The 57222-nt window shown below is 64.0% G+C and carries 53 protein-coding genes (2 of these 53 only partly in view); 28 read left to right on the top strand and 25 right to left on the bottom strand.

Annotated features, from left to right (window positions below; all coding sequences use genetic code 11):
* A protein-coding gene (locus tag LWE61_RS08720) for a diacylglycerol/lipid kinase family protein (protein WP_234149668.1) crosses the window boundary here: on the top strand, positions 1–460 show its 3' portion. The gene continues 434 nt to the left of window position 1, outside the view; 460 of the gene's 894 nt are visible here — the last part of the coding sequence; its start codon lies off the left edge, out of view; its stop codon occupies positions 458–460.
* Positions 461–537: 77 nt separating this feature from the next.
* Here LWE61_RS08720 and LWE61_RS08715 read toward each other — a convergent pair whose 3' ends face one another.
* Entirely contained in the window at positions 538–993 is a 456-nt protein-coding gene (locus tag LWE61_RS08715) for a hypothetical protein (protein WP_234149667.1), read from the bottom strand.
* 87 nt (positions 994–1080) lie between these two features.
* Positions 1081–2943: an AsmA family protein gene (locus LWE61_RS08710; protein ID WP_234149666.1), complete on the bottom strand. Its 1863-nt coding sequence runs from the start codon at positions 2941–2943 to the stop codon at positions 1081–1083.
* Between the two features lie 215 nt (positions 2944–3158).
* Here LWE61_RS08710 and LWE61_RS08705 point away from each other — a divergent pair, with 215 nt between their 5' ends.
* Entirely contained in the window at positions 3159–5549 is a 2391-nt protein-coding gene (locus LWE61_RS08705) for a TonB-dependent receptor (protein WP_234149665.1), read from the top strand.
* Between the two features lie 174 nt (positions 5550–5723).
* Here LWE61_RS08705 and LWE61_RS08700 read toward each other — a convergent pair whose 3' ends face one another.
* Together LWE61_RS08700 and LWE61_RS08695 are read right to left on the bottom strand one after the other, a co-directional pair.
* Positions 5724–6896 carry an FAS1-like dehydratase domain-containing protein gene (locus LWE61_RS08700; protein WP_234149664.1) on the bottom strand — a complete coding sequence of 391 codons (1173 nt, stop codon included), beginning with the start codon at positions 6894–6896 and terminating at the stop codon, positions 5724–5726.
* Positions 6897–6957: 61 nt separating this feature from the next.
* Entirely contained in the window at positions 6958–7473 is a 516-nt protein-coding gene (locus LWE61_RS08695) for a nitroreductase/quinone reductase family protein (RefSeq protein ID WP_234149663.1), read from the bottom strand.
* A gap of 139 nt (positions 7474–7612) precedes the next feature.
* On the opposite strand from LWE61_RS08695, the gene LWE61_RS08690 reads away from it, so the two are divergent.
* Complete coding sequence (locus LWE61_RS08690; protein ID WP_234149662.1) at positions 7613–8482, top strand: LysR family transcriptional regulator; 870 nt, start codon at positions 7613–7615, stop codon at positions 8480–8482.
* A 64-nt stretch (positions 8483–8546) separates the two neighbouring features.
* Here LWE61_RS08690 and LWE61_RS08685 read toward each other — a convergent pair whose 3' ends face one another.
* Genes LWE61_RS08685 through LWE61_RS08675 form a run of 3 tightly spaced genes read right to left on the bottom strand, consistent with a single transcriptional unit; the run spans position 8547 to position 10892 of the window.
* Positions 8547–9581 (bottom strand): zinc-binding dehydrogenase, encoded by a 1035-nt coding sequence (locus LWE61_RS08685; protein WP_234149661.1) that lies wholly within the window; start codon positions 9579–9581, stop codon positions 8547–8549.
* A gap of 13 nt (positions 9582–9594) precedes the next feature.
* Entirely contained in the window at positions 9595–10092 is a 498-nt protein-coding gene (locus tag LWE61_RS08680) for a nuclear transport factor 2 family protein (protein WP_234149660.1), read from the bottom strand.
* Entirely contained in the window at positions 10089–10892 is an 804-nt protein-coding gene (locus LWE61_RS08675; RefSeq protein WP_234149659.1) for an SDR family NAD(P)-dependent oxidoreductase, read from the bottom strand. The genes LWE61_RS08680 and LWE61_RS08675 overlap by 4 nt, the downstream gene beginning before the upstream one ends.
* A gap of 120 nt (positions 10893–11012) precedes the next feature.
* Between LWE61_RS08675 and LWE61_RS08670 the strand changes: the two genes are divergently transcribed.
* Positions 11013–11915: a LysR family transcriptional regulator gene (locus tag LWE61_RS08670; RefSeq protein ID WP_234149658.1), complete on the top strand. Its 903-nt coding sequence runs from the start codon at positions 11013–11015 to the stop codon at positions 11913–11915.
* Here LWE61_RS08670 and LWE61_RS08665 read toward each other — a convergent pair.
* Complete coding sequence (locus tag LWE61_RS08665; protein ID WP_234149657.1) at positions 11912–13342, bottom strand: phospholipase D-like domain-containing protein; 1431 nt, start codon at positions 13340–13342, stop codon at positions 11912–11914. The genes LWE61_RS08670 and LWE61_RS08665 overlap by 4 nt on opposite strands.
* Before the next feature lie 331 nt (positions 13343–13673).
* On the opposite strand from LWE61_RS08665, the gene LWE61_RS08660 reads away from it, so the two are divergent.
* The 9 genes from LWE61_RS08660 to pal all read left to right on the top strand — a co-directional run bounded on the left by LWE61_RS08660 (position 13674) and on the right by pal (position 19832).
* A complete protein-coding gene (locus LWE61_RS08660) occupies positions 13674–14138 on the top strand; it encodes a hypothetical protein (protein WP_234149656.1) in 465 nt (154 codons plus the stop codon).
* A complete protein-coding gene (locus LWE61_RS08655; RefSeq protein WP_234149655.1) occupies positions 14135–14536 on the top strand; it encodes a hypothetical protein in 402 nt (133 codons plus the stop codon). The genes LWE61_RS08660 and LWE61_RS08655 overlap by 4 nt, the downstream gene beginning before the upstream one ends.
* Positions 14537–14899: a hypothetical protein gene (locus LWE61_RS08650; RefSeq protein WP_234149654.1), complete on the top strand. Its 363-nt coding sequence runs from the start codon at positions 14537–14539 to the stop codon at positions 14897–14899.
* Positions 14900–15136: 237 nt separating this feature from the next.
* A complete protein-coding gene (locus tag LWE61_RS08645) occupies positions 15137–15604 on the top strand; it encodes a YbgC/FadM family acyl-CoA thioesterase (RefSeq protein ID WP_234149653.1) in 468 nt (155 codons plus the stop codon).
* The gene (gene tolQ, locus LWE61_RS08640) at positions 15601–16302 is read left to right on the top strand and encodes a protein TolQ (protein WP_234149652.1); all 702 of its coding nucleotides are present in this window, start codon (positions 15601–15603) and stop codon (positions 16300–16302) included. Before LWE61_RS08645 ends, tolQ begins: the two co-directional genes overlap by 4 nt.
* Positions 16299–16793, top strand: a complete 495-nt coding sequence (locus LWE61_RS08635; RefSeq protein WP_407696214.1) for an ExbD/TolR family protein — start codon at positions 16299–16301, stop codon at positions 16791–16793. Before tolQ ends, LWE61_RS08635 begins: the two co-directional genes overlap by 4 nt.
* Positions 16794–17363: 570 nt before the next feature.
* On the top strand, positions 17364–17846 hold the full coding sequence (locus LWE61_RS20790) for a hypothetical protein (protein WP_326490625.1): 483 nt from the start codon (positions 17364–17366) through the stop codon (positions 17844–17846).
* 1 nt (position 17847) lies between these two features.
* Positions 17848–19233, top strand: coding sequence for a Tol-Pal system beta propeller repeat protein TolB (tolB, locus tag LWE61_RS08625; RefSeq protein WP_234149649.1), 1386 nt, complete (start codon positions 17848–17850; stop codon positions 19231–19233).
* A gap of 95 nt (positions 19234–19328) precedes the next feature.
* Positions 19329–19832, top strand: a complete 504-nt coding sequence (gene pal, locus LWE61_RS08620; protein ID WP_234149740.1) for a peptidoglycan-associated lipoprotein Pal — start codon at positions 19329–19331, stop codon at positions 19830–19832.
* Positions 19833–19993: 161 nt separating this feature from the next.
* Here pal and ruvB read toward each other — a convergent pair whose 3' ends face one another.
* Positions 19994–21010: a Holliday junction branch migration DNA helicase RuvB gene (ruvB, locus tag LWE61_RS08615; protein WP_234149648.1), complete on the bottom strand. Its 1017-nt coding sequence runs from the start codon at positions 21008–21010 to the stop codon at positions 19994–19996.
* A 149-nt stretch (positions 21011–21159) separates the two neighbouring features.
* Between ruvB and LWE61_RS08610 the strand changes: the two genes are divergently transcribed.
* The gene (locus LWE61_RS08610) at positions 21160–22260 is read left to right on the top strand and encodes an NADH:flavin oxidoreductase/NADH oxidase (protein WP_234149647.1); all 1101 of its coding nucleotides are present in this window, start codon (positions 21160–21162) and stop codon (positions 22258–22260) included.
* A gap of 17 nt (positions 22261–22277) precedes the next feature.
* On the opposite strand, the gene ruvA is transcribed toward LWE61_RS08610, so the two are convergent.
* Complete coding sequence (ruvA, locus tag LWE61_RS08605; RefSeq protein WP_234149646.1) at positions 22278–22883, bottom strand: Holliday junction branch migration protein RuvA; 606 nt, start codon at positions 22881–22883, stop codon at positions 22278–22280.
* A gap of 165 nt (positions 22884–23048) precedes the next feature.
* Between ruvA and LWE61_RS08600 the strand changes: the two genes are divergently transcribed.
* Positions 23049–23387 (top strand): DMT family protein, encoded by a 339-nt coding sequence (locus LWE61_RS08600; protein WP_234149645.1) that lies wholly within the window; start codon positions 23049–23051, stop codon positions 23385–23387.
* 3 nt (positions 23388–23390) lie between these two features.
* Here the strand turns inward: LWE61_RS08600 and LWE61_RS08595 are convergent, their stop codons facing one another.
* Positions 23391–24509 (bottom strand): helix-turn-helix transcriptional regulator, encoded by a 1119-nt coding sequence (locus LWE61_RS08595; RefSeq protein WP_234149644.1) that lies wholly within the window; start codon positions 24507–24509, stop codon positions 23391–23393.
* 124 nt (positions 24510–24633) lie between these two features.
* On the opposite strand from LWE61_RS08595, the gene LWE61_RS08590 reads away from it, so the two are divergent.
* Positions 24634–25308 (top strand): hypothetical protein, encoded by a 675-nt coding sequence (locus LWE61_RS08590; RefSeq protein WP_234149643.1) that lies wholly within the window; start codon positions 24634–24636, stop codon positions 25306–25308.
* 177 nt (positions 25309–25485) lie between these two features.
* Here the strand turns inward: LWE61_RS08590 and ruvC are convergent, their stop codons facing one another.
* From ruvC to LWE61_RS08575, 3 genes are read right to left on the bottom strand one after another with little or no spacing between them, the layout of a single operon-like run.
* The gene (gene ruvC, locus LWE61_RS08585; RefSeq protein ID WP_234149642.1) at positions 25486–25977 is read right to left on the bottom strand and encodes a crossover junction endodeoxyribonuclease RuvC; all 492 of its coding nucleotides are present in this window, start codon (positions 25975–25977) and stop codon (positions 25486–25488) included.
* A gap of 1 nt (position 25978) precedes the next feature.
* Positions 25979–26329 carry a DUF3147 family protein gene (locus LWE61_RS08580; protein WP_234149641.1) on the bottom strand — a complete coding sequence of 117 codons (351 nt, stop codon included), beginning with the start codon at positions 26327–26329 and terminating at the stop codon, positions 25979–25981.
* Positions 26329–27072 (bottom strand): YebC/PmpR family DNA-binding transcriptional regulator, encoded by a 744-nt coding sequence (locus LWE61_RS08575; protein ID WP_234149640.1) that lies wholly within the window; start codon positions 27070–27072, stop codon positions 26329–26331. The genes LWE61_RS08580 and LWE61_RS08575 overlap by 1 nt, the downstream gene beginning before the upstream one ends.
* A gap of 99 nt (positions 27073–27171) precedes the next feature.
* On the opposite strand from LWE61_RS08575, the gene LWE61_RS08570 reads away from it, so the two are divergent.
* Positions 27172–27558: a VOC family protein gene (locus LWE61_RS08570; protein WP_234149639.1), complete on the top strand. Its 387-nt coding sequence runs from the start codon at positions 27172–27174 to the stop codon at positions 27556–27558.
* Positions 27559–27630: 72 nt separating this feature from the next.
* Here LWE61_RS08570 and rimO read toward each other — a convergent pair whose 3' ends face one another.
* The 6 genes from rimO to serS form a co-directional block, all read right to left on the bottom strand.
* Positions 27631–29016: a 30S ribosomal protein S12 methylthiotransferase RimO gene (rimO, locus tag LWE61_RS08565; protein WP_234149638.1), complete on the bottom strand. Its 1386-nt coding sequence runs from the start codon at positions 29014–29016 to the stop codon at positions 27631–27633.
* A 146-nt stretch (positions 29017–29162) separates the two neighbouring features.
* Positions 29163–29318, bottom strand: coding sequence for a hypothetical protein (locus LWE61_RS08560; RefSeq protein WP_234149637.1), 156 nt, complete (start codon positions 29316–29318; stop codon positions 29163–29165).
* A 240-nt stretch (positions 29319–29558) separates the two neighbouring features.
* Positions 29559–29993: a hypothetical protein gene (locus LWE61_RS08555; protein WP_234149636.1), complete on the bottom strand. Its 435-nt coding sequence runs from the start codon at positions 29991–29993 to the stop codon at positions 29559–29561.
* A 115-nt stretch (positions 29994–30108) separates the two neighbouring features.
* Positions 30109–31146, bottom strand: a complete 1038-nt coding sequence (locus LWE61_RS08550; RefSeq protein WP_234149635.1) for a potassium channel family protein — start codon at positions 31144–31146, stop codon at positions 30109–30111.
* Positions 31147–31267: 121 nt separating this feature from the next.
* Positions 31268–32029 carry a 5'/3'-nucleotidase SurE gene (surE, locus tag LWE61_RS08545; RefSeq protein ID WP_234149634.1) on the bottom strand — a complete coding sequence of 254 codons (762 nt, stop codon included), beginning with the start codon at positions 32027–32029 and terminating at the stop codon, positions 31268–31270.
* A gap of 19 nt (positions 32030–32048) precedes the next feature.
* Positions 32049–33326: a serine--tRNA ligase gene (gene serS, locus LWE61_RS08540; RefSeq protein WP_234149633.1), complete on the bottom strand. Its 1278-nt coding sequence runs from the start codon at positions 33324–33326 to the stop codon at positions 32049–32051.
* A gap of 86 nt (positions 33327–33412) precedes the next feature.
* On the opposite strand from serS, the gene LWE61_RS08535 reads away from it, so the two are divergent.
* The 4 genes from LWE61_RS08535 (at position 33413) to LWE61_RS08520 (ending at position 36589) form a co-directional block, all read left to right on the top strand.
* Positions 33413–33757 carry a hypothetical protein gene (locus LWE61_RS08535; RefSeq protein WP_234149632.1) on the top strand — a complete coding sequence of 115 codons (345 nt, stop codon included), beginning with the start codon at positions 33413–33415 and terminating at the stop codon, positions 33755–33757.
* A gap of 12 nt (positions 33758–33769) precedes the next feature.
* On the top strand, positions 33770–34411 hold the full coding sequence (locus tag LWE61_RS08530; RefSeq protein WP_234149631.1) for a hypothetical protein: 642 nt from the start codon (positions 33770–33772) through the stop codon (positions 34409–34411).
* 1146 nt (positions 34412–35557) lie between these two features.
* The gene (dksA, locus tag LWE61_RS08525; protein ID WP_407696213.1) at positions 35558–36025 is read left to right on the top strand and encodes an RNA polymerase-binding protein DksA; all 468 of its coding nucleotides are present in this window, start codon (positions 35558–35560) and stop codon (positions 36023–36025) included.
* 171 nt (positions 36026–36196) lie between these two features.
* A complete protein-coding gene (locus tag LWE61_RS08520) occupies positions 36197–36589 on the top strand; it encodes a PilZ domain-containing protein (protein ID WP_326490624.1) in 393 nt (130 codons plus the stop codon).
* Positions 36590–36824: 235 nt separating this feature from the next.
* Here LWE61_RS08520 and LWE61_RS08515 read toward each other — a convergent pair whose 3' ends face one another.
* On the bottom strand, positions 36825–36986 hold the full coding sequence (locus tag LWE61_RS08515; protein ID WP_234149628.1) for a YdcH family protein: 162 nt from the start codon (positions 36984–36986) through the stop codon (positions 36825–36827).
* Positions 36987–37138: 152 nt separating this feature from the next.
* Between LWE61_RS08515 and LWE61_RS08510 the strand changes: the two genes are divergently transcribed.
* From LWE61_RS08510 to LWE61_RS08495, 4 genes are all read left to right on the top strand, one after another.
* Positions 37139–37336, top strand: coding sequence for a YdcH family protein (locus LWE61_RS08510; protein ID WP_234149627.1), 198 nt, complete (start codon positions 37139–37141; stop codon positions 37334–37336).
* 158 nt (positions 37337–37494) lie between these two features.
* Positions 37495–37974, top strand: coding sequence for a DUF1465 family protein (locus tag LWE61_RS08505; RefSeq protein ID WP_234149626.1), 480 nt, complete (start codon positions 37495–37497; stop codon positions 37972–37974).
* Positions 37975–38022: 48 nt separating this feature from the next.
* A complete protein-coding gene (locus LWE61_RS08500) occupies positions 38023–40242 on the top strand; it encodes an autotransporter assembly complex protein TamA (protein ID WP_234149625.1) in 2220 nt (739 codons plus the stop codon).
* Positions 40239–44423 carry a translocation/assembly module TamB domain-containing protein gene (locus LWE61_RS08495; RefSeq protein ID WP_234149624.1) on the top strand — a complete coding sequence of 1395 codons (4185 nt, stop codon included), beginning with the start codon at positions 40239–40241 and terminating at the stop codon, positions 44421–44423. The genes LWE61_RS08500 and LWE61_RS08495 overlap by 4 nt, the downstream gene beginning before the upstream one ends.
* On the opposite strand, the gene LWE61_RS08490 is transcribed toward LWE61_RS08495, so the two are convergent.
* Positions 44417–45679, bottom strand: a complete 1263-nt coding sequence (locus LWE61_RS08490) for a multidrug effflux MFS transporter (RefSeq protein WP_234149623.1) — start codon at positions 45677–45679, stop codon at positions 44417–44419. The two genes, LWE61_RS08495 and LWE61_RS08490, sit on opposite strands and share 7 nt — an antisense overlap.
* 322 nt (positions 45680–46001) lie before the next feature.
* Here LWE61_RS08490 and LWE61_RS08485 point away from each other — a divergent pair, with 322 nt between their 5' ends.
* The 3 genes from LWE61_RS08485 to LWE61_RS08475 all read left to right on the top strand — a co-directional run bounded on the left by LWE61_RS08485 (position 46002) and on the right by LWE61_RS08475 (position 50106).
* Positions 46002–48275 carry a ribonuclease R family protein gene (locus LWE61_RS08485; protein ID WP_234149622.1) on the top strand — a complete coding sequence of 758 codons (2274 nt, stop codon included), beginning with the start codon at positions 46002–46004 and terminating at the stop codon, positions 48273–48275.
* A gap of 112 nt (positions 48276–48387) precedes the next feature.
* Positions 48388–49497 carry a CaiB/BaiF CoA transferase family protein gene (locus LWE61_RS08480; RefSeq protein ID WP_234149621.1) on the top strand — a complete coding sequence of 370 codons (1110 nt, stop codon included), beginning with the start codon at positions 48388–48390 and terminating at the stop codon, positions 49495–49497.
* Positions 49498–49584: 87 nt separating this feature from the next.
* Positions 49585–50106 carry a hypothetical protein gene (locus tag LWE61_RS08475; RefSeq protein ID WP_234149620.1) on the top strand — a complete coding sequence of 174 codons (522 nt, stop codon included), beginning with the start codon at positions 49585–49587 and terminating at the stop codon, positions 50104–50106.
* A gap of 45 nt (positions 50107–50151) precedes the next feature.
* Here LWE61_RS08475 and LWE61_RS08470 read toward each other — a convergent pair whose 3' ends face one another.
* From LWE61_RS08470 to LWE61_RS08460, 3 genes are all read right to left on the bottom strand, one after another.
* Positions 50152–50832 (bottom strand): glutathione S-transferase family protein, encoded by a 681-nt coding sequence (locus LWE61_RS08470; RefSeq protein WP_234149619.1) that lies wholly within the window; start codon positions 50830–50832, stop codon positions 50152–50154.
* A 1443-nt stretch (positions 50833–52275) separates the two neighbouring features.
* Positions 52276–56796, bottom strand: coding sequence for a glutamate synthase large subunit (gene gltB / locus LWE61_RS08465; RefSeq protein ID WP_234149739.1), 4521 nt, complete (start codon positions 56794–56796; stop codon positions 52276–52278).
* A 198-nt stretch (positions 56797–56994) separates the two neighbouring features.
* Positions 56995–57222: the end of a DUF2059 domain-containing protein gene (locus LWE61_RS08460; RefSeq protein WP_234149618.1), read on the bottom strand. It continues 468 nt past the right edge of the window; only the last 228 of its 696 coding nucleotides appear in the window; the start codon falls outside the window, past its right edge; the stop codon is at positions 56995–56997.

The raw sequence follows: 57222 nt of genomic DNA, 5'->3' as shown, positions 1-57222 counted from the left end.
GATGATCGGCAAGACGGTGCCGCACAAGCTGAAACGCTATCTGGGCCGGATCGGCTATCTGCTCTGGGCGATAAAATGCTCGGTCGGCTTCCGCGCCTTTCGCCTGACCATCGACGATGGCACGGGGGAACAGCGGATGTGGTCGACGGAGGTCCGCATCCTCAACGGTCCCTATCATGGCGGGGTTGAACTGTCGGACAATGCCGATGTCGATACCGGGCAGATCGTGGTGCAGGCGGTGGTGGGGCGCAGCCATGCCCGGCTGGCGTGGGACTGGTACGCCAAATTCTTCAAGCTGCGCGACCGCGACGCCCATACGAAGGAGTTTCGCGGCACCGCGATCCGGCTGGCGACGAAACCGTCGCAGCGCATCTCCATCGACGGGGAGGTGCTGGCCGCGACGCCGGTGGTGGCGCGGGTGGCGGCCGGCGTTATCGAGGTGGCTGTGCCCCGGCGGTAGGGCCGGGGGCCGACGCCCGGTTCTCTGGCTGACGCATTGGCTCCACAATGCAGCCCTGAGATTTCGCCCTCCGCCGCTTAACCGGCCAGAAAAAATACCACGCCGCCGACAAAACACAGGACGCCCGCCAGCCCTCCCCACACGGCCCACATCTTCAGGCGACGGAGCATGGGAAATGCGCGGTCGTGATCCGCATTCATCGCGTCATAGATTGCGGACAGGGGGCTGCCGGGGAGTGTCTGATCGATCGCCCTGACCATCCCGTCCGCGCGACGTATTTCCAGCTTGAGCTTTTCATGCAGCTTGGCGGAGAGCAAAAGCGCGAAGGCGCCCAGCCCAAACACCACCGCCCCCATCCATTTGTCATCGGGGCGCAGTCCATCCTTGGCGGCAAAGCCCAGGATCGCACCCGATACCGTGCCCAGGAACGTCAGGACGCTGGACCGCAATGTTTCGATATGGCGGAGATGAACCCGATGCTCGGCATAGAGTTTCTCCAATGTCGCGCGCGTCGGCGCCAATTCGTCGGACATGATCCACCATCCCCCATGGTCGATAGAAACGGCGTGTCTGTTTATGGACCTGGCGTCTGACGGTGGCGAGCGATTTTCCTCCTGTCCCTACCGCCCGATCGTCTTGCGGCCCAGCGTCGCGCAGTCCGCATCCGTCGCCAGCACTTCGTCATGCCCGGTGATCGCGCGCCCGATGGCTTTCAGGACATTGCCGACCGATTTGGTCTGCGGCGGCACCACCACCTCCGGCTCGCGGATCGTGCCGCGCGCGGTGATGTAGCCGGGGACGACCAGCAGCGCGTCCTTCTTGGGCGCGCCGGTCAGCGTTGCGGCGATGGCCTCGTTGGGGAAGCTGACCGCGCCCGTGCCGCGCGTCTGGCTGGCGCTGGTGTCGATCAGCAGCGGGGCGAAGGTGCCGGTCCCGCCCCGCATGTCCAGCCGCACGATGGCGCAGCGCAACGTCGCGCGCTCCTCGTCCCTGCCCAGCAGGCCGCGCCCCACGTCAAAGCCGATCAGAGCCGCGATCTTCGCGGGCAGCACGCCGTTGCGCGCCACGATGCCGATGCTGCCGTCCGACCGGCCCACCGCCTCGCGCACCGTGCTGCCGACCCCGGTCAGGCGCACGCGGGCGTCCATCCGCGCGTCGATCCCGGCCTCGCCGCCGCCGACCAGCGCCGCGATGCTGCTGCCCGTCATGTCCAGCGCGATGGTGACGCGCGGGGCGGGCTGCCCGTCGCGCTGGTTCACCACCACCTTGCCGGTGATCGCGCCGCGCGTCAGGCCGATGCGCAGCGGCTCCACCGTCAATATCCGCCGGTCGAGGTGCAGCACGCCGCTCAGGTCGCGCAGGGAGGAGGGGCGGCGCCCGCCCAATATCCGGTCGACCCGCACGCCGATGCGCCCGTCCGTCCGGTCGATCTTGCCGATGTTGATGCGCGTGTTGGGCACCAGCCGCAGCCCTTCCGCCTGCTCCAGCGCGCGGGCGCGGGCGTTGCCCTCGTCGCTGGCCAGATCCTCGAAATCCAGCGCCGCAAAGCGCACGTCGCCGTCCAGCTTGACCCGGCCATCCACCTTGCGCGCGCTGATATGCCCGTTCAGCCGGCTGCGCCCGATGGTGCCGGTCAGGCTTTGCACGATCCACGCGCCATCCGCCCGCCGCACATCGGCGGCCAGCGCGACCGGCTGCGTGCCGAACAGCCCGGCCTCGATGATGCGGTCGATGCGTTTGAGGTCGTCGGCGCGCGCGGTGACGCGAAAGGTCAGGGCGCGGGTGTCGAGCGGGGCGGCCATGCTGCCCTTCGCCGCCATGGTCAGCGCCGCGCCCGCAATATCCGCCTCGAACGGCCAGGGGCGGCCCGGCGCCATCGCCCCGCCCCTGACGCGCAGGGTGACGGGCGCGCCATCCACCGTGCCACGGCCCCGTGCGGACAGTCCGGCGACGGGATCGGCGGTGACGGAGAGGGTGAAGGCCCGCCGTTGCACCGCGTCGCGATACCGGATGACGGCGTTCTCGATCCGCACCCCCGCGAAGCCCGCGCCGCCGCCGGCATCGCTATCGTTATCGCCGTCCTTGCCCCCGCGCCAGTTGGCCCGCCCGTCCGCCGCGCGGACCAGGTTCAGGCGAATGTCCGACGCGGTCAGCGCGTCCACATCCCCCCGCCCGACCAGCAGCGGCAGGACCGGCACCCGCACCCGCAGCAGCCCGATGGCGGCCAGTTCGCCGCGTCCGGCCCATGGCTGTTGCGGCACATGCACGTCCGCCACGCGGATCACCGGGGAGAAGGAAAAGCCGCTTTCCCGCTCCAGCGCGCCGATGCGGACCGCCGTGCCGAACCGCTCGCCCAGTTGCCGTTCGGCCCGGCCCTTCAGCCAGCCGACCGGAAAGGTGGCGAGGAGCAGGACGAGCGCGAGCAGCAGCACGGCCCCCGCGCTGAGAAGGATGGTGGTGCGGCGCGAGAGCGAAAAGGTCATGGCTTGGGGGACGAGCGATGACGGCATTTGTTCCCCAGCCGTATCCATTTCGACCGGCCGGGGATGCGATAGCTGGCTCTTATGGCCTCCGTCTCTCCATCCCGGTCGCTCCACAATACCGCTCCAGACATTTCCCCGCCGCAACGGCTGTGGTCAAATCCGCCAGCGGCCGCCACCCCAAAACAGGGCGGACCGCCTGTCCTGGGGAGGAACATATGATCCGCACATCCATATTTGCGGCCCATCGCGCGCGCGGGCTGACGGGACTTTCGCTGCTGGCGCTCATCGCCGCTCTGTCGCCCGCCGCCGCCCTGGCGCAGGGGTCGTCCGGCGCGGCGCTGGAGGCGGGATCGAACGCCGACATCGTCGTCACCGCCCGCCGCCGCGACGAAAGCCTGGCCAAGGTGCCCATCGCCATCACCGCCATCGGCGCGGAGGATCTGGTCAAGCGCGCCATCACGACCGACGCCGACCTGCAACGCACCGTGCCCGGCCTGACCATCCGCCAGACGCAGGGCAACAACTCGCTCACTTATTCGCTGCGCGGCCAGAGCGCGGATATTTTCAGCGGCTCGCCCTCCGCCGTCGTCACCTATCTCAACGAAGTGCCCATCCCGGTGGGCGGGGCATCCACCTTCTTCGACCTCCAGTCGGTGCAGGCGCTCAAGGGGCCGCAGGGCACCCTGTTCGGGCGCAACGCCACGGGCGGCGCGGTATTGTTCACCTCCGCCCAGCCGACCAACGACCTCGGCGGCTATGCCCGCGCCCGCTATGGCCGGTTCGACCATGTCGAGGTGGAGGGCGCGATCAACCTGCCGATCGTGGATGACCGGGTGCTGCTGCGCGTCGCGGGCAATTACACCCATGACGATGGCTTCATCCGCAACCTCTACACCGGCGACACGCTGGGCCAGATCAACCGGGGCAACGCCCGTGCGACACTGACCCTCAAGCCGACCGACACGATCACCAGCACCACCATGCTGCAATATTCGAAGACCACCGGCACCAACACCGGGGCCTCCTATACCTACAGCGTCTATGCGCCGGGCGAGACGAACAATGGCAATGCGCTGAACGCGGCGGCGGGCGGCCTGTTCGGCCCGAATGGCGCGTTCGGCTCCGCCTTCTGGGCGGGCTATCTGGCGACCCATCCCAAGGCGTATGCGCCCGGCCTGCTGGCCTATGTCGATGAACAGCGGCGGCTTGGCCCCTATGTCACCAACCATCCCGGCGGGGCGCGCCATTATGGCGAGAGCTGGACGCTGACCAACATCACGGAGATCGCGCTGGGCGACAGTCTCAAGCTGCGCAACATCTTTGGTTTCGTGGACAGCTTCACGCTCAGCGATCAGCCACAGCTTGGCGCGCCCTTCGTCACCATCCTGACCGAAAACGCGCAGCGCGGCCTGTATGGCAATCTCGACAAGCTGCGCTCCTATTCGGAGGAGATCCAGCTTCAGGGGCAGGCGGGCGCGCTGGACTTCATCGTCGGCGCCTATTTCCAGCGGCAGACTGTCCGTTCCCAATATCCGCAGACCTATTTCGATCTGGGGGCGCCCGCCTTTGGCACGCCCGCCTATGCGAACAATCATTTCCGCATCAGGAACAACACCAACGCCGTCTACGCACAGGGCACCTACGACCTGTCGTCCATCGGGGCGGAGGGGCTGAAGCTGACTGCCGGCATCCGCTACACCTGGGAGAGGGTGAAGGGGTTCCAGCTTCGCGGCTCCGACAATTTCGGCGCGCCGGAGCGGGTGCGCGACTATTCGGACCCCAGTTGGGAGGTCGGGCTTCAGTATCAGGCGACGCCGGACCTGTTGCTGTACGTCAAGACGCGGGGCAGCTTCCGCAGCGGTGGCTATAACGGCACGTTCGACCCGACGGTGCAGAACCTCAACGCCAGCAATTTCTTCGGCTCGGAAACGACGGAGGATGTGGAGGGTGGCCTGAAATATAGCGGGCGGGTGATGGGGCGTCGCGCCACGCTCAACATCGCGGTCTTCAACCAGTGGATTCACGGGGTTCAGCGCGCGGAGTTCCCCGACCCGGACGGCCCCGGCGGCGTCGCCTCCATCGCCTACACCACCAATGTCCCCGAAGAACGGGTGCGCGGTATCGAGGCGGAGGCGATGGTGCAGCCCGCCGACTGGCTGCGCGTGGGTGGGCAACTGGCCGTCACCGACGCCAAATTCACCAATGGCACCGTGGTCCTGTTCGGGAAAAGCTATTCCTATGGTCCCGTCGGCGACACGCCGAAAAGTTCGGGCACGCTGTGGGCCGAACTGTCCGCGCCCATGGACGCGGCGGTCGGGCAGGTCAGCCTGCGCGGGGAAGTGTACAGCCAGACCGGCCAATATTTCTCCAACGCGGCGGACACCATCGCGCCGCGCACCCGGCTGCCCGGCTATACGCTGGTCAATGGCCGGTTGAGCTGGAACGGCATCATGGGATCGCCGGTGTCGGCGGCGCTCTATGGCGAGAATCTGTTCGACCAGGAATATTTCGTGGGCGGCATGCAACTGGCCTCCGCGCTGGGCCATAATGGCGCGGTGGTGGGCAAGCCGCGCACTTATGGCGTGGAGCTGTCGTTTAAATTCTGATGTGGATGGGGTCACGTGGCGTGGCGGGGTGGGTGGCGCCGAACAGGCATTAAGACGATGAAAATAAAAGATAAATGATAGAAAAAGGGCGACCGGTTCTGCACCGGCCGCCCTTTTGTGTCATCCGCTGTCCCGGCGTCTTTCCCTACAGGGTGCGCTCGGCCTGTGCCTGGGTCAGCCCGCCTTCTTGGGCAGGGCGATCTCCGCCGTACCGGTGCACAGCGTAACACCCTTTTGGTTGGTCATCTTGTGTTTCACCTGCACCAGATGACGGCCCTCCGCGTCGACCAGCTTGTCCACGACCTCGGCGGTCTGGATGGTCACGTCGCCCGACAGCGCGGGGCCGCGATAGTTAGCGATGGAGTGGACGACCCGCCCATGCTCGCCCGCCCATCCGGCCAGATAGTCCGTAACCCATGCCCCCATGGACGCGCCATAGCCATAGGAGCGCGGCATGCCGATGCGGCGGGCATATTTGGGGAACAGGTGCCCGCGTGACGGACCATAATAGGCGCCATCGGTCAGCGAGGGGTTAATGAGCTGCATGTCCGGGTCATTCTCATAACCCGCCATTTCCGGCGTGAATCCCAGCGCCAGCAGATCCTGCTTGCGCAGGTCCATCGTGCCCCAGGTGTTGACGATGAACGCGCGCCATTCCGTCGTGAAGCTGGCGATGCTGTGCGGGCCAAAGACGCGCTCGGCCAACTGGTCGCCGACGGTCACATCGTCCCACCAGCGTTCCTTGTGGCCCAGGTCGTGCAGACCCTTGATCCAAGTGAACTTGCGGTCCTCCAGCGCGTCCAGCTCGTCGTCGGTCCAGACCGGCTCTTCGGCCTCGTCCACATTGACATTGTCGCCACCGGCGTGCGCCTGATAGCGGATGGCGGTGGACCGCTGCTTGGCGACCGGCTCGCCATGCTGGTTGCTGTAATTATTGTCGCCGCGCTGGAAGCAGGTCGGCCCAGCGAAGCTGGTTTCCTTCACCACATAGTCAAAGGGGACGCGGGTGTTGCTGATGATGTCGCCGGCGGACACGCGCGCATCATAATACCACCATTCGTCGCCGCCGAAGAGGAGGTGCGAATCCGCGATGCGCCCGACGCAGGCCGGGGCCGCGCCATGGCCGTCGTCGGTGGCGATGGGAAAGCTCTGCGGCGCGATCAGCTTCCCGAACTTGCTCTCCGCTGCGAATTTCGGGTCGTAGTGCAGGAGGTTGGCATAGTGCATGCCATGCGCCCAGCGGCGGATGTCATTGTTGGCGATGGGTTCGCGCAACGGCGAAAAATCCATCGTCTTGCCGAGGTAATTGTCGATGTCGGAGCAGTCGAGCGTTGTCTTGGTGGTCATTGTCGCATGTCCTTTCCCGGCGCGGGGCCGGGTCATGGGATAAGGAAAAGGGGATGGCGTCCTAGCTCTGGCGGATGCCGGTCGCGTCCGATTCCTGGAAAACTGGGATGGCCTCTGCCGCCTTCATCATCACCAGCGGGATGATGCGGTCGGTCGATGCCTGGTAGTTGGCATAGAAAGGGTGGCAGTCGATGAAGAATTGCCAGACCTTCTCCCGCTCCGCGCCTTCCGGCTCGCGCCAGCTGCCCTTGAAGGCCTGGGTCGCGATCTGAAACTCGACCGTCTCGTTGCCGATCAGGTTTAGATACCATGCGGGGTGATGGTCCGCTCCGCCCTTGGACGCGCAGATCACCACTTCGCCGCCTATATCGGCGTAGCACAGCGGGGTGATGAAGATGTTGCCGCTCTTGCGGCCTACATATTTGATCATGCAATGCGTCGCGAAGCTGCGCCCGCCCACGGGGGTCAGGTCCATGATATGCCCCTCCGCCCCGCCGGAACGCAAATAGCTCAGCCGATGATCGGCAGCCCAGTCGCGCCGCACAGCGCTGATCGCGGCGGAAGATTCGTCACTCATGGGCTTCTCCTCCCAATGCTGGCGGAGGGATGCGGGCGCGGGAAATCGCGGCCCGTTCTCTCCAGTTTCAATGCCCGCTGGTAATGGGCCGGGTCATGCTGTCTAATGCAAATATCGTTTAAGGCTATGTGATTTTAGTATGGATCTGTCGATCGGCAAATTGCAACAATTGGTGACGGTCGCGCGAACCGGCAGCTTCTCCCGCGCTGCCGTCGAACTGAACATCAGCCAGCCAGCGCTGAGCCGCAGCATCGCGGGGATTGAGGATCGCTACGGCTTCCAGATATTCAGTCGCATGGGCCATGGCGTGGCGCTGACCGCGGCAGGTTCGCAGGTCGTGGCGCAGGCGGGGCCGCTGCTCCAGAGCCTGCGGGTGTTCGACAGCAACCTGCGCCTGTTCGGATCGGGCAAGGCGGGGCGGTTGCAATTCGGTCTTGCGCCGCTGCTTGCCAGCCAGATCCTCGCCCGTTTCGCGGGCGAACTGTTCACGTCGGACACCGCGGCCCGCCTGTCGGTGATGATCCGCCCCGGTCCAGACCTGCTCGACGCATTACGGAATGACGAGATCGAGCTGTTCTTCTACCCGGAGAGCCATATCGAGCCGATAACGGAAATCGAGGTGGAGCCGGTCGGCGCGATTGTCGCGTCCTGCGTGGTGCGACGTGACCATCCTCTGGCAGGGCGGGAGGGCCTGACTCTGCGCGATCTCGCCATCTATCCTTGGGCCAGTTCGGTCGATCCGCCCATCGTGGACGAGCATTTCAGTTCCGCCCAGCTGACCTGCGACAATTATCATATCCTGCGCGATGCGGTGCTGGAGAGCGATCTGGTCTGCATCTGCTCCAATGCTTTCGTAGCGCCGCAACTGGCGGATGGCAGCCTGCGGGAGATTCGGGTCGAGGGGCTGCCTCTGCCGCCGACCACCATCTATATGGCCAAGCTGCGCGGCCGCGCCCATTCTCCGTTGGCGCAGGAGGCGGTGCGGCGGATCAGCAAATATCTGCAATAGATCGGCCTCATGGCATCCCCTGGCCCCGGCATTGCCCGTCATCCCGGTCGCTGAGAGGGGGAAGTCACAGCGTGCGCGGATCGACCACCGTCCGCACCGGGGCGCCCGGTCCCGACATGGCGCGCATCGCCGCGTCCACCTTCTCCAGACCGATGCGTTCGCCCAGCCAGGGGCGCACGTCGATCCGCCCGTCCGCGATGGCGCGCAGGGCCAGTTCCATGTCCTGCGGTTCCTCGCCCGCCGCGAACTGGATGTTCAGCCGCTTGTTCTGCGCGGCGAAGACCAGCAACTGCTCCGGTTCCATGCAATAGCCGCCCATCACGATGCGTGCGCCAAAGCCGACGCCGGTGATGATCTGTTGCAGCAGGCCGGGCAGGCCGACACATTCATAGACGAGATTTGCACGCCGGTTGCCGAGATCCGGCAACGGCCCATAGGGCGAGAGGTCGCGCGGGTCGACCACGATGTTCGCCCCCATCGCGATGGCCAGCGCCCGGCGATCCTCGTGGAAATCCGCCGCGATGATCGGCGCGATGCCCATCAGTTTCAGTCCGGCGATCACGCCTAGCCCAATGGCGCCGCAGCCAAGGACCAGCGTAATGTCGTCCTTGTCCGGCCGTCCACGCCGGGCATGCTCCAGCCCTACGGCAAGCGGTTCCGTCATGGCGGCCAGATCGTCGTCAAGGTCGCCCGGCACCTCCAGCATCATATCCTCGTCCAAAAGCATATATTCGCCAAAACCGCCGGGGCAGTCATGGCTGAAGCCGACGATGGCATGGGCACCCGACTGGCGCATGATCGGGATAGACGTGACCTTGCGGCCCGCCTTGACCGTGCGCCGGCTGCCGGGGCCATAATCGATCACCTCACCGACATATTCATGACCGGGGATGAAGGGGCGGCTGACGTCCAGCCCCGCATAGGGGCCGCCATGCACTTTGGACAAAGCGACGATGGTTTCGCCGCTGTGCAGGAAATGCGCCTCCGACGCGCACATGCCGCAACTGTGCGTGCGGACCAGTGCCTGCCCCTTGCCGGGGACGGGATCGGGCATGTCGCCGACATGTACCGTGCCATTTTGAATGAAGGCTGCTTTCATCGGAACGATCCTGTCAGTTGCCCGGCGCAAATATGCCGTAGGATGGGTCGCTGGCGTCGCGGCTACCCATGTCGGGCTGGCTCATTGGCGTCACGGTACGGACCTCGTCAAAGTCGCGGATGGCGATGCGATGGTCGAGGCCCCAGCGCCCCTCGCGAAAGGACCAGCGGTCGACGTAGCGGCTCCACACGCTCATCTGCATCACCGCTTCGTCCCGCTGCATGCGGAGGGTCGCCGTGCAATAGGCCTCGCTGCCCGCCCGGTCGCCGTCGAGCGTGACGAGGATATTGGCGATCTGGTGCGAATGGGCGAGCAGGCCGCGATGAGAGTCGCAAATCTTGTCGATCACGGCTTTGCCGGGTCCCTGATAGAAGCTGGCGCCATAGTCGGCGGTCGCATCCTCATGCCAGATGCCATGTCCCAGCGGCACGTCGAGTCGGTCGACGGAGCGGCAATAGACGTGGATCAGGTCCGTGATCGCCTGTCGGTCGTGGAGGGGCGTGCGGCTCATTTCGCGATCTTCAGGTCGGCCATCGCCGCTTCCATGGCCAGGATGCGATTGCGGCGTGTGGCGGCGGATTGCAGCATGCGGCCTTGTTCGTCATCCTCCAGTCCCCAGTTGTGCACCGGACCATGCGGCAACCGTTCCAGTCCTACGCGCGCCACATCCTCCGCACTGGCGAGGCCGGAGGGGACGGGCACGCCCCGTGCGGCGCAGTGGCGGCGGAATTCCGGTGTGTCGGTGCGGCCCAGGATCAGGTTCAGCACATGGACGCCATGGCCGCGCAGTTCCGCCCACAGCCCCTCACCAAAGCACAGGTCGAACGCCTTGCTGCCCGAATAGACGCCAAGTCCCGATGCGCCGCCATAGCAGGCGCCCGATCCGACGAGGATGATGCCGCCGCGACCGCGTTTCCGCATGGGGGCGCCCAGCAGGTGCGAAGCCTGCATGACCGTCACTACGTTGCGGGCGACGAGATCGATCCACGCCCTGATGTCGGTCTTGAAGAAGGCGGTGCCATTGGGATCGCCGCCCGCGTTGCTGATGTACAGGCCGACTTCGCGCCCCTCGCTTGCCGCCGCGATTTTTTCGATGGCGTCCGGTGCGGCAAGGTTGATGGAAGCGGTGACGCATTCGGTGCCGTACGCGGTTCGCAATTGTGCCGCCAGTTCTTCCAGTGGGGCCTGACGCCGGGCAATCAGTATCAGCTTCAACCCCTCGGCGGCGAGGCGGTGGGCAAAGGCCGCGCCTGTTCCCTCGGACGCTCCCGCGATCAGCGCCCACGGGCCATATTTTTCCAAAATGCTCACACGCTGCTCCCGCTCGTCTTATTTGATGGCGCGATGATGCAGGATCATCAGCTATGCTTCCATTTCAATTTTCGGCATGAAGGTATATCGAAATTGGATAGTCTGCAGGAATGAGGTCGGATGGAGATCAGGCGGCTCAGCTATTTTATCCGCATCGCTGAGGATGGTTCGCTGACCAAGGCGGCGGGGATGGTGCGGGTGGCGCAGTCCGCGCTCAGCCGGCAGATGCGCCTGCTGGAGGAGGAACTGGGCGTTGCACTGTTCGACCGGACCGCGCGCGGCATGCGCCTGACCGTAGAGGGCGAGCATCTGCGCGCGTCAGTGGCTGGGCCGTTGCGCGAACTGGAACTGGCGATACAGGGGATCAGGACGGGACGGTCGGGCGCACAGGCCAATCTGGCTTTGGGTTTGCCGCCCAGTCTAGCCGATCTGCTCGCCCGGCCGCTGGCGATGGAACTGCACGCGGCCTTTCCCGATATCCGTTTTCGGCTGGTCGAGGGGCCGACCGGGGGGCTGATCGACTGGCTGGGCCGGGGCATGATCGACTTTGCGATATTGGAGGAAACCTCCCGCAATGACCTGCTGGTTGAACAGAAGCTGTTGTCTCTCCCCTTCACCCTGATCGGAGCAGTTGAGGGGGATGGTCCCGCCGGGGCGACTGTGCAGGCGGTGGAAGCGTTACGCCTGCCCCTGATCGTACCGTCGCACCATCTGGGCGTTCGCGCGGCGATCAACGATGCCGCGTCCCACTGGCAGGCCAGACTGGACGTGCGATTTGAGGCAGACTCGGCACGGCTCATCAAGGATCTGGTGCAGTCGGGCATGGGCTATGCGCTGTTGCCCGACAGCTATGTGGGCCAGGAGGTGAGGCAGGGAAGCCTGCGTGGGTGGCCCGTCGCCGATCCCGCTCTGACGCTCGACATCTTCTTTGCCTCCCGCAAGGCCAGCCAGAGCGCGGGCCGGCAATTCGCCAGCGTGGTCGATTTCATCGCGCGCGCGGTGGAGGATAAACTGCGCTGTTAGCCTTTATGCCACGGCAATCGTCGCAGCAGTCCCTTGCGTGTCGTGGCTTCGAACATTTCCGAAGGGCTTTCGGGGTCCAGCACTTCATTATCCGCCAGCCATTTCTCGACTTCGCTCAGGTCGGGGATTTGATAAGGGCGTAGTGACCGGCCGCTCCCGCGCAAGGCTTCGATTGTCTCTATCAGGGAAGCACGCGCTTCTATCTCCCGCATGATTGTATCGGGTGTCACATCCAGATGCTCCGCGATCAGCCCGTCGCGGATGGCGCGCACCGCTGCCTCCCCTTCATCGCCCGCGTCGATCGTCACGTCACATTCCGTGTCGAGACCCATGGAGCGGTTGTTCATATTGGCCGACCCGATGCGCAGGATGCGCTCGTCCACGATCATCACCTTGGCATGGACATAGATTGGCTCACCGCCCGCCGTGAACGGATGATATATCCGCAGCCGGTCATATTTGTCCCGATGCTTCAACGCCGAGAACAATCGCGCTCGCGCCGTATCCATGGCGACCGGCTCCAGCCACCCCTGTGCGGTCAGCGGGTTGATGATGACGATTTCCGGCCCCTCCACCTCGCCTAGCCGGGCGGCGATGGCCTCCGCTATCTTGCGCGATGCGAAATATTGGCTCTCGGCATAGATATTCCGTTTCGCCCGGCCGATCTGTTCGACGAACAGCGCCTCTATCTCCCGCACTTCCGCGCAATCGGGCATGTCGGGGCGGGTGCGGGCGATGCCCACCTGCACGCCGGTAAAATCCGCCTCCAGCCCCTCCGGCCAGCAGTCGGAAACGCTCGGGACCGGTTCCAGCGGTGTTCCACCCGCGCGTTCCCACCGCTCGCGGCCCAGTTCGCCGAGTGCTGCCGCCACCGGACCCTGCAATGCGCTGGTCGCGTCATGCCAAGGGCCATAGGGCTTGCCATTGGGTTCGATCCGACCTTCGTCGCCATCCCGGTGGCAACGGGTGTCCCAGCGGTCGTTGGTCATGTCGATCCCGCCGCAAAAGGCGAAACAATCGTCGATCACCACGATCTTCTGATGATGCGACCCGCCGGTCGGGTGAAAGCTGTCCAGTTTGGTGTGCATGCGCGGATGGCGCATCCATTTGGCGAGCGTGAAAATGTTCGACCCGCGCACCAGCGTCTTGAGCGCGCCGACGTCCCAGCGCAGCAGATGCACCTCCAGCGTCGGTGTCCGCTCCACCAGCCAGTGGATGAAATCCCCCACGGTCGCGGGTTCGGCAGGATCCAGCGGTTCATGCACCAGCCGGATGCGGGCGTCGAAGTCCCATCCGATCAGCATGATACGGTGGCGCGCCTGCAACATGGCGGTGCGGGCGTGGCGGAAATATTCCTCCGCATCGACGATGACGCTCATCCGCGTCGCCTCCGCGATCCGCCAGAAACTGCCTTCGTCCAACGCCATGCACGCCCCTCTTGGCTCTAATCCAACAGCACTAGGCGGTTGGAACGGGGCTGCATAGGCGGCGCGTAATAATCCGGTCCACCGGGATGCTCCTGTCGGAATCTGTCCGACAACTTGTTTCCATATATTGGACGGTCGGCGCAGGTGTGGTTCGAACTTGCCAGCGTGTTTGATAGGAAAATGCGGATTATCATGAAAATATCATGTAATTATGAGGATAGTCATTAGACCTTAGTCTCGAATCCATAAAACCATAAGGTTTCGTTTAGTAAGGCATACCTAAGATGTCTCTAACACGACAAGTATCAGACTTTGGTCGTAGGAGGTTATCATGGCCAGTTTCCGGCTATCACATGCAAAATATGCCCTCATACCGGCCCTGCTGATGGGAGCGGGCAGTGCCCAGGCCCAGACGGTCAATCTGATCGGTACAGTGGTCAATCTGTGCGTGCTGACCATCTCTACACCCGGCTCGCTCGCCATCTCGTCCAACGGTCTTCAGCTTTCCACGACGAACGGCGGCTTGCCTGCCTCGCTGACCGTGGTTGCGACCGGCTCCAACCCGACCATCTCATTCTCAAGCCCGTCTTTGGTCGGCCCCTCGTCGGGTGGCGCGACGACGGAGGTTGCCTATTCCTCGACCGGTGGAGCCAGCCATGCCTACGACAGCAGCGGGTATGTCTATGCCATGAACCGGTTGCTTGACACCGTCACGATCAATGGTCGGGCTAGCAATTCCAGCGGTTTTCGGTCCGGCGTCTATACGATCAGCGCCACGGCGACCTGTTCGCAATGAAGGCCGATCTGCTTACCGCCGCTTTCGCCATACTGGCGATGACAACGCCAGCCGGCGCAGTAGGCCTTGGTCCGCTGTCCGATGAGGGCGTGATAGACGGCCCGCGCAAGGCGTTCAGTCTGACACTCTACAACCCCTATGAGGAAAGCATGGCGTTTCGCGCCTATGCGGTCGGGATCGACAATGATGACGAGACCCCGCAACTGCGCGTCACCATCCTACCGCCGGAAAACAGGCTCGGTTCGCGCCAGTCGCGCCGCCTGCTGATTATCGCCAACGACCTCCAGCCCGGCGAAACCTATCGTTTCCGCTTGTGCGCGGAACGGGTCAATCCTCCCACCGGAGTTGTCATCAATGCCCGCGTCTGTTCGAAACTTACTGCTCGCCGTCTCGGCTAGTTGTATCGCGCTGATGGTGCCGACGGCGAGCAGCGCGGCACCAGTGGCGTGTACCTGCCTCCCGCACCGTCCGGTTCCGGCGGTGAGGACAGCATCGAGACGAGCGGTGGCACCCGTTGCCGCCAGAGCATGAACAATAATGGCACCTATCTGGATGTCGGCATGACCGGCACGGCTGCCTCGCCCAATCGCAACACCGCCTTCAGCTATGGCGACAATCGCGACCGGGAAGCGATGGCCTATGTCCGCATGACCATCCCGCTGGGGCGCAAGCCGGACCGGATCGACTGTTCGAAGATCTACGAGCTGGAACTCGACAAGTTGCGCCGCGAGGTCGAACTGCTGCGCATGGGTGCGAAATAAGCCCGCAATAGGTTGGTACCGTCAGGGCAGGGGACTTTTTGGTCCCCACCAGCCTCTTCCCCGACGGCCCCGACAGGTGGGGACATGGCCTCTCGCTCTTTTCCCTTGGTGAGAGGATCATGTCCCCATTTCTGTTCCCGGCCCGGGTCGTCCCACCTGGTTCCATCGACCGATAGCCCTGATCCCGCGCCGATTGGGGATTCCCAAGGAGTCTGCGGGTCGCTAGACCCATGGGCGATGGCAGGTGAAACCCTCCCCCTTCCTGCGAACGGCCATTTCCGTGGCGGTTCGCATCATTTTCCCGTCCGTGTCTATTTCGAGGACACGGACCTGTCGGCTGTTGTCTATCACGCCAATTACCTGCGCTTCATGGAGCGGGCGCGGTCGGACATGCTGCGTCAGGCAGGCGTCGACCAGCGCGGCACCCATGCGTCCGGCGGCGGCTATTACGCCATTGCGGACCTGTCCTTGCGCTATCTGCGCCCGGCCAGCCTGGACGACGACCTTGTCATCCTCAGCCGGATGCGGACCATTCGCGCCGCTTCGGTCGTTATCGACCAGAGCATCTGGCGCGGGACGGACCAGTTGACGGACGGATCGGTGACAGCCGCCTTCCTGTCCGCCACGGGTCGTCCGCAACGCCAGCCCGCCAGCTGGATTTCCGCTTATCACCGCCTCGCGTCTGGAGAAGACCCCCGACCATGATCCTTCCCTTCCTCGCCGCCGCCCCGTCCGGTGCCGCCATTTCCCTGTCCCCGGTGGCGCTTTTCCTCCAGGCGGACATCATCGTTAAAGTGGTGATGCTGGGTTTGCTCCTCGCCAGTGTCGTCAGTTGGGCGGTCATCATCGCCATCTGGCTGAAACTGGGCAGCACCAGCCGCGCCAGCCAGAATTATGAGAAGGCCTTCTGGCAGGCGGGCGATATCGAGCAATTCTATCGCAACCGCGGCAAGGAAGACGTGCCCAGCGCGCAGGTGCTCAGCGCCGGCATCCAGGAATGGCAGGCCTCCGCCGCCAAGCGCGTCATCGACGTCGCGGGCACGCGCGACCGCCTGTCCACGGGCATGAGCTCGGCCGTCGCGACGGCCGTCGACCGGATCGCCGACCGTCTCAACATCCTCGCCACCATTGGCAGCGTATCCCCGTTCGTTGGCCTCTTCGGCACCGTCTGGGGCATCATGCGCAGTTTTACCGCGATCGCGGGCGAACAGAATACCAGCCTTGCGGTCGTCGCGCCGGGCATTGCGGAGGCGCTGTTCGCTACCGCCATCGGCCTGTTCGCCGCCATTCCCGCCGTCATCGCCTATAACCGCTTCAGCCATGGCGTGAACCGGCTGGAAGCGCGGCTGATGCGCTTTGCCGACCGGCTGTACACGACCTTCAGCCGGGAGCTGGAGGAATGATCGGGGCACCTCCGTCCCGCCGCCGGGGCGGCCGCCGCGCGCCCATGGCTGAGATCAACGTGACGCCGCTGGTCGATGTCATGCTGGTGTTGCTCATCATCTTCATGGTCACCGCCCCTTTGCTGGTGACGGGCGTGCCCGTCCGCCTGCCGGAAAATCGCGCTGGCGCGCTTGATCAGGACAGCAAGCCCACTGTCCTGTCCATCGACGCATCAGGCGTCGTCTACATGGATGACGAGCCGGTGAATGACGCCGACCTGCCCGACCGCCTCGCCGCGCTCAAGGTACGGATGGCGCCCGACGCCCAGCTCTTCCTGCGCGCGGACGGCGGGTTGGATTATGAGCGGGTGATGCTGGTCATGGGTGAACTCAACCGGGCGGGCCTCGACCGTGTGGCGCTGGTCAGCACGGCGCAAAGCGGTGGCGACGGCAAGAATGTCGTCACACAGGTCGATGGCGGGGTCAGCGCCAGTTCAGAAAGCGCACAATAGGCATATCTGGTGGATCGCAGCGAAAAAATAGGGTTGTCGGCTGCCGGAGCCGGACATGTGCTGCTTCTGGCGCTGTTGTCGTTCAGCCTGTTGGAGCGGCCGAACGTGCCTCCGACAAAGCAGGACACGATCGACGTGAGCCTGGTGGACGATATTGCGCTCACCAGCAGCACCCGTTCGCCCGCTGCCCCGTCCAGCGCGCAGGCCCCGGAGCTCGGCCCGGTGGAGGATGCCGCACCTGCGCCAGATCCGGAACCTGTCGCCAAACCCCAGCCCGCGCCACCCTCGTTGCCCGCGACAAAGGTACAGCCCCAGCAGAAGCCAGAACCAAAATCCGAGCCGAAGCCGGTGCCGAAACCCGTGCCGCAGCCCAAGCCAGCACCCCGTCCGGCAAAGGACGCGCCCGCCAAAAAGCCCGAACCGCGCCCGAGACCGCCCAAGCCTGTCGTGCCGACGCCTGATGTGCGCAAGGCTCCGGCCAAGCCTGCGCCGGCCAAGCCCACATCTGCTAGGCCGACGCCTGCGAAACCCGCGGCGAAGCCATCGGCCACACCGTCCAAATCGACTGCTGTGTCTAAGCCGTCAGCGTCGTCCACGGCCAAGCCGGACAGCAAATCCGCCGCATCGGGCAGCGGCAAGGCGGAGAAGCCTCGCGGTTCGCGCCTCGGTCCCAATTTTCTGGCTGGCGTCGCGGACGATACGCCCGCGCCGCCGACCAAAGCGGCCGCCGCGCCGCTGGGCGAGGCGGAGAAGCGTGCCCTCAACAATGAGATCAGCCGCCAGTTGAAACCACGGTGGAAGGCTCCGACGGGTGCGGATGCCGACCAGCTCGTCACCATTCTGCGCTGGCGTCTCAATGAAGATGGCAGCCTCGCTTCCGGCCCCGAACTGGTCGAGCAGACGGGCAAGACCGACACCAATCGCCCGCAGCAACAATTGCATGTGGAGGCCGCGATTCGCGCCGTGCGGGCTGCCGCGCCCTTTGACCTGCCGCTCCAATATTACAGTAGCTGGAAGAACATCGTTGCCTTCCGGTTCGACAAGAGGCTTTGAGATGACCCGATTGCTCCTCTCCGTCGCGTCCTTCGCACTGACCTTCGCCATTGCGACAGCGTCCGCGCAACAGCCTGCGCCTACCGCTCCACCGGCCAGCGCGTCCGCGCCGCAGGCGGAACAGGGTCTCAGCGGTTCCGTCACCGACGAGACGAACGAGGCCGTCCGCATCGCCATCCCGCCGATGCCGACACAGCAGGACGTCAACACCCCTGCCGGCTCTACGGCGTCCCTCGGCGTACGCATTGCGGAGGTGATTGCGTCGGACCTCAAGAACAGCGGCCTGTTCCAACCCACCGGTCCCAATGGCGTCGGCGCCATCACCATCCCCGAAGTCACCGCACCTGCCTATGACCGCTGGTCCGGCATGGGAGCGGAGGCGTTGGTGCAGGGTTTCATCCGCTCGGCGGGCGGAGACGCTGACATCACGGTCGGCTGCTATCTCTATGATGTGTCGCTGAAAACGGAACAGACCCGCCTTGGCTATGTCGTCCCGTCCCGCGACTGGCGGAGAGCCGCGCACAAGTGCGCCGATGCCATCTATGCCCGGTTGACCGGCGAAAGCCCCTTCTTCGACAGTCGTATCGCCTATATCGCCGAAACCGGCCCCAAGGATAACCGGGTCAAGCGCCTCGCCATCATGGACTCGGACGGCGCCAACCACCGTTTCATCACCAATGGCCAGTCCATTGCGCTGACCCCGCGTTTTTCGCCCGATTACAAGTCCATCGTCTATGTCAGCTATGTCGGTCGCCGCGTCCGCATCTATGCCTATGACATTGGCGCCGGCACGCAAAAACTGGTGACCGAGAGTGAGAATGCGGTTTTCGCCCCGCGTTGGTCGCCCGATGGCCGCACTATCCTCTTTTCCATGGCGTCGGGCGGAACGACCAATATCTACAAGGTATCCGCAGCAGGCGGTGGTACCCCCGTGCGCCTGACCAACACGCCCGGCATCAATGTCGGCGGCAGCTTCTCGCCCGACGGCAGCAAAATCGTGTTCGAGAGCGACCGGTCCGGCAAGCAGCAAATCTATGTGATGAACGTGGACGGCTCCGGCCAGCAGCGTATCAGCTTCGGTGGCGGTTCCTATGCCACGCCCGAATGGTCGCCGCGCGGCGACCTGATCGCCTTCACCAAATTGGGCAGTTTCAATGTTGGCGTCATGACGCCATCCGGCCAGAGCGAGCGCATCCTGACGCATGGCTGGCAGGACGAGGCACCGAGCTGGTCGCCCAACGGCCGCGTTCTGCAATTCTTCCGCACATCGCAGGGCCGGTCCGGCAAGTCTGAAATCTGGCAGGTCGACCTGACCGGCGTTAATGAGCGGCGCATCCCGACGCCCGTCGATGGTTCTGACCCCGCCTGGGGACCGTTGCTGCCTTAAGGGATCACAAGCCGCCCCGAAACCGTTACACAGGGAGAAGGACTATATTCGCCACCTTTTCCCATCGCCCGCAATCAATAAGGAGACGAACGATGATCCGCACCTCCGCGACCCTGATGACCCTCACCGCCGCGCTGGCTCTCGGCGCCTGCGCCAAGAAAGCGCCGCAGGAGTTGCCGCCGCCGCCGGTCGATCAGTCCGCTGGCACGCAGACACCCCCGCCGTCCGGTCCCATTCCCGGTAGCCAGCAGGATTTTGTCGCCACTGTTACCTCCGACACCGTGCATTTCGACACGGATCAGAGCGACGTCCGACCTGAAGATTATGCGATCCTGCAAAGCCAGGCGCGGTGGCTGGCCCGTTATCCGGCCAAGCGGATCAGCATCGAGGGCCATGCGGACGAGCGCGGTACTCGCGACTATAACCTGGCTCTGGGTGAGCGCCGCGCCAATGCCGCGAAAAACTATCTCGCCAGCCTGGGTGTGGACCCGTCGCGCATGTCGACGATCAGCTATGGTAAGGAGCGCCCCATCGCGCTGGGTTCCGATCCGCAAAGCTGGGCGCAGAATCGCCGTGCGGTGACGGTCACGGTGCAATAGGCATCCCGCTAGTCCGGTATTGACGACAAGCAGGCGCTTTTCTCTCTGGATGGCGCCTGTTTTTTGCTCGGTCAGTCGGATGACGGCGAAGGGTGGAGCAGATGTGGCTCGTCGCCATCATCCGTACAGCAATGGTTTTAAACTGGGCAGAGGAATTGCGTTCAGAACAGCCCATCCTGAATATCGTCCGGCGGTACCAGCCCCAGATGCTTCCATCCACCGGCGTTGAGGCAGCGACCGCGCGCGGTGCGGGAAATCAGGCCGATCTGGATCAGATAGGGTTCGATTACTTCCTCGATGGTGTCGCGCGGTTCGGACAGGCCTGCCGCGAGCGTCTCCACCCCGACCGGACCGCCGCGATAAATGTCCGCGATCATGGTGAGGTAGCGTCGGTCCATCGCGTCGAGGCCCAGGGCGTCTACCTCCAGCCGGCGCAGCGCATTGTCGGCGGCTTTCTGGTCAACCACATCATGACCCGCCGCATGAGCGAAGTCGCGTACCCGGCGCAGCAGCCGTCCGGCGATGCGCGGCGTGCCGCGTGACCGTTTGGCGATTTCCCGCGCGCCGTCGGGAGCTATGGGGAGAGAAAGCAGGCTGGCGGCGCGCGTTACGACCAGTTCCAGCTCATCCACCGTATAGAAGATCAGGCGGACAGGGATGCCAAACCGATCGCGCAAGGGGGTGGAGAGCAGGCCCTGCCGCGTCGTCGCGCCGACGAGGGTGAACGGCGGCAGATCGATGCGGACCGAACGGGCGGATGGTCCCTCACCGATCATCAGGTCGAGCGCCCGGTCCTCCATCGCGGGGTAGAGGATTTCCTCCACCGCCGGATTGAGCCGGTGAATTTCGTCCACGAACAGAACATCGCCTTCGTCGAGGTTGGTGAGCAGGGCGGCAAGGTCGCCGGACTTGGCGATGACCGGGCCACTGGTCGCTTTGAAACCAACGCCCATTTCGCGGGCCATGATCTGCGCCAGCGTGGTTTTGCCGAGACCGGGCGGACCGAAGAAAAGGACATGGTCGAGAGCGTCGCCGCGTGCTCGCGCCGCCTGAATGAAGATACGCAGATTCTCGCGTGCCTGCGCCTGCCCAACGAATTCGTCGAGCGATTTGGGACGCAGCGCGGCGTCGACATCCTCCGGTTTGCGTTGGGGAGAGAGAAGAGGGGAGGAGGTCATGGCCTTGCCTTGTTTATGGGGTGCGTTGCCGAAAGCGTTTCTTGCGCACAAACAAGCAGCCTTATGTTGCGATGCGTCATCGCCTTCCTATCTCCGTCCCGTTCCCCCTTCGGCGTCCTGCCGAACCGTTCTGTCGGGAGATTGTCGCCATGCCTGCACCCAAGCTGTTCGAACCGTTGATCGTTGGATCGCATACCCTGCGCAACCGCATCATCATCGCGCCCATGTGCCAATATTCGGCGGTCGATGGCCGGATGACCGACTGGCATGACCAGCATCTGGGCATGCTGGCACAGAGCGGGGCGGGTCTGTTGACCATAGAGGCGACGGCGGTGGTGCCGGAAGGGCGCATCACTTACGCCGACGTGGGACTGTGGAACGATGAGACCGAAGCCGCTATTGCGCGCACGGCGGAATCCGTGCGTCGCTGGTCCGACATGCCGATCGCGATCCAGCTTGCCCATGCGGGGCGCAAGACGTCCACCGACCTGCCGTGGAAGGGCGGCGCGCAAATCGTCCCGGATGGGGAGAATGGCTGGCAGACGGTCTCCGCCTCCGACCTGCCGTTCCAGGGTCATGAAAATGCGCCGCTGGCGCTGGACGCAGCGGGGCTGGTGCGGGTTCGCGATGCTTTTGCGGATGCGGCGCGGCGTGCGGTGCGGATCGGCATCGACGCGATCCAGATCCATGCCGCGCACGGCTATCTGTTGCATCAGTTCCTCTCGCCGCTCTCGAACCGGCGCACGGACGATTATGGTGGATCGCTGGAGAACCGGCTGCGCTTCCCACTGGAGGTTTTCGACGCGGTGAAGGCCGTGGTGCCTGCCGACTATCCCGTCACTGTTCGCGTATCCGCCACCGACTGGCATGAGGGCGGCTGGGACGTCGAACAAACGATTGCCTTTGCCCAGGCGCTGGAGGCGCGCGGCGCGGCGGCCATTCATGTGTCGAGTGGCGGGCTGCACAGCGGACAAAAGATTCCGGTCGGCCCCAATTATCAGGTGCCGCTCGCCCGTGCGGTGAAGCAGGGCGTCGCTATTCCGGTGATCGCCGTCGGCCTGATCACGGACTTTGAGCAGGCAGAGGCGATCGTGGGCACGGGGGATGCGGATGCCATCGCGCTGGCCCGCACTATCCTCTACGATCCGCGCTGGCCCTGGCATGCTGCCGCTCATCTTGGCGCGACGGTTGAGGCGGCGCCGCAATATTTGCGCTGCCAGCCAATCCGCCATCGCGACCTGTTCGGCTAAAGGCGGGGAGCTGCGGTTCACTTCGCCGCCTTGCGCAGGGCGAGGCGGACGAGGGCGTCGAGCGTGGCTGCGTCGCCCAGTTCCGCCTCTGCCGCCGACACTGCGGCGCTGGCCTCGGCAGGTTTGAAACCGAGGTTGCCGAGCGCGCTCATTGCATCCTGCGCGAGGGTGCCGGTGGGCAGCGTGACACTGCCGGCCGCCAGTGCCGTGCCGACCGGTGCGGCGCCGATCTTGTCCTTCAACTCGCGCACGATGCGCTCCGCCAGTTTCGGACCGACGCCATTCGCCCGTGCCACCATCGCCTTGTCCTGCATCGCGACAGCGCGGTGGAGCTCGGCGGTTTCGAGCGCGGAGAGAATCGCCAGCGCGACCCGCGCCCCCACACCCTGCACGCCGGTCAGCAGGCGGAACCAGTCGCGTTCTTCTCCGCTCGCAAATCCGACGAGGCGCATGAAGTCCTCCCCCACCAACATTTCGGTATGGACCATCACCGCCTCCCCCACAGGACCGAGCGCGGAAAGGGTGCGGGACGACATGCCGACCAGATAGCCGACGCCCTGAACCTCTATCACGGCACTATCGATGCCGGTGGAGACCAGCAGGCCTTTAAGATGTGCGATCATGGTATGTTCTTTAGCGGCTCCTGCGGGGAGCGCCAGCCCCCTGCTTGCCAGCCCCCTGCTTGCCAGCCCCCTGCTTGCCAGCCCCCTGCTTGAAGGAGTGGCTGCGGGTGTGTGCGGGTGTGTGCGGGCTGGCGGGAGAAGGGGGAGTCGTGTCATGAGCGGAGCATGCCGACGATCCTACTGCTGCTCCTGTCCAACATCTTCATGACGATTGCCTGGTATTGGCATCTGAAGGGCGGGATGCAGAAACCGATCCTCGCGGTCATCCTCATCAGTTGGGGGATTGCCTTCATCGAATATTGCCTGGCGGTCCCCGCCAACCGCATCGGCTATGCCGGTGGGTGGAGCGCGGGCCAGTTGAAGGTGGCCCAGGAGGCGATCGCGTTGGTCGTCTTCGGCGTGTTCATGGTGACGTTCCTGGGCGAACCGCTGCACTGGCGCCATCTTGCTGCTTTTGGCTGCATCATGGCGGCGGTGGGGTTTCTGTTCTGGGGACGGGGATAGGTTTCAGCCCCGTCCGAAGCCCGCAATCAGCATGCCTAGGTCACTCTGGCGGCGGGTGGAGGTCTTGACGAAAATCCGCTTCAGCTGCGACTTGATCGTTTCTTCGGAGACGTTCCACTGGCGCGCCAGTTCCAGCAGTGTCGCGCCGGACGCAATGCCGCGTGCGACTCGCGCTTCCGCCGGGGTCAGGTCAAACAAGGCAGAGATGACGTCGGCGCCGGGGATCGCATGATTATCCGGGTGAGCCAATATGGCGAAGGACCAGACATTCTGGAACAGGTCGCGCGCGTCGAGCCGTGCGGGGACGAGGTGAAGGATGGCCCGGCCGATCTGGTCTGCGTCGCGTATTGCGACGGATGCGCCGGCGTCCTGTCTTTCCAGCCCGGCCAATGCCTTTCCCAAGCGTGAATCACCCTCGCCATCAATGAGCCGCAATCGCCCCGGCCCATCGCGAAGCAGTTCGTCAAAATGGCGCGCAAAGCCGGAGGTGGCGGCGATTACCTGCCCTGCGCGGCCCAGCAGGGCAATGGACAGCCCGGCCCGTTCGAAGGCGCGTAGCAGGCTTTCGGATTGGGCAGCTTGAATTTGACTGCCGATCATCACGGCTCTGGCAATATGGGGCCGCAGCGCGTTTAGGGCAGGAATTGCGGCGAAGGCGGTTTGAGGATTGGGGAAAACCTCCATGGTGATGACCATGGCATCATGGACGCTGCCCTGTATCACCGTCGCCGCGCCGCTGTCTCCGCCAGACGGTGTCAGAAAGTCCCGATAGACGGGTAGGGTTCTGATTTCGTCCTCCGTGAAGATGTCCCGATCGGTCAGGAAACCGGGGTGTCCCGCTCTTGTAAGCAATCTTCCGATGCGCGGATTATCTCTGTCCCAGCCATCTTCCGCGAAACGGCGTGTTTCTTGTTCGATGGCCGCCGATGAAATGGTTCTGACACCCGATGCATTGCTGTGAATGAAATTTCCACCACGGGCACCGACGAACATTGCAATTTTTTCGAGAACAATTGGCCAGCGATCCGGAAAAGCCGCGGCTTCATAGATGCTGTCCAGAATATCGTCACTGGTCATCGGGATAAGGTCGCAATCTTTTTGAACAGAGTGGGTTTTGAGCATCATAACCTGAATGGGGGATGTGTCGATAATAGGGTCAATCTACGAGGATCAACGCAATATGTTGGGATCGCAAGGCGATTTCATCAGCATTTATCGATAATCAGGGGGATTTATGAAAACCAACATGATGTTGGCTACCTTTGCAGTCGCGTGCCTGGTTGTTTCGCCAGCGTTTGCGGGCCAGAATGATGACGCGCGCTTTCGGGTTGGCGTCACCGGCGGTACCTTGGGCATTGGCCCGGAGGTTGCCTATCGGTTGAACGACCGGCTTGGCGTGCGGGCGAATGCGACTTTCCTGTCGGTCAGCCATTCCTTCGATTCCGACGGCCTGAATTATGACGGCAATGTAAAGCTGGGTTCCGGCGGTGTTATGCTGGACGTCTTCCCGTTCAAGGGCGGCTTCCGCATATCGGGCGGCGTTCGCATCAACGGTAACAAGGCGCATGCCATTGCCCGCCCGTCGAACAGCAACGGCAGCTACACCATCGGCCTCAACACTTACACGGCGACGGAAATCGGCACGTTGCGCGCGGATACGGAACTCAATGACGTCGCGCCGATCCTGACCGTCGGTTATGGCGGCGGCACCAGCAGCGGCTTCACCTTCGGTGTCGAAGCCGGTGCGTTGTTCCAGGGTGGCATCCGTATCAAGCCGCTGACCTATACCGGCGCGATCACGGGCGCTGCTCGTGACCGGCTGCTCGCTGATCTGGAGCGGGAGCGGGCCAGCGTGCAGGACGATATTGACGATTACAAGGTCTATCCGGTGGTGCAGATCAGCGTGGGCTACCGCTTCTGATTCTTATGGACGGTTTCCGGTGTCATGATTGACTGTGGCCCCGGTGACGACAGGCCCTGTCCGGTTTAGACCGGGCGGGGCCTCTTTCATTGGGCGCATGGAGCTTTGCCCATAGCGGGGATGGCGCATCTTCGTGTCCACGCCCCCCCCCAGCCTCAATGATCGACCCGGCAATTTCTACCTTGTCGGTATGCGCCGTGCGCTCGCAAGATGATGGGCGTGGGTGATAGCGACGGCGAGGGCGTCCGCCGCGTCCGCGCCCGCGATCTTTGCGCTGGGGAGCAAGCGGGCGACCATCGCATGGACCTGATCCTTCGACGCATTGCCGACGCCGACGACGCTCTTCTTCACCAACCGTGCGGCATATTCACCGACATCCACGCCTGCACGTGCCGCACCCAGTAGGACGACGCCGCGAGCCTGCCCCAGTTTCAGCGTGGATTGGGGATTGGAGTTGACGAACACTTCCTCAACCCCTGCGCCTGTCGGCTGATATTCGAGGATCAGGTCGGTGAGCGCGGCGTCGAGCGCGAGCAGCCGCGTCGCGAGCGACCATTTGGTGTCGGTCTTTATCTGTCCGTTGGCGATATGGGACAGCCGGTTGCCGTCCGCTGCGATGATGCCCCAGCCGGTGGTGCCGAGGCCGGGGTCGAGGCCGAGCAGGATCATGTCAGAGTTTCAGGCTCCATCGCGCGCCGACAAACAGCATCAGCCAGTAGAGGAGCAAGGTCAGCAGGATACCAAGCAGCAGCGATAGCCAGAAGCCGACGCCATGGCGCAGCAAGGCCGGGATGAGCAAAAACATCGGCAGCGTGGGCAGGACATACCAGAAGGTCGCCTGTGAGTAGCGCGCCATATTCTCCGCATCGGGATTTTCGACCCACAGCAACATCATGGCGAAGATCGCGATGAGCGGCAGAGCGGTCAGCAGCGCCCCCAGCATGGGCAGGCGCCGAGCCAGTTCTGCAATGGCGGCGATCAGCATGCCGGACAGCAATGCCTTCGCCGCCAGAGCGCCCATCAGCCCAGTTTCTCCATTACCGCGTCGGACACTTCATAATTGCCCCATACGGTCTGGACATCATCGTCATCGTCCAATGTGTCGACCAGTTTCAGCAGGGTGGCGGCATTGGCCTCATCGACCTCCACCGTGGTCTGCGGACGCCAGGCGAGCTTTGCCGCATCGGCCGCGCCAAGTGTAGCCTCCAGCGCCTTGGCGACTTCGTGCAGGCCGTCCATCGCGGTCCAGATCTCATGCTCTTCGTCGTTGGATGTGACATCCTCCGCTCCGGCTTCCAGCGCCGCTTCGAAAATAGCTTCAGCATCGCCCGCGCCGGCCGGATAGGTGATGAGGCCCATGCGGTCGAAGCCATGGCTGACCGCGCCAGACGCGCCCAGATTGCCGCCGTTCTTGGCGAAGGCGGTACGGACATTGGTGGCGGTGCGGTTGCGGTTATCGGTCAGCGCCTCCACGATGATCGCGACGCCGCCGGGACCATAGCCCTCATAGCGGACTTCCTCGTAATTCTCCGCATCGCCCTTGCTTGCCTTGTCCACGGCGCGCTGGATATTGTCCTTGGGCATGGACTGCGCCTTGGCCGCGTTGATCGCGAGGCGCAGACGCGGGTTCATGTCGGGATCGGGTGCGCCCATCTTGGCCGCCACGGTGATTTCGCGGCTAAGTTTGGAGAACATGGCCGAGCGCTTCTTGTCCTGCGCGCCCTTGCGGTGCATGATATTCTTGAATTTGCTATGGCCTGCCACGGGCGGGCTCCTGATTTTTCAGTTTACGGAAGTGACGCGCTCTCTAGCCCCGCGCCGGACAGGTGGCAAGACGGAGCAGGGATAAGAGGAGAGACGGATATGACGATTCAGGGCCTCGACCATGTCAATATCCGGGTACGCGACGTCGAGGCGACCGCCGCCTTCTTCATCGACGTGCTGGGGATGCAGCGTTCGCCGGAGCGTGCGAGCTGGATTCTCGACGCTAGCGGTCATCCCGCGATCCATCTGGGTGCTGCCGATGCGCCCTATCCGTCCGATGCCTGGCGCCCGTTCGAGGCGCAGCGGGGCAGCGGAGCCGTGCATCATGTCGCGCTGTGCTGCACCGGTTTCGACCGAATGGTAGAGCGGCTGACCATGCTGGGCGTGGAGCATCGCACCAGCATTTTCCTGTCCATGTCGCTGCGCCAGATATTGGTGGTGGAGCCGGGCGGCATCCTGTTGGAGCTGAACTTTAAAGGAGAGTGAGGCGCGCGCCTGCCCCGCCAATAGAAGACGGTCACGCCTGACGGAAGGACGCGCTGCCCTAAAATTACCGGATCAGGCGGGCACGCCGTACAGATCGTGCTCGTCCGAATCCTCGATCGCCACGTCGATGATGTCACCCGCCTTGAGCGCGGGATATTTGTCCTGCACGTCGCGCAGGAAGACATTGCCGTCGATTTCCGGGGCGTCTGCTTGCGACCGTGCGGTCGCGCCGACGGAGCCGTCTTCATCCGCATCGCCGACCTCGTCGATGATGACGGGCAGGATACGGCCGACCTTGGCCGACAGCTTCTCGACGGAGATACGCGCGGTCAGCTCCATGATGCGGGCGTAGCGTTCCTCCTTCACCTCCTCCGGCACGGCGTCGGGCAGGTCGTTGGCGGGCGCGCCCTCGACCGGCTCGAAGCGGAAGGCGCCGACGCGGTCGAGCTGCGCTTCCTCCAGCCAGTTGAGGAGATATTGGAAATCCTCCTCCGTTTCTCCGGGGAAACCCACGACGAAGGAGGAGCGGATGGCGATGTCCGGCGCGATGCTACGCCAGCCCCGAATGCGGTCCAGCACCTTTGCCTCATTGGCGGGGCGCTTCATGGCCTTCAGCACGCGCGGGGAGGCGTGCTGGAAGGGAATGTCCAGATAGGGGGTCAGTAGTCCTTCTGCCATCAGCGGGATCACCTGATCCACATGGGGATAGGGATAGACATAGTGGAGCCGGGTCCAGATGCTGCCCGGCGCCTGCCCCAACTGGCCCAGCGCGCGGGCAAGGTCGGTCATGTGGGTGCGGATTTCATCGCCCTTCCACAGCCGCTTCTCATGCTTCACATCGACGCCATAGGCCGATGTATCCTGCGAGATGACCAGCAATTCTTTCGTGCCCGCCGTGACCAGCTTCTCGGCTTCGCGCAGCACGGCGTCGATGCGGCGGCTGACGAGGTCGCCGCGAATCGACGGAATGATGCAGAAGGAGCAACGGTGGTTGCAGCCCTCCGAAATCTTCAGATAGCTGTAATGACGCGGGGTGAGCTTGAGGCCGCCCTCCGGCACCAGGTCGATGAAGGCGTTGGGCACGGGCGGCGCGGCGTCATGGACGGCGTTGACCACCGCTTCATATTGATGCGCGCCGGTGACGGCCAGAACCTGCGGAAAGCGGGCGCGGATCACGTCTGCCTCATTGCCCATGCAGCCGGTGACGATGACCCGGCCATTTTCCGCCATCGCTTCACCGATCGCCTCCAGCGATTCCTCCTTGGCGCTGTCAAGGAAGCCGCAGGTGTTGACCAGCACCACATCCGCGCCCGCATAGTCGGGCGACAGCGCATAGCCATCGGAGCGCAGCTTGGTCAGGATGCGTTCGGAATCGACCAGCGCCTTGGGACAGCCGAGCGAGACCATGCCGACTTTCGGCTGGGGGGGGAGTTTTGTTGCCATGGATGGCGGGCACATAATGTTTTTGGCGGGAAAAGTCACGTCCCGCGATACCGTGGGTTTTGGGGCGATGCAGGTGCGGCGGCGGTGCAGCTGTAGGGTGGGCAATTTCCCGTCGGCTTGTCGGATTCGCGTAGCTTTCGGTCCGGCCGCAACGAGCCGCTTCAGAATGGCATCTTCACCGAAATCATCGCGCGGTTGCTGACCATGCCGCCCGGCAACGCCTGTTGTTCGGCTTCCACGCCGATGCGCGATGTGCCGATGAAGCTGGTTTCGGCGCGAGGCAGGATGGGGCCGGGCAGACGATCCTCTATTCGCAATGTTTTCCGGTCCCCGATCCTGCGACCGCGTATGATGATCGCACTGTCATTCTCCGAGGGGGGAAGTTTGCGCAGGTCGAAGTCCAGCGTGTTGAGGGCTGCCTGTGAAGCCGCGGTTTGGAGAAGGAGAAAGAATCCGGAACATGCGATACCCCCCCCCTAACTGAGAAGTATTCGCATGATTGGACGCAATTAAGGCACTGATATGGTGATGATCTTTGTTCAGATTCTGCGAGACGATCAGTAGATTGTGCCCTTCGGAACTGTCTCCACGCGCGACGCGAAGCTGCCGGGCGCGAGGGGGGTATCCAGCGCGATGGCTGCGGCTTCTGTCACCTTTTCATCCCTGTTGCTGTCGACAACGACGGTCACGCCCGACGGGGACAGGGGTACGCGGCGGCTGCCCAAATAGAAGACCGCACCCTTCAGGCTGCCCGGTGTATGCAGGATGATGCGATAGCCCGCGCCATCGTTACAGGATCGGGACAGCAGGCCGAGGTCGATGCGGCGTGGGGTGACCACCTCCGGCGCTTTGCTGAACTGCGCCTCGCAGCGGGTGGGCACGATGCCGGTCAGCGCAATGGTTGCGCCGTGCGACGGTGCCGCCACCACCGCCGAGGCCGCGATGCCCAGCGTCGCTCCCATCAGGGCAATCTGCCCGGAATGCCTCATCATCGTCGTCAAAGCTCCGTCGGGGCGTCCTTGCCCGTGCGACTAAGGTCGTAGGAATGAAGGCAAGGCGAGCAGAGGTGGTTTACAAAAAGGCAATCATGCTGTTCCCGCAGTTCCCCTATGTCGTGCCCTGAACCCGCACGATCTCCACCACGCAATCGCCCGGCTGGAGCGCGGCGGCCTCCGGGTCGTCGAAGCCATAGGGTTTTCCGCCGCGGTAAAAGCGTACGCCAAGGCCGGTGGTGATGGCGGAGAGAGGGCGACCGATTTCCGCTGTCGTCACTTCACGCTCGCCGAGCTTTATACGGCCGTCGGTGCTGGCAAGATCGGCCAGATAGTCGGCGATGTGAAAGCCCTGCGACGATCCGGCGAGCAGCAGGCCCGCAAAACTCGCCGGGTTGATGACGGTTGTCGCGCCCGCCTGCCGCGCCAGCACCTCATTGTCCGTCGCGCGGACCACCACGCTGATCGGCACGTCCGGGGCGAGGTGGCGGGCGGTGAGCGTCATGAGGATGGAGGTGTCGTCGCGACCCGCCGAGATGATGATCGCCCGCGCCCGACCGACTTTCACGTCTGACTGGATATGGTCGCGGGTCGCATCCCCGGCAAGTACGTTGAAGCCCGCTGCCTCCGCCAGCGCGATAGCGCTATCGTCGCGGTCGACCACCACCATGTCCGTGGGATCGACCCCGCGCGCGACCAGTTCGCGCGCCGCTTCCGACCCGCTGGTGCCAAAGCCCAGAAGGACGATGTGCCCCCTCAATTCCTGCTGTATGCGGGCCATGCGCCACCTGTGCCATGTGTTGCGAAAGACGAAGTGATAGGCGGTGCCCAAGAAGACCAGCCAGACGAAGATGCGGATCGGCGTGACGATGAAGGTCTCGAACAGGCGGGTGCCGTCGCTGACCGGCACGATGTCGCCATAACCGACCGTGGTGACGGTGACGGTCGTGAAATACAGTACGTCTATGAAGCTGATGGCCCCGTCGAGATTATCCTTCAGCCCATCCCGCTCGACCCAATGGACGATCAGGACAATAGCCACCATGCCGATGATGAGCGCGATGCGCCACGCCAGATCCAGCCAGACCGGCATGCCGGATCGACGGCGCAGAAAGGCGGGTGCAGGCTGGCGGGGGTCGTCGTGGAGGCGCATGGGAGCAGGAGAGTGCCCTAGCGATCGAGGGAGGGCAATGGGGTGTGGCTGGAGGCGGGGTGCGGCCTTGGTGAACAGGGCCTTTAAATGCTCATCGCCACTCAGCGCACCCGGTCTGCTTTCAACGAAACGCCTCCGCCAGCGCCGCCATCGACCCGTCATGCGTCAGGTCATAATGCAGCGGTGTCACCGTGACATAACCCTGCGAGATGGCTTCCAGGTCGGTGCCTTCCGGCACGCGGCCGGTCAGGCCCAGGCCAAGCCAGTAATAGGGATAGCCGCGCGGGTCGAAATTCTCGATGATCTTCGTGCGGTCGACGTCGTGGAAGCCCTGCCGCACCACGCGCACGCCCTTGATCGCGTCTGCACCGATCGGCGGGAAGTTGACGTTGACCAGCATGTTGCGACCAGCGGGCACGGTCAGAAGCTGGCGGATCACCCGCTCGCCCCACGCCGCCGCCGCGTCGAACGGCACGGAGTCGCCAGCATTTTCCTTGGAATAGACCTGGCTGAGCGCGATGGAGCGCACGCCATAGATCGCCCCCTCCATGGCGGCGGCTACGGTGCCGGAATAGGTCACGTCCTCCGCCAGGTTCGCACCACGATTGATGCCCGACAGGACGAGGTCTGGCGGGCTGTCCTTCATGATATGGCCGATTGCCATCGCGACCGAATCCGTGGGTGTGCCGGAGACGCTGTAGCGTTTTTCGGCATGCTGGCGGATGCGCAGGGGTCGGGACAGGGTAAGGCTGTGCGACGCGCCCGACTGTTCCTCCGACGGGGCCACGACCCATATGTCGTCGGACAGAGTGCGGGCGATGGCCTCCAGCACTTTCAGGCCCGGCGCATGATAGCCATCGTCATTGCTCAGCAGGATACGCATTGTCGGTAACTCCGGCGGCTCAGCGTGGCGTCAGGACGTCCAGCCCGCCCATATAGGGGCGCAGCGCGTCGGGCACGGTCACGCTGCCGTCGGCCTGCTGGTAATTTTCTAGCACGGCGACCAGCGTGCGGCCCACCGCGAGGCCGGAGCCGTTGAGGGTGTGCAGGAACCGCGTGCCCTTTTCGCCTTCGGGGCGATAGCGGGCGTTCATGCGGCGCGCCTGAAAATCACCGCACTGGGATACGGAACTGATCTCGCGATAGGTCTGCTGGCTGGGCAGCCAGACTTCAAGGTCGAAGGTCTTGCGCGCGCCAAAACCCATGTCCCCGGTGCACAGCAGCATGCGGCGATAGGGTAGGTTCAACGCCTGCAATATGCCCTCCGCCGCTGCGACCATATGGGCATGCTCGGCCTCTGCCTGTTCGGGCGTGGCGATGGAGACAAGCTCCACCTTCTCGAACTGGTGCTGGCGGATGAAGCCGCGCGTGTCGCGCCCCGCCGATCCCGCTTCCGAACGGAAACAGGGTGTCAGCGCGGTGAAGCGGATGGGGAGGTCGGCCTCGCTCTGGATCGCTTCCCGTACGAGGTTGGTCAGGCTGACTTCGGCGGTGGGGATGAGCCAGCGGCCGTCGGTCGTCCTGAATAGATCCTCGGCGAACTTCGGCAACTGACCCGTGCCGACCAGCGCCTCGTCGCGGACGAGGAGGGGCGGATTGACCTCCTCATAGCCGTTCTGCGCGGTCTGTATGTCCAGCATATATTGGGCAAGGGCGCGGTGCAGTCGGGCAATGCCGCCGCGCAACGCCGTGAAGCGCGCGCCGGACATGGCCGCACCGCCCTCGAAATCCAGACCCAGCGCGGGACCGAAATCGGCATGGTCCTGCGGCGTGAAGTCGAACGTACGCGGGGTGCCCCAACGATACTGCTCGATATTGTCCGCCTCGTCCGTGCCCTGCGGCACATCCTCGAACGGGATGTTAGGGATGGCGAGCAGCCGGTCGGACAGGGTGGCGGACAGGTCGCGCTCCTGCGCTTCCAGCGCGGGCAGATTTTCCTTGAGGGCGGCGACCTCGGCCTTCAGCGCGTCGGCCTTTGCCACGTCCTTCTGGCCCATCGCCTGACCGATGGCCTTGCTGGCCTCGTTCCGGCGGGCTTGATTGACCTGCAACCCGGTTGCGATGGCGCGCAGTTCCATGTCGATAGCGAGGATGGCGTCCGCCGCCGGATCGAGTCCGCGCAGGGCAAGCCCCGCGTCAAAGGCGGCGGGGTTTTCGCGGATGGCTTTGATGTCATGCATGATGGCCGAGCCTATGAAGGCTCAGCCACCCTGTTTCAAGCATGCATCGGTCTTATTGGGGTCTTTTGGCCCCGTGTCAGCCCTGCTTGCGGCGCATCAGGTGGCGGCGTGCTGCGAGGGCTGCGACAGCGCCTGCGAACAGGCCGATGACCGGCGGTGCGGGGACGTCATGGCCACCGCTGGAGCCACTGGACCCCGAACTGGTGCTGGAAGAAGAACTGCTGCTGCTCGACGAAGACGAGGAACTGCTGGAGCCGGACGAACCGCTCGATCCTGAACTTCCGCTCGAACCCGATGAACCGGAGCTGCTGCCGGAACTGCTGGACGAGGAGGAGGAAGAGCCGCTGGAGCCGGACGATCCTGAGCTACCGCTGGAGCCACTGGACCCGGACGAGCCACTCGAACCCGACGACCCGCTGCTCGACCCATGATGATGGCCAGGTTTGCCGGGCTTGCCACTCGATCCGCCGGACGAGGAGGATGACGAGGACGAACTGCTGCTGGACGAGGACGACGAAGAACTGCTGGAACTGGACGAGCTGCTGACGCCTGACGAAGTACTCACATTGCCGGACGACGTGCTGACCCCGGACGATGTGGAGACACCCGAAGAGGTGCTGACATTGCCAGAGGAGGTGCTGACGCCCGATGAGGTGGAAACGCCGCCCGTGGATGTGCTCACGCCACCTGTGGATGTTGAAACACCGCCGGTGGATGTCGATACGCCCGACGATGTGCTGGACGTGGAGGAAACGCCGCCCGTGGAGGTGGAGACGCCGCCGGTCGAGGAACTTGTCGATCCGCCACTGGTCGAAGTGGAACCACCTGACGTGGTCGAGGAAACGACGACCGAACCGCCACCGCTGCTGCTGCCTCCAAAGAAGCCGCCGAAGAAACCGCCACCGCCGCCGAAGCCGCCACTGCCGCCGCCGAAGAAGCCGCTGGATCCGCCACCGCCGCCGCTGAATTCGACCAGCGGCGCGTTGAAGACGGTTGGCACGAATACCGCGGGCGCCTGTGCCACGACGGTGCGTGCACGGACGCAGGCGCGACCACCGTTGCCGATGAACTGCCCCCCGCCATAGGAAACATTGCTATAGCCTGCACCATAGCTCGCGCCATGCGAGGCTCCGCCGGAAACGGTGCGGGTGGTGGTCGTCGTCACGCGCTTGCGTACAGTGCTGCTAGCGCTAGTGTTAGCGCTGGTGAGGCGGCTGCGGCTGGTGGTGCCGGATGCGCTCTCCGGTCCCTGGCCATAACGATAGCCTGCACCGCCTTCCATCTTGGAACGGTCCACGCCACTGCTCGTCGTGCCGCTCGTCCAGTGAGTCGCGCCGCTGGCACCATGCGCCGCGCTGCTTTCGCTGGCCCAATGAGATGCTGCGGAACGGGTCGCGCTGCCGCCGCTATAGCTGGCGCCACTGGCATAGCTAGCGCCATGGCCTGTCTGGCCATAGGTCACGCCGCTGGCGGCGGGACGATAGGCGGCGGGCGCCGCATAGGCGGAATCGAAACTGGCGTTGACTGAGGAAGAGAAAGCATCCGCGCTACCCGCGAGCACATAGTTGGGCGGACAGCTCATCACGGTGTTGACCGTGCGGCGCACGCGTTTGACGACGGTACGCTTGACCACGGCCTTGCGGACCGCGCGCTTGACGGCCTTCGCCTTGGCCTTGTGATGCACGGCGGGACGCGGTGCATGCATGACCTGCATTGCTCCGCCGCCCACCAGCGCGCCGCCACAAGCGCAGGCGCATAATTTCGCAAGGGCCATTCGTACCGACATGCTCACTACTTTCTCTTTGTGTCTGCGGCCAATGTCCCCATACCGCCGACACGCCCTATTACTGGAAAGAGCAAAACAAACCCTTAACTGCAACGCGGATTAACCCTGTAGCGCTGGAGAAATCGCCCTGAAATAGGACGTAAAATTATAATCAAGGAGTCGTTGTCCGATAATGATACATTAACCATCTTTTTCACATTCGGCGTGCTTCCCTAATCTTCTTCGTATGAGGAAACGGTGTTGCGGTTCATATGGGATACAGAGGCGCGGCCTTATGGTAGTGGGCCGGGTGCGACTTCTATGCGCTCTCGTGGCGGTTCGGGCGAGTTTCCGGGGCGGTCAATGTCGCGGCGCCGCTTGTCTCGCGATCACGGGCACAGTATAGGCGCCGCGCGAACCGGTTGCGTCCGACAACGGATGCGGCCCAAGCGACGGAGTGTATGGGATGTCTACGCTGGTGCCTTCCGTTGAAGGGTCTTCGCCTTCGAAAGGGGGGAGAGGAGTGGATCTGCCGGACGGTTATCGTCCGACCGCAGACGAAGAGTTCATGAATCCCCTGCAGCTCGAATTTTTCCGGCGGCGATTGCTGGACTGGAAAAAGCAGATACTCAGCGAGTCGGAGACGACCCTCGCGGTGCTCCAGAACGAGCCGTTGCGGGAGCCGGACCTGAATGACCGGGCTTCCAGCGAAACGGACTGGTCGATCGAACTGCGGACCCGTGACCGGCAGCGCAAGCTGATCTCCAAGATCGACGCCGCGCTACACCGGATCGAGGATGGCGAATATGGCTATTGTGAAGTGACCGGCGAACCGATCTCGCTGGGTCGTCTGGAAGCTCGTCCGATCGCGACGATGACGGTTGAGGCTCAGGAAAAGCATGAGCGGCAGGAAAAGGTGTCGCGCGACGATTGATCCGCGCTGCGGCTTTGGCATTGGGGCAAGCCGGGTGTACCCGCTCGCCTTCATCGTGACGCGACTGGACGCTGGTATTCTAAGGCCCGACCATATGCCCGGCGTGGGAAATCCCGCCGGGTAAGTCTTTTTTCAATCTTCATCGATTATGTGTGGGACGTCCGTAGGCCCATGTTATGGAACCACATAATCGCCATGTCGCACGAGATTGATCCCGCCTCTCCCGCAGCAAGGCGGACCGCCCAGCGCGACAGCCTGCTCCTGCTCACTGAATTTTTGGATGAGGAAGGCGAGTCTATTGCTTCCGTCCGTGTGCGCAACCTGTCTGCCACCGGACTGATGGCAGAATGTGACCGCTTGCTGGTCGAAGGGAGCAGGGTGCGCCTGACCCTGCGCGGTACAGGTGAGATTGGGGCCAGCGTATCCTGGTGCCGGGATGGCCGTGTCGGGCTTGCCTTTGACGAGCATATCGATCCGATGGTCGTACGGCGCCCTGTCGGTGCAGGTGCGCCCCGCGCAACGCCGACGCTACCGGTCACACGTTTTTCCCGGACAGTGCGATAGCCCTGCGATTTCCGAGGGATTAGACTGGGAGAGTGCACTCCTTCGGGTTGCACAGCATGACAACCCATCGGGTCGCACCGAGACAGAAATGGTTTGTCCGACAGGACTTAAATGTGCATGGCATCGCACCGGGAGGGGCTTTGCAATCCCCCGGTGCGCCACGCCATTGTGTGCACGTTTCAGGCCGCCATTTATCCGGGTGGGAGAATGGCGACCGTCAAACGCGCGTCTGATGTCAGTGGGAGAGGTTTTGAATTTCCTGCTTGATGGCGAGCTTTTGCTTCTTGAGCGTTGCCACGAGGGAAGTATCGGGCAGTGGCCGGGACGACTCGCTTCTGAGTCGCTGGTCGATACCGGCATGTTTGGCATGAAGAGCGGACATATGGCCTGAATCCATGGATTTCCTCCTTTCCCTGCCAATCAGGGGAGGATGAGTAAATCACGATTCGCTACCTTTGTCTCGCCTGTGCTGATGCTTAGCGACGAAATGACATTTTTTCGCGGGGCGCTGGTCAGGCCATCGCGCGGCATGATAGGGACCATGTCGTGATGACAGCCGACGAAATCGCGCAGCGCCTCGAAATTCTGCGGATAGAACATCGTGACCTGGACTGCGCCATTGCGGCACTGCACCAGTCCTCCTCGCCTGACCAGTTGCAGCTCGCCCGATTGAAGAAGCGAAAGCTGCGCTTGCGCGATGAGATCGCGTTGCTGGAGGACAATCTGGTCCCCGACATCATTGCCTGACACGGGGCTGTCGGTCGTACGGCCTGCCTGGACAGGGACGCAGGTTTTGCGCGCAGCCTGGGCCTCCCCGGCGCCGTTCCAAAGTGGCACGGTTCCATCCCCCATTGTTTTGCTTAAGGTGTACTGACAGGGCCATGCCGCTGTGGCAGCAGCAGGGTATGACCTTATCCGACAATCGCCTCTTCCTGATCGACGGCAAGCTGATCGACGACCTTTATGTCGAGGCCATGGTCCTCGCCGACGAGGCGCGGGCCTATCTGGAGAAGGATGCGACGGTGGCACGCGACCTGATGGAACCGATGGAGCGGGTCCATTTCTCCTGCGAGGCGCTGAAGATCACCACGCGGCTGATGCAGGTCATTGCCTGGCTGCTGAGTCGTCGGGCCTATATGCGTGGCGAGATCGACCTGATGGAGAGCCGCAGCGAGCAATATCGGCTCGGTGATGCCGCACCGTCCGACATGGGGGCAACCGGCGGTTTCCCCGCCGACATGCGCGTCCTGATCGCGTCGAGCGAGAGCCTCTATATGCGGGCGCAGCGTCTGGAAGAGCAGTTGATCGACCGTCCGCTGGGTGGTGCAAGGCCGGGTAACAGCCCGGCGCGCGCCCTGATGCAGTTGCTCCACACCGCCTTCTGAGGCACAAGCCCGGACGAAATCCGGCATGAAGGTTGGCGCGGGAGCAGAATGAACCTCCAGCCGCCGCGTCTGGTCATGGACGGGCTGGTTACGGGCAGGCAAATCGGGCACAGCGTGGGAATGGATCGCCGACCGTCGAGCAGCCTCCGGCACCCCGTATCGTCCGTAGCACCCACGACACTGGTCGGGGCGGCCATGATGCTGTGCGTGCCATTCGGCGCGCAGGCGCAGGCCGAAGCGCAGCCGCTGATAACGGCACCGATCGTTTCGGATGCTGCCTCTCCTGTCGATTCCATGATGCCGCTGGACGACCAGTTGGATAGCATGCCAGACATCGGCCTCGATTGGCCCGATCTGGGTGCGGATGACCCTGCCATAGAGACTGTCTCCGATGCCCCGCTCGCCGACCTGTCGTCCACCCCTCCCTTTGCAGAGGGCGCGGCTCTACCGCCGCTGCCGGTCCTGACGCCCGAAGCGGACGAGGGTGCGCGGCAGGCGGAGCGGCTGGCGGCTATCGATCCGACCCGGCCGCTCCGCTATGCCGTTCAGTTGAAAGGTATAGACGCCATCGCCGATACGCTCTTCCGCACTCGCTTCGATACGTTGTCGGAGCTGAAGAAGGGCGAGGATGACGACGCCAATGTCGCGCAGGTCACACGTCGGGCGCGCACGGATGTGGAACTGCTCGACCGGCTGATGCGGACGCGCGGCTATTATAATGCACGGGTCGTCTACCTGTTGGATGCGGCGGCGGGCGGCGGGCAGCAGCGGCTCGATGTGACGATGGATGTGACGCCGCGCAGCCTCTATCGCCTGACGGATGTGACGGTGGCGGGCCTGTCGTCACAAGACCCGCGCGAAGCCCGACTGCGGGCACTGTTTACGGTGAAAGCTGGCGATCCGGCGGATACCGATGCGATATTGGCCTCCACCGATGCGCTGCGCGGTGGTTTGGCGGAGGGCGGCTATCCCTTTGCAAAGGTGGAGGAGCCGGTCCTGCATGTCGATCATGACGCGGACAATGCCTCTCTGGATCTGATCGTCGCGGCGGGGGGCTATCGCCGTTATGGCACGATCAGCGTGACCGGCGACCCGCCGTTCGACGCGGTGCATGTGACGGAGATTGCGCGTTTCAGGCCCGGCGATCCCTATCGTCACAGCGAGATCGTTGATCTGCAACGGGCGCTGGTCGCCACCGGGCTGGTCGGCAGCGCCGACGTGACACCGGAACGCGCCGCCAGCGCGGACGGGGTGGACCTGTCCGTCCACTTGACCAAGGCACCGCCGCGCACCATCGCGGGCGAACTGGGCTATGGCACCGGCGAGGGTGCGCGTGCGGAGATAAGCTGGAGCCACCGCAACCTGTTCCCGCCGGAAGGGGCGCTGACCCTGCGCGGCGTGGTCGGCACGCGGGAGCAGAGCGCCAGCGCCACTTTCCGCCGCAATAATTTCAAGCGGCGCGATCGGGTGCTGAACGGGCAATTGGCGTTCAGCAACCTCAAGCGTGACGCTTATCAGGCGACACAGGTCAGCCTGAGCGCCAGCCTGGAACGGCAGACTAACATCATCTTTCAGAAGGCGTGGGTCTGGTCGCTGGGCACCGAACTGATCCTGTCCGACGAACGTGACCTCTATGGCGCGAGCCTGATCCCGCGCCGCCGCACCTATTTCATCGCCGCCGCGCCGGTCAGCCTGACCTATGATGAGAGCGATGACCTGCTGGACCCGACGCGCGGCTTCCGGCTGGGCGGGCGGCTGTCGCCAGAACTGTCGTTGCAGGACAGCACTTTCGGCTATGTCCGCGCGCAGGTAGACGCCAGCGCCTATGTCCCCATGTCGCAGCGGCTGACCGTTGCAGGCCGGGTACGGCTGGGCACCATCGTCGGCGCGTCTTCGGACCGTATCGCACCCACCCGCCGCTATTATGCGGGCGGCGGCGGGTCGGTGCGCGGCTATAGCTATCAGGCGATCGGGCCGCGCGACCTCAATAATGATCCAGTCGGAGGTCGCAGCTTGGGCGAGATTTCACTAGAGGCGCGCTTCCGCTTCGGCAATGCGAACCAGTTCGGCATCGTACCCTTCATCGACGCGGGCACCATTTCCTCCGATCCTTGGCCATCCATCACGGAAATGCGCGTCGGCGCGGGGCTGGGCGTGCGCTATTATTCTAGCTTCGGGCCGATCCGTATCGACGTGGGCACGCCGGTCAACCCGCAGCCGGGCGACAGCCGCATCGGTGTCTATGTCTCGCTGGGGCAGGCTTTTTGAGCGCCGACGCGCCAATGGAGGAGGCTGCACCGCCGACCGTCCCGGTGAAGCGCCGCAGGGCGCACTGGCAGGCGGCGTTACTCGGCCTGATCACGCTTGTCATCGCCGCGCTGGCTGGCGCGCTGTGGTGGATCGACACGGACAGCGGCCACCGCTTCCTCGCTAGCCGTATCGACGCGATGCGTCCCGCATCTGGCCTGCGCATCGGCGTCGGACGGATTGAGGGCAGCATCTATAAAAGGCTAGTCCTGCATGATCTGGCGCTGGGCGATCCACAGGGGCAGGTGGCCTTTGTACCGGTCGCCTATCTCGACTGGTATCCGGTCGCTTGGTTAAGCAACCGGCTCGACATCGACCGGCTGCACGTGCCGCGCATGGCGCTGGACCGGATGCCAAAACTGCGGCCCAGTGGCGCGAAGAAACCGATCCTGCCCGGCTTCGACATCCGCCTCGCCGACCTGCGCATCGACCGGATCGATTTGGGCAAGGCGATTGCCGGGGAACAGCGTACCGCCCTGCTCAAGGGGCGGGTTGATGTGCGGTCGGGCCGCGCCATCATAGCACTGGACGCCCAGTCGCGGGACGCGGGCGATGCCATTCGTCTGGCGCTCGACAGCCGCCCGGACGACAATCGTTTCGACCTCGAACTGCTGGCAGTCGCGCCACGGGGCGGCGTGCTCGCCGCGATGAGCGGCATCGGTAAGTCCTTTGTGGGGCGTGTGACCGGAAAGGGCGACTGGACATTATGGAAAGGGCAGGCGCTGCTCTCCATCGACGCCACGCCGCTGTCGCGCATCGACATTGTGCAGCAGCAGGGCCGCTATGCGTTGAAGGGAACGGTGGAAGCCGCCGCGTTGGGCACAGGTTTGCCGAGCCGTCTCGCCGCTCCGCGCATCGCCCTTGATGCCGAGGGCAGCATGGCTAATCGCATCGTCGACGGGCGACTGAGCCTTCGGTCGAGCGCGCTGGAGGTAAAGGCGAAGGGCGGCATCGACCTGGGCCGGTCGGGCTTCGACAATCTGCTGCTCGACATCGACATGCCCCGCGCGGGCGTGCTGATGAAGAATGCGTCGAGTGACGGGCTGGTGGCCCGCACCCGGCTGAACGGGCCATTCGCGACGGCGGCCTATGAATATCTGCTCACCGCGCGCCGCTTGACGCTGGGCAAGACCGGGATCGAGGGGCTGCGCAGCGCGGGCAAGGGGCGGTTGGCGCTGGCCGACACCACTGTCATCCCGCTCGACCTGCGTGCGGCGAGCGTGGTGCTGCACAGTCCGGTGCTGGACGATGTGCTGCGCGACGTGTCGATCCGGGGTCTGGCACAGTTGAAAGCGGGCATGCTGACCAGCCAGCCGGTCGCGATACGCTCCAACAAGATCGACGGGCGGGTCGTGTTGCTCGCCGACTTCCGCCAGGGCCATTACAGTGCCGCCTTCACCGGCGATGTGCGAGGAATAGAGATACAGGGGCTAGGCCGGGTCGACCTGAACAGCAAGATTGGCGTGATCAGCCGCGCGGGTACGGGGTTCAGCGTCAAAGGACGGGCGCGGGCGATCATGCGGCGGCTGGACAATGGTTTCCTGCGCGGTCTGGGTGGCGGATTGCCACAGGTGGTGAGCGACCTGACGCTGGAGCGCGACGGGCGTGTGCGCTTTACTGGCCTGACCCTGACCGCACCTGCCATCCGCCTGAGTGCGCAGGGCTATCGCTCAACCGATGGCCTGTTCCATTTCACCGGCACCGGCCAGCATTCTAGCTATGGCCCGCTCCGCCTGGCGCTGGACGGCAAGATCGACCGGCCGACCGTGGACCTGACCCTCGCCAGCCCGCTGCCCGCGCTGGGCCTCAAGGATGTTCACGCACTGCTGGTGCCCGATGCATCCGGCTATGCCTTCACCGCAGAGGGGGGATCCCGGCTGGGACCGTTCACCGGCCATGGCGCAATCCTGCTCCCCCGTGGCCTGTTCGCGCTGATCCAGATCGTGGAGGTCAAGGTCGACGGCGCAACGGCCAGCGGCACCTTGCGCCCCGTCACCGGCGGGCTAGACGGGACGCTGGCCCTGCTGGGACAGGCAAAGGGGCCGATCGACTTCAGCATGGTGGACGGCGTGCAACAGATCGGGCTGGATCTGTCTCTGGACCGAGCGCGTTTTTCCGGCCCACCCGCTATCGCGATCAATCGCGGCACGGTGAAGGGAACTATCTTGTTGCGTCTCGGCGCGACCAGTCTGGATATCGCCGCGCAGGGACGGGGCCTTCGTTATGGCACGGCGCGGCTTGGCCGTTTCTCCGCGACCGCCAAGCTGGTCGAAGGAACGGGCACCGTCACCGCCAGCGTGGCGGGGCAGGGCGGGCGCTTGTTCGACGTGCAGATGCGCGCGGGGATTACGCCGGAGACGATCCGCATCGAAGCCAACGGATCGCTCGACCGCGCGCCGGTGAAGTTGAGCCGCGCAGCGGTGTTGCGAGCGGAGGATGGCGGCTGGAGGCTGGAGCCGGCGGTGCTGAGCTACCGTGGCGGGTCGGTGCGGGTCGGCGGGCTGTTCGGCACGACAGCCACCCATATCGACGCGGCCATTGCCCAGATGCCGCTGGCGCTGCTCGACCTTGCCAATGACGAACTGGGGCTGGGCGGGGTCGCGAGCGGGACCGTTCGCTATGATGCGCCACGCGGCGGGGTACCCGGCGGGGCGGCGAAGATCCGCGTGCGCGGGCTGACCCGGTCCGGGCTGGCGTTGAGCAGTGCGCCCATCGACATTGGCATCAATGCGGACCTGAGTGGCAGCCGCGCCGCGATGCGCGCGGTAATCGCTGCGGGCGGCAAGGTGACGGGTCGGGCGCAGGCGCTGATGACGCCGCTGGGCGCGGGCACGCTGATGCAGAGATTGAACGCCGCGCCGCTGCGCGCGCAAATTCGCTACGTCGGCGATGCCGGCACGCTGTGGCGGCTGAGCAATATCGAACTGTTCAACCTGTCCGGGACGGCCACCGTCAATGCGGATGTGGGCGGCACGCTGGCTGATCCGGTCATTCGCGGCGCGGTCGCGACCGACAATGCGACGCTGCAAAGCCCGGTGACGGGTATGACGCTGACCAATCTGGCGACGCGCGGCAGTTTCGATGGCGCGTCCCTGAATTTCGAGCGGCTGACCGCACGGACACGGGGTGGCGGCACGGTGGGCGGTACGGGACGCTTCACCTTCTCCGGGGAACGGGGCATCGGCATCGACATTGCTGCGACGCTGACCCGCGCAGTCATTCTCGACCGCGACGACATTGGCGCGACCGCATCCGGTCCGATCCGCATCCGGTCGGAGGGCGACGGCGGCCTGATCTCCGGCGAGTTCAACGTCGTGGACAGCCGTTTCACGCTGGGTCGGGCGGCGGCCATTGCGGAAATCCCCGAACTGCGCGTGGTGGAGGTCAACCGTCGCGGCGAGGAAGTGGAAGCGCAGCGGCCCGCATCGCCCTGGCGTATGGCGATCAAGGCGCATGTGCCCGGTCGATTGCATGTCACTGGCCTTGGCATGGAAAGCGAATGGTCGGCCGACCTCGACATCGGCGGCCCCGTCACCGCGCCAACTCTGGTGGGAGAGGCCAACCTAGTCCGGGGTGACTATGATTTTGCGGGCAAACGGTTCGAACTGCGCGAGGGACGGCTGCGCTTCCTGGGCGAAACGCCGATCAACCCGCAACTCAACATCCGCGCGCAGGCGGACGTGAACGACATCAGCGCGACGATCAGCGTCACCGGCTCTAGCGCCAAGCCGATCATCGGCTTCACCAGCATCCCCGCGCTGCCGCAGGATGAATTGCTCTCCCGCATCTTGTTCGGCACGTCCATCGCGAAAATTTCTGCGCCGGAGGCACTGCAACTCGCGTCCGCCATTGCCGCCTTTCAGGGTGGAGGTGGCGGGCTGGATCCGATCAATGCGGTGCGCCGGGCGACGGGCCTGTCACGACTGCGCATCCTGCCTGCCGACGCCACAACGGGCGCGAAGACGGCGGTGGCGGCGGGAAAGAATATCGGCCGGTCGGTCTATGTCGAACTCATCACCGATGGGCAGGGGTATAGTGCGACGCGTACCGAATATCAGATCACCCGCTGGCTGGCCCTGATCGGTGCTGTCTCCACCATCGGCCGGGAAAGCGTCAACCTGCGCGCGACAAAGGATTATTGAGGCACGCGCACTTCATGATGGGGGCGGAATAGGCGGCCATTCTCGGCAAAGAGAACCATCGCCAATATTCCCAGACTGCACAGGAAATAGCCCGCCACCACGGGTACGACCGTACCATCGAAATTCTGGCCGACGATGATGCCGATGATCGCGCCGCCCAGTGTTGATATGGTGCCCTGTACCGATGCTGCTGTGCCAGCGATCTCGCCCATCGGCTCCATCGCCATCGCGCCGAAATTGGAACCGAGCAGGCCGGAGCAGAACATGGCGGCGAACTGGAACAGCGAGAAGCTGACGAGATTGTCGCCAAAGATCAGCGTCGCGGCCAAGTGGATGGCGCACAGGCTGATGAACAGGATCAGGGCCGTGTGCGATACCCGCCGCGACCCCACCCGCATAACGATGCGGCTGTTCAGGATCGACGCGAAGGCCATGCCGCCCGCGATGAAGGCGAATAGGATGGGAAAATGCTCAGCCTCCCCAAATGCGCCGAACACCTGCTGTGCGCTGTTGATGAAGCCGACCATCGCGCCGAACGACAGGGTCAGCGCCAGCGTGTAGCCGATGGAGGTGCGGTTGGTGACGACCGTCCGCATCGCCGCGCCAATCTGCTTCAGGCGGATCGCACGCCGATACTCTGGGTGGAGCGTCTCCGGCAGGCGCAGGCTGACCCATCCTAGCACGAAGATGGCAAACCCGCCCAGAAACAGGAAAATCGCATGCCAGGGCGCAACCAGCAGGATCAGTTGCCCGATCGACGGCGCGAGCATCGGCACCGCCAGAAAGACGAGGAAGCTAAGCGACATCACCCGCGCCATTTCTCGACCCGAATAGCGGTCCCGCACGATGGCGACGGCCAGCACGCGGGTGCAGGCAGCGGCCACGCCCTGCATCATGCGCGCGGCGATCATCACTTCAAAACTGGCGGCAAAGCTCGCCAGAAGGCTGGTGGTCGCATAGAGGCCTAGGCATAATATGATGAGCCGCCGCCGGCCGAACCGGTCGGCCAGCGGGCCATAGATGAACTGTGTCGCGCCGAAACCGATCATATAGGCGGACACTACCCATTGCGCCTGGTTCACGCTGGACAGGTTCAGCGCGGTCGCGATGGCAGGCAACGCGGGCAGCATCGTGTCGATGCCCAGCGCATTGATCGCCATCAACATGGCGACGATGCAGACAAATTCTCGAAACCCAATCGCGACGCCACCCCTGTCGGGTGCGGGCGCGGTCGGTTCCGTCAGCGGGGAATGCATGAGTGGCTCCGGTCAGCCGGACGGCTTCGGCCCCCAAATGGAACCAAGGGGCGTGGAAGGCAAGTGTCGTGCGTCGCTTTGTTGGATGATCGATAGAGAGGGTGACGACGAAGACGGTCCTGTCCACTGGGTGATCGGCCTTCCCGGCACTCTCCCGCCCCACGGCACTGGACGATCCCTTCGATCCGCCTATACCGGGGGAATGGCCCCCAAAACCCCCTCGAAAAGTCCCGCTGCCGGTCGCACGCTCGGCAAGGCCACCCGGTCTCCCTCCGCATCCGCTCGGCCTTCCCGGTCGCACAAGCCCAAGATCCAGCCCGGCATGCCGTCCCGGCAACAGGTGCTGGACTTTATCGCCTCGTCCGAAACGCCTGCGGGCAAGCGGGAGATCGCTAAGGCGTTCGGGTTGCATGGGCAGGAAAAAATCCAGCTTAAGTCCCTGCTCAAGGACATGGCCGACGAGGGGTTGATCGACATCGGGCCGGCCCGCGCCTTCCACAAGATGGGCGGTGTGCCCAAGGTCACGGTGCTGCGCATCATCGCGATCGAGGGTAATGTCCCCGTTGCCGTGCCGGAAAAATGGGAAGCGGAAGGGATGCCTCCACCCAAGCTGCGCGTCATCGAGCGAGGTCGCAAGGGCGCTCTGGGCATCGGCGATCGCATCCTTGCCCGGACAGAGGAAGCGGGCAGCGGCATCGTCGCGCATCCGATGAAGAAACTGGCGGCAGGCGCGGAGGCGATGCTGGGCGTGCTGCACCGGGAGGCGGACGGCGCATTGGTGCTGCGCCCCGTCGACAAGCGTATCCGACATGAGACGCGGGTCAGCGACGCGGGCGATGCGAAGCCCGGCGATCTGGTGCTGGCGGAACAGACCGGCCGTCCGCCGCGCATTTCCGCGCGCGTAACCGACATATTGGGCGACCCCTTCCAGGCGCGTTCGTTCAGCCTGATCGCTATCCACAAATATGGCATCCCCAACATCTTCGCGACGGAGACGGAGGAAGAGGCCGCCAAGGTCCATAACCTGCCGCTGGAGACGGAAGCGCGGGAGGATCTGCGTGACCTGCCCATCGTTGCGATCGACCCGGTGGACGCGCGCGATTTCGACGATGCCGTCTGGGCCAGCCCGGACGAGGATGCGAGTAATCCCGGCGGCTATAAGGCCATCGTCGCAATTGCCGACGTCAGCTTCTATGTCCGGCCCGGCAGCTCGCTGGATCGGGAGGCGCGGCGGCGTGGCAACAGCGTCTATTTCCCCGACCTTGTCGTCCCGATGCTGCCCCATGCGCTGTCGTCCGACATGTGCTCGCTGCGCGCGGGCGAGGATCGGGCGGCGCTGGCCTGCCACCTCACCATCGACGCGAGCGGCGCAGTTACCGGCTGGCGCTTCACCCGCGCGGTCATCCGGGTCGCAGCCAACATCCCCTATGAACAGGCGCAGGCCGCCATCGACGGGCAGATCGACCATCCGCTGACGGAGGGCGCGCTACGCCCGCTGTGGGCCTGCTGGCAATTGCTGGCCAAGGCGCGGGCCGCGCGCCAGCCGCTCGACCTCGACCTGCCCGAACGGCGCGTAGTGATCGACGAGAAGGGCCGCATTACCAGCATTGCCATCCGGGAGCGGCTCGATGCTCATCGCCTGATCGAGGATTATATGATCGCGGCCAATGTCGCGGCGGCCAAGGCGCTGGAGGCGAAGAAATCGCCCGTCATGTATCGCGACCATGAAACGCCGAGCCGTGAGAAGCTGGTTGCGCTGAAGGATTATCTCGACACGTTCGAGATCAGCTTTGCGCTGGGGCAGGTGATTTCGCCTGCCACCTTCAACACGCTGATCGCGAAGATCGAGGCGGACGATCCGCGCCGTCCGCAGATCATGGAGCAAATCCTGCGGAGCCAGACGCAGGCCTATTACAGTCCGATCAATTCCGGCCATTTCGGGCTGGCGCTGGGCAGCTACGCCCATTTCACCTCACCCATCCGCCGCTATTCGGACTTGCTAGTCCATCGCTCGCTGGTCGGTGCGTACAAGCTGGAAATGCCCGCGCCCCAGGGCAAGGATGGCTTTGGAAGCATCGCGCCCGAAACGGCCCTGTCGCCGGAGGATCGCCACGACATGCGACCCATCGGTGAGAAGATCAGCGATTTCGAACGGCGCGCCATGGCAGCGGAACGCGAGACAGTGGACCGCTATGTCGCAGCCTTCCTGTCGGAAAAGGTCGGGCAGGTGCTTCCCTGCCGTATCACCGGCGTGCGCAACTTCGGCTTTTTCGCCACCGTCGACGAACTGGGCGGCGACGGGCTGGTGCCGGTGTCCACGCTGGGTGCGGAGCGTTTCTGGTATGACGAGGCGTCGCAGGCGCTGGAAGGGGAGCGCAGCGGCGAACGCTATGCCGTCGGCCAGCGGTTGGAACTGCGGCTGGTGGAGGCGGACCCGATCAGCGGATCGCTGCGCTTTGCTTTGCCGGACGGCGCCGATTTCGGGGGCATGCAGGATCGGCGGGATCGCCATCGCCCCCCGCGCGAGATCAAACGACGCGGGCGGCCCGGCAATATCCGCCACATTGGCAGCAAAAAAGGACGACATAAGGGCTAGGATTGCTCTGATATATCGCTTGCCCGCTCACTGCGGCGAGGGACGATGCGGGAATTGACGGGGTTCGCCCGCCGGCCCAGTGCATGACGCGAGTGTTTGAGGGAGAGACAATATGTCGGCCAAGCCGCTTTCGGGCATCCGTGTTCTGGATTTCACCGCATTTCCGCCAGGCGGCCTGTGCACGGTGACGCTGGCCGACGTGGGCGCTGAAGTCATCCGTATCGAATCCCCTGCGCAAAAGGGGCAACCCAGCCTGGTCGTGCGGCAGGTGGCGATGAGCCGGGGCAAGAAGTCTCTGACCCTCGACATGCGCAATCCAGAAGCCAACGCGGTTTTTGCGCGTCTCGTCGCGGCGGCGGATGTGGTTGTGGAAAACGCCAAGCCCGGCACCATGGAGGCGCGCGGCCATGGTTATGCGCAGGCACGGGCGGTCAATCCCAACATCGTCTGGTGCGCTATCACCGGCTTCGGGCAGGACGGCCCCTACACCGATCATGCGGGTCATGACCTGTCCTATCTCGCCCATTCCGGCCTGCTCGGCGCGCTGTCGCCGGACCTGCCCTGGCACCCGGCCTCCACGCTGGCGTTGCAGGCGGGGGCCAATGCGGCGGTGATCGGCATACAGGCCGCGCTGATGCAGGTGGCGCGCGGTGGTGAGGGCAGTTTTGTCGACATCAGCCTGTCAGAGGCGACGAGCTGGCTGCTGACTGCGGGCATCGCGCCCCTGTCGGACAAGGCCTATTATCTCAGCCCCACGCCTGACCGGCAGCTCTATGCCTGCGCGGATGGTCGCTATGTCGCGGTGGCTTCCTCCGAACCGCGTACATGGGGCGCGCTGTGCGATGGGCTGGGCGTGCCGGACCTGAAGCCGGTGCTGCACAAATGGGGAGATGCCGCGGCGCTGACCCGCCAGCTTGCCGACATCTTTGCGACCCGTCCTGCGGCGGACTGGGTGGCGGCGCTGGCCCCGGCGGGTGCGGCGGTGACGATCGTGAACCATGGCTCGCAATTGCTGGACGACCCGCATGTCGTGGCGCGGGGATCAGTGGTTGAGGTTGCAGGCACCCCTGTGCCAGCCAGCCCGATCCGCCTGTCCGGCGTGGCTGGTCGCACCGCCACCGCCGCGCCGCCATTGGTCGGGCAGGACAGCGACGCGGTGCTGGCCGCCGCTGGCTTCTCGGCGGAGGAGATTGGCGGGCTGGCGGCGGCGGGCTTAATCTGAACGGGGGATAACACGCCCATTCAGATACGACTCATGGCGACTCACCTAGAAAGGATTTCATCGAGGGAATCCCAATGGGAGGGACCAATGTTCAAAACAATGATCGCCACGCTGTCACTGACCGGCGCTGTTGTGACCGGTGTGGCGGCAACGCCCGCCATGGCGCAGGATGGCAGCTATCGCTATTCGGAAAGCTATCGCGGCCCCGACGGCAGCTATAGCCGGACCGAGGAGCGGCGGGATGGCTATGACGGCTATCAGCGCGGATATCGCGGTGACTATGACGGCGCGGCCTATCGGGACGGCTATCGGGATGATGGGTATCGCGGCGGTGGCTATCGTGGCGACAGCTATGGCTATCCTGATCGGCCTGTCGAATATCGCGGCAATGGCGCTTATCGCGGCAAAAACGGCTATCGCTATGGTTCGCGTCAGCGGTGTAGTTCCGGTACGACCGGCACTATCGTCGGCGGCGTACTAGGTGGTCTTCTGGGCCGGGAGATTGGGCGTGGTGGCCGCTGGAACCAGCCTAGCACCACTGGCCTGATCCTGGGTGCTGGCGCGGGCGCACTGGCAGGCCGCGCGGTGGAGCGGGACGGCTGCCGCTAAAACAGTGCAGCCGGGTCGGACAGCCACCGACCCGGCGTTTTGCGATCAGAAGTCCGGCTGGTCGTAATGTTTGGGTGGGGAAATGATCTCCATCCGCTCCGACAGCAACGGGCGGAAGGACGGGCGGGACTTGATCCCCGCGTACCACCGCTTTGTGGTGCGATGCCCTTCCCAGTCGATGCCGCCCAGATAGTCCGCGACGGATAGATGCGCCGCCGCCGCGACATCGGCCAAGCTCATCGTGCCGCCCGCCATCCAGCTGCGATGATCGAGCAGATAGTCGACATAATCCATATGGGTGTTGGCGCGTTTCATCGCCTCGCGCAGTGTCCCCGCGTCGGGGGAAGCGCGGTGGAGAATGCGCTTTTTCATGCGCTCATGCAGCAGCGGGGCCACCACATCGCTATAGAATATCTGGTCGAACCAGGCGGTCAGGCGGCGGATTTCCGCGCGCGTCGCGGGCGATCCGGCGATCAGCGGGAACTGTTCGACTGTCTCCTCGAAATATTCGCAGATCGCCTGGCTGTCGATCAGCACCGACCCGGCCGCCGGGCCGCTGTCAGCGACCATGACCGGCGTCGTCCCGGCCGGGTTCATGTCGAGGAATTCGTCGCGCATCTCCCAGGGCGATTCGCGCACAAGATCATAGGTCTGGCCTTTTTCGGCCAGCAGCAGGCGGACTTTGCGGGAAAAGGGACAGAGCGGGAATTGGAAAAGTTGCCACATCGAGCGACCAATAGAGCATCGTGCGCAAAAGTGGCACCCGGTTTTGCGCAAAAGCGATACGACTGCACAGGGCAAGCGTCGCGCGCGAAGGTGGCGCTGGCTTCTACATGGCAAATTATGCCTCGAAGAGCAGCCCTGCCGCCGGGCCGTCGGGCGCAGTCATGGGCGGGCGTTCCCTCCATCGGATGTGATCATCCGCCATGTCCTGACATCGTACGGAACCTATTGCCTCGCCTGCACATTTCTCCTTCACTTACCTTCGCTTGGACATGGCGCGATGCAGAGGATGCAGGCCAAAACTGTCATGATCGCTGGATTGCTGATGTTGGCGGGTACATCAGGCGGTTTCCTGCTGGCTGGCTATGCCATGGGATCGAGCGCAGTTGCGGGGAGTTCCGTCGACAGTAGCTGGTCAGCCTCTCACGAGGATATGGTCGAGTCCATGCCGATCTCCCAGCCAGTTGCCCTAGCGACCGGGCCGATCGACTATGTCTGCCGGGGGTGTGGGCCAAGTTTGGCGGAACACCGGGCGGAATATGATCGCGACGTCTATGTTCGTGAAACTCGCTATGACGCAATGCCAGAGCCGCCTGCCCCCATATATATCCCTATGCCAGACACGGAGCCGGCTATCACGCAGCGTGAAGGGGATGGTAGCGAGGGCGGCTTCATCGGGGCACGTGCACTGGATGTGGGAGAACGGGTCGCCTATTCGCCCGATATGTCTGAATTGCCCCGATAGGATGGTGATCCGTGAGGGAGAGAAAGATTATGCGCTCGGCTTTAGAAGTCGTTAGGCCTACCAGATGCGCAGGCTACACGGCGTACATTCGCCACTGACCACTCCGTCCGTGCTGCCACAAGAACAGGTTTTCGTCTGTTTGCGTCGCAGAGATTTCTTCAACATGCGAAGCGATTTTATCGGACGGAGTATTGAAAATCTGTATTTAACAAATTATTCTTGGAAATGATCTTTCGAAAAGGCATTCATGGTATAGCATTCCCCTGCACCACCGTATATTCCGTCCATAAGCGAAACTGGTTGCGCCATTATTACCGGTGAGGATGAAGGTCATCCCTCAAATGAGGGAGAAGATTTGATAACGTGCTGCAGGTTGTGTCATTTCCGCGTAAGATGGCACACTTTGGGACAGGGTGAATTTTCTATTTTATCATAATACTGTCTTGTTGCGCGGTTTCGCTGTCACAATCGGCCTTACAAAGGCTGTTGATAATTCCACGATATATGCGTGCCCGCGCTAGTATCGGCCTTGGAGTGCCTACAAACCCGTCGCAAGTGTCATCGTGCCCCGCAAGAATGAAGAGAGCCCGGTGCATCGGCCAGTACCGATTTCATTCTTCGCAGTGATAATACGGGCCGACAGGCATCTCTGTCGGCCCGTATTTATGAAACGTGTCTATCCTCTGATGCCATGACGTGCATCATTCCGCCGCTTCGACGACCCGGTCCGTGTCGTTGAGCGGATGAGAGAGGCGGGGCAGCATTTCCTTCGGGCAGACCTGCCAGAAGCTGTCGCGACGACGGTCCCAGTCCTGCAACAGTCCAGCGGCCCATTTGCTGTCGGTGCGGGCGATATGTTCCTCGATCAACATCTTGAGCACGGCTTCCCAATGGGCGCTGCCCAGCCGCTGCCACACGATTCCCTCCGGGTTCGCGGCATTGGCGAACTCGCCCTCCGCATCGAAGACGAAGGCCATGCCGCCGGTCATGCCCGCCCCGAAATTGGCACCGGTCTTGCCGAGGATCACCGCAATGCCGCCGGTCATATATTCGAGGCCATTAGCGCCGCAGCCCTCCACCACAACCTGCGCGCCCGAATTGCGCACCGCGAACCGCTCCCCGGCCTGACCCGCCGCGAACAGCTTGCCCGATGTCGCACCGTACAGGACCGTGTTGCCGATGATCGTGTTCATCTGGCTTTCCAGTGGGGAGGACACCTGCGGCCGCACCGCGATGATGCCACCCGACAATCCCTTGCCGACATAGTCGTTGGCGTCGCCGAACACCTCCAGCGTGATGCCCTTGCATAGGAACGCGCCCAGCGACTGTCCCGCGCTGCCGCGCAGACGGACGGTGACATGGCCGTCCGTCAATGTGGACATGCCGAACTTCGATGTGATCATGGAGGATAGCCGCGTGCCGACCGCGCGGTGCGTGTTACGCACCGTATAGGTCAGCTGCATCTTCTCCCCCCGGTCGAACACGGACTTGGCATCTGCGATCATCTGCGCGTCGAGGCTGTCGGGCACCTCGTTGCGCCAACCGGGCTGGTTGTAGCGGCGTTCCTCATCCTTGGCGTCCACCTTGGCAAGGATGGGGTTGAGATCGAGGTCGTCGAGATGATCGGCGCCTCGGCTGACCTGCCGCAGCAGTTCGGTGCGGCCTACCACCTCGTTGAGCGAACGGAATCCCAGCTTGGCGAGAATTTCCCGAACCTCTTCCGCGATGAAGCTCATCAGGTTGATGACCTTCTCCGGCGTGCCGGTGAACTTCTGGCGCAGCTTTTCGTCCTGCACGCAGACGCCGACGGGGCAGGTGTTGCTGTGGCACTGGCGCACCATGATGCAGCCCATGGCGACCAGCGACAGCGTGCCGATGCCATATTCCTCCGCGCCCAGGATCGCGGCTATCACGATGTCGCGCCCGGTCTTCAGGCCGCCGTCGGTACGCAGCGTCACCTTGTGGCGCAGGCTGTTGAGCGTCAGCACCTGATTGGCCTCGGCCAGACCCATCTCCCACGGCAGGCCGGCGAACTTGATGCTGGTGTGCGGGGACGCGCCCGTGCCGCCGACATTGCCGGCGATCAGGATGACGTCTGCGTGGGCTTTCGCCACGCCTGCCGCGACCGTACCGATGCCCGCCTGTGCGACCAGCTTGACGCACACCCGCGCGCGCGGGTTGATCTGCTTGAGGTCGTAGATGAGCTGCGCCAGATCCTCGATGGAATAGATGTCATGATGCGGCGGCGGTGAGATGAGCATCACGCCCGGTGTCGAATGGCGCAGCTTGGCGATCATCTCCGTCACCTTGAAGCCGGGCAACTGCCCGCCCTCGCCGGGCTTGGCGCCCTGCGCGACTTTGATCTCCAGCTCCTCAGCCGCGCCCAGATATTCCGCGGTCACGCCGAACCTGCCGGACGCGACCTGCTTGATCGAGCTGTTGGCGTTGTCGCCATTTTCATAGGGCTTGTAACGGGTCGCCGCTTCGCCACCCTCGCCCGACACCGCCTTGGCGCCGATGCGGTTCATCGCGATGGCCAGCGTCTCATGCGCTTCCGGGCTGAGCGCACCCAGCGACATGCCCGGCGTCACGAACCGCTTGCGGATTTCCGTGATCGCCTCCACCTCGTCGATGGGGACAGCGGGGTTGGTACAGTTGAATTCCAGCAGGTCGCGCAGATAGACGGGCGCCATGTCCCGCACCCCGCGCGAGAATTGCTGATAGGTGGAATAGCTGTCGCTCGCCACGGCCGACTGCAACAGGTGCATCAACTGCGCGCTATAGGCGTGCGTCTCGCCACCGCCGCGCTGGCGATAGAAGCCCCCGACCGGTAGCCGCACGACCGCGCTGTCATAGGCTTCCTCATGCCGTCGCTTGGCTGTCACATGGATGGAGGCATAGCCTTCGCCGGAAATCTTGGACGGCATGCCGGGGAACAGGTCGTTGACCAGCGCGCGGGACAGGCCCACCGCTTCGAAATTATAACCGCCCCGGTACGAACTCACGACCGCGATGCCCATTTTGGACATGATCTTGAGCAGACCCTCGTTGATCGCAGTGCGATACCGCTCTAGACACTCTTTGAGCGGCCGCTCGCCGAACAGGCCGCGCGCATGCCGGTCCGCGATGCTTGCCTCGGCGAGATAGGCGTTCACCGTCGTCGCGCCGACACCGATCAGCACTGCATAATAATGCGGGTCGATGCATTCCGCCGAACGGACATTGACGGAGGAGTAGGAGCGCAGCCCCTTGCGGACCAGATGCGTATGCACCGCCGCCGCGACCAATATCGTGGGGATGGCGATGCGCCCCGGCCCCATCTGCTCGTCGGTCAGGAACAATTCGGTCTGCCCTGCGCGCACGGCATTCTCCGCCTCCTCCCGTACGCGGGCGATGGCGGCGCGCAGCGCGGTCGTGTCGCCCTCCGCCTCATAGGTGCAGTCGATGCTGGCTACCCCACCACCAACATAGCGTTGCAGGCTCGACCAATCGTCGGACAGCAGCACTGGCGAATCCAGCACCAGCACGTCACCATTCTCCCCCCCATCCTCCAGGATGTTGGCCAGGTTGGAGAAGCGCGTCTTCAGGCTCATCACATGCCGTTCGCGCAGACTGTCGATCGGCGGGTTGGTCACCTGGCTGAAATTCTGGCGAAAGAAATGGCTCAGCGTCCGGTCCTTGGCGGAGATGACCGCCAGCGGCGTGTCGTCCCCCATACTGCCGATCGCCTCCTTCGCATCCTCCACCATCGGCGCCAGGATCAGCTCCAGATCCTCCATCGTGATGTTGGACGCGACCTGACGGCGCAGCAGTTCGGCGCGTTCCCACTCCGGCCGCGCGTCGGGCGCGGGGTCGGGCAGGTGGTGCGCGGTGCGGAAACCCCCCACATAATCGGCATAGGGCTTTTCCGCCGCGATCCGGTCCTTGATCGCGCGGTCGAGATAGACCTGACCCTCCGCCAGATCGACCGCGATCATCTGCCCCGGACCCAATCGTCCCTTGGACAGCACGGTCTGCTCCGGCACGACCACCATGCCCGCCTCCGATCCCACGATCAGCAGATTGTCGGACGTCAGCGTATAGCGCAGCGGGCGCAGCGCATTGCGGTCCAGCCCCGCGACGACCCAGCGGCCATCGGTCATCGCCAGCGCGGCGGGGCCGTCCCACGGTTCCATGACGGACGCGAGATATTGATACATGGCCAGATGCGCCGGCGGAGTCTCGCCATTCTCCTGCCAAGCTTCAGGGACCAGCATCAGCTTGGCGGTCGGTGCATCCTTGCCCGACCGGCACAACGTCTCGAACACAGCGTCCAGCGCGGCGGTATCGGACGCGCCCGCCGGGATGACCGGCTTTATGTCTTCGCTGCGATCCCCAAAGGCGATGCTGGCCATCTTGATCTCATGGCTCTTCATCCAGTTTTTGTTGCCGCGGATCGTGTTGATCTCGCCATTATGGGCCAAGCACCGGAACGGCTGCGCCAGCCACCATTGCGGGAATGTGTTGGTGGAGTACCGCTGGTGGAAAATCGCCACCCGGCTCTCGAACCGCTCGTCCTGCAAGTCGGGATAGAAGATCGACAGTGATTCCGCTAGGAACAGCCCCTTGTAGATGATCGACCGCGCCGACAGGGAACAGATGTAGAAATCGTTGATCTGCGCCGCGATCACCTTCTTCTCGATCCGCCGCCGCACCAGATATAGCTCGCGCTCGAACGCCACCAGATCCTGCTCCTCCGGCAGGGGACCGGCGATCATGATCTGCTCGATTTCCGGCCGGGTCCGCTGCGCCTTGTCACCAATTACGGAGACATCGACGGGCACCTGCCGCCAGCCATAGATGGTGTAGCCCGCGTCGATGATCTCGCTCTCGACGATGGTGCGGCACGTCTCCTGCGCGCCCAGGTCGGTGCGCGGCAGGAAGATCATGCCCACTGCCAGCCGGTTCGGCTTGGCCTTGTGCCCGGACGTAACGATGGCGTCGTCAAAGAAGCGGACCGGCAGGTCGACATGGATGCCTGCGCCATCGCCCGTCTTGCCATCCGCATCCACCGCGCCGCGATGCCATACAGCCTTCAGCGCGTCGATCGCGCTCTCCACCACCCGGCGCGATGGCTTGCCGTCGGTTGCGGAGACGAGGCCCACGCCGCAGGCGTCGCTCTCCAGATCGGGGCGATACATGCCGTCGCGGGCGATGCGGATGCACTCGGAATCCATGCGCATCGGCCAGTTCGCCGAATCACAACCAGTCGTGGGGCTGTCAGTCATGGGCCTGTCCTTCGTTCCGCTTCGGCATCGCCCGGTCGGGCCGCTGGGTGGCCCGCTTCCGGCAATGCGCTATTTCCAAGACGCGGCGGCCGGTATGCCGGCCTGCCTGTTTCTCCTCTGTCCCCCTCCCGTCATGCACCGCTTACCAGCGGGTCATGATGCGCCGGCGTCCTGCTTGCGCTGCTGTTTTTCCAGCACATTGACCGCCTTCTCCGCCTCGGCCGGGGGCAGGGACAATAGCTTGCCCAACCGTTCCCGATCCGCCGGGGACAGCGTGCCATAGCTTTCGCGCGGGGGCAGGCCCTTGGTCTGCGCCATCGCGCTCTTCACGATCCGAGGCATGGCCTCCATGATGCGCGGCGTCAGCTTCATGATCTTGTC

The organism is Sphingobium sufflavum, from assembly GCF_021403115.1.
GTDB classification, from domain to species: domain Bacteria; phylum Pseudomonadota; class Alphaproteobacteria; order Sphingomonadales; family Sphingomonadaceae; genus Sphingobium; species Sphingobium sufflavum.
The sequence above is the reverse complement of the archived record's forward strand: the minus strand, read 5'-3'. Positions and strand labels throughout refer to the sequence as shown.

Bases quoted from the DNA above. Each gene is read 5' to 3' on its own strand.
- LWE61_RS08715 (WP_234149667.1), bottom strand. From the start codon at position 993: ATGTCCGACGAATTGGCGCCGACGCGCGCGACATTGGAGAAACTCTAT.
- LWE61_RS08710 (WP_234149666.1), bottom strand. From the start codon at position 2,943: ATGACCTTTTCGCTCTCGCGCCGCACCACCATCCTTCTCAGCGCGGGG.
- LWE61_RS08705 (WP_234149665.1), top strand. From the start codon at position 3,159: ATGATCCGCACATCCATATTTGCGGCCCATCGCGCGCGCGGGCTGACG.
- LWE61_RS08700 (WP_234149664.1), bottom strand. From the start codon at position 6,896: ATGACCACCAAGACAACGCTCGACTGCTCCGACATCGACAATTACCTC.
- LWE61_RS08695 (WP_234149663.1), bottom strand. From the start codon at position 7,473: ATGAGTGACGAATCTTCCGCCGCGATCAGCGCTGTGCGGCGCGACTGG.
- LWE61_RS08690 (WP_234149662.1), top strand. From the start codon at position 7,613: ATGGATCTGTCGATCGGCAAATTGCAACAATTGGTGACGGTCGCGCGA.
- LWE61_RS08685 (WP_234149661.1), bottom strand. From the start codon at position 9,581: ATGAAAGCAGCCTTCATTCAAAATGGCACGGTACATGTCGGCGACATG.
- LWE61_RS08680 (WP_234149660.1), bottom strand. From the start codon at position 10,092: ATGAGCCGCACGCCCCTCCACGACCGACAGGCGATCACGGACCTGATC.
- LWE61_RS08670 (WP_234149658.1), top strand. From the start codon at position 11,013: ATGGAGATCAGGCGGCTCAGCTATTTTATCCGCATCGCTGAGGATGGT.
- LWE61_RS08665 (WP_234149657.1), bottom strand. From the start codon at position 13,342: ATGGCGTTGGACGAAGGCAGTTTCTGGCGGATCGCGGAGGCGACGCGG.
- LWE61_RS08660 (WP_234149656.1), top strand. From the start codon at position 13,674: ATGGCCAGTTTCCGGCTATCACATGCAAAATATGCCCTCATACCGGCC.
- LWE61_RS08655 (WP_234149655.1), top strand. From the start codon at position 14,135: ATGAAGGCCGATCTGCTTACCGCCGCTTTCGCCATACTGGCGATGACA.
- LWE61_RS08645 (WP_234149653.1), top strand. From the start codon at position 15,137: ATGGCAGGTGAAACCCTCCCCCTTCCTGCGAACGGCCATTTCCGTGGC.
- tolQ (WP_234149652.1), top strand. From the start codon at position 15,601: ATGATCCTTCCCTTCCTCGCCGCCGCCCCGTCCGGTGCCGCCATTTCC.
- LWE61_RS08635 (WP_407696214.1), top strand. From the start codon at position 16,299: ATGATCGGGGCACCTCCGTCCCGCCGCCGGGGCGGCCGCCGCGCGCCC.
- tolB (WP_234149649.1), top strand. From the start codon at position 17,848: ATGACCCGATTGCTCCTCTCCGTCGCGTCCTTCGCACTGACCTTCGCC.
- ruvB (WP_234149648.1), bottom strand. From the start codon at position 21,010: ATGACCTCCTCCCCTCTTCTCTCTCCCCAACGCAAACCGGAGGATGTC.
- LWE61_RS08610 (WP_234149647.1), top strand. From the start codon at position 21,160: ATGCCTGCACCCAAGCTGTTCGAACCGTTGATCGTTGGATCGCATACC.
- ruvA (WP_234149646.1), bottom strand. From the start codon at position 22,883: ATGATCGCACATCTTAAAGGCCTGCTGGTCTCCACCGGCATCGATAGT.
- LWE61_RS08600 (WP_234149645.1), top strand. From the start codon at position 23,049: ATGCCGACGATCCTACTGCTGCTCCTGTCCAACATCTTCATGACGATT.
- LWE61_RS08595 (WP_234149644.1), bottom strand. From the start codon at position 24,509: ATGCTCAAAACCCACTCTGTTCAAAAAGATTGCGACCTTATCCCGATG.
- LWE61_RS08590 (WP_234149643.1), top strand. From the start codon at position 24,634: ATGATGTTGGCTACCTTTGCAGTCGCGTGCCTGGTTGTTTCGCCAGCG.
- ruvC (WP_234149642.1), bottom strand. From the start codon at position 25,977: ATGATCCTGCTCGGCCTCGACCCCGGCCTCGGCACCACCGGCTGGGGC.
- LWE61_RS08580 (WP_234149641.1), bottom strand. From the start codon at position 26,329: ATGGGCGCTCTGGCGGCGAAGGCATTGCTGTCCGGCATGCTGATCGCC.
- LWE61_RS08570 (WP_234149639.1), top strand. From the start codon at position 27,172: ATGACGATTCAGGGCCTCGACCATGTCAATATCCGGGTACGCGACGTC.
- rimO (WP_234149638.1), bottom strand. From the start codon at position 29,016: ATGTGCCCGCCATCCATGGCAACAAAACTCCCCCCCCAGCCGAAAGTC.
- LWE61_RS08555 (WP_234149636.1), bottom strand. From the start codon at position 29,993: ATGATGAGGCATTCCGGGCAGATTGCCCTGATGGGAGCGACGCTGGGC.
- LWE61_RS08550 (WP_234149635.1), bottom strand. From the start codon at position 31,146: ATGCGCCTCCACGACGACCCCCGCCAGCCTGCACCCGCCTTTCTGCGC.
- surE (WP_234149634.1), bottom strand. From the start codon at position 32,029: ATGCGTATCCTGCTGAGCAATGACGATGGCTATCATGCGCCGGGCCTG.
- serS (WP_234149633.1), bottom strand. From the start codon at position 33,326: ATGCATGACATCAAAGCCATCCGCGAAAACCCCGCCGCCTTTGACGCG.
- dksA (WP_407696213.1), top strand. From the start codon at position 35,558: ATGTCTACGCTGGTGCCTTCCGTTGAAGGGTCTTCGCCTTCGAAAGGG.
- LWE61_RS08520 (WP_326490624.1), top strand. From the start codon at position 36,197: ATGTTATGGAACCACATAATCGCCATGTCGCACGAGATTGATCCCGCC.
- LWE61_RS08515 (WP_234149628.1), bottom strand. From the start codon at position 36,986: ATGGATTCAGGCCATATGTCCGCTCTTCATGCCAAACATGCCGGTATC.
- LWE61_RS08510 (WP_234149627.1), top strand. From the start codon at position 37,139: ATGACAGCCGACGAAATCGCGCAGCGCCTCGAAATTCTGCGGATAGAA.
- LWE61_RS08505 (WP_234149626.1), top strand. From the start codon at position 37,495: ATGACCTTATCCGACAATCGCCTCTTCCTGATCGACGGCAAGCTGATC.
- LWE61_RS08500 (WP_234149625.1), top strand. From the start codon at position 38,023: ATGAACCTCCAGCCGCCGCGTCTGGTCATGGACGGGCTGGTTACGGGC.
- LWE61_RS08490 (WP_234149623.1), bottom strand. From the start codon at position 45,679: ATGCATTCCCCGCTGACGGAACCGACCGCGCCCGCACCCGACAGGGGT.
- LWE61_RS08485 (WP_234149622.1), top strand. From the start codon at position 46,002: ATGCCGTCCCGGCAACAGGTGCTGGACTTTATCGCCTCGTCCGAAACG.
- LWE61_RS08480 (WP_234149621.1), top strand. From the start codon at position 48,388: ATGTCGGCCAAGCCGCTTTCGGGCATCCGTGTTCTGGATTTCACCGCA.
- LWE61_RS08475 (WP_234149620.1), top strand. From the start codon at position 49,585: ATGTTCAAAACAATGATCGCCACGCTGTCACTGACCGGCGCTGTTGTG.
- LWE61_RS08470 (WP_234149619.1), bottom strand. From the start codon at position 50,832: ATGTGGCAACTTTTCCAATTCCCGCTCTGTCCCTTTTCCCGCAAAGTC.
- gltB (WP_234149739.1), bottom strand. From the start codon at position 56,796: ATGCGCATGGATTCCGAGTGCATCCGCATCGCCCGCGACGGCATGTAT.